Raw genomic sequence first — 57491 nt, forward strand, 5'->3', positions numbered from 1 at the left:
TGGGGTTCACTTTAAAAAAGGCAGTGCTTTTTTAAAAAAAAATTTGTGAAACTTTTCACAAATTAGACACACACAATTAAAAATATTTCGTGTATAGTAAAATCATGAAATGATGCTTCATACATAAACTTGTGAAATATTTCACAAACGATGGAATTCATGTAGGGAAAGTAATTCTATTTTTTTATGCTAAATGGGACTTTTAGAGACCCTGAGGGACGATTAAAGTCCATATAGCGGAATTGGAGGAATTCACATGGTAGTCAAAGAGAAAGTTGTAAATGAAATGCAAGAAGTAACAGAAATGATTGATACGTTGGTAAAGAACGGTCAGGCAGCTTTACAAGCATTAGAGGATTTTACACAAGAGCAAATTGACAACATTGTACATGAAATGGCACTTGCAGGTGTAGATCAACATATGCCACTTGCAAAAATGGCTGTTGAAGAAACCGGGCGTGGTGTATATGAAGACAAATGCATCAAAAATATATTTGCCACTGAATATATTTGGCATAGTATGAAAAAAGACAAAACAGTAGGAATCATTCATGAGGATCCTCATGAAGAAGTGATCGAAATTGCAGAACCAGTCGGTGTAGTTGCTGGGGTAACACCAGTAACGAATCCAACTTCGACAACGATGTTTAAAGCGTTAATCGCAATGAAAACAAGAAATCCAATTATTTTCGCATTTCATCCTTCTGCACAAAATTGTTCAATTGCAGCAGCAAAAACATTACGTGATGCGGCAGTGAAGGCAGGGGCACCAAAGAATTGTATCCAATGGATCAAAAAACCTTCTGTTGAGGCAACAAAGCAATTAATGAATCATGAAGGGGTTGCGCTTGTTTTAGCAACTGGGGGTGCAGGAATGGTGAAATCAGCATATTCTACTGGTAAACCAGCTCTTGGCGTAGGACCAGGAAACGTACCTTGTTATATAGAGAAATCAGCGCATGTAAAACGTGCTGTAAATGATTTGATTTTATCAAAAACTTTTGATAACGGTATGATTTGTGCTTCTGAACAAGCGATCATTGTAGACAAAGAAATTTACAATGATGTGAAAGAAGAAATGATAGCAAATAATTGTTACTTTGTGACAGAAGATGAGCGTAAAAAATTAGAGAAGCTTGTTATTAATGAAAATACATGTGCAGTAAATAGTGATATCGTCGGAAAATCAGCGTATTATATTGCAGCATTAGTCGGAATTACAGTGCCAGAAGATACAAAAATGCTCGTTGCTGAAATTAAAGGTGTAGGTGCTGATTATCCACTATCTCGCGAGAAATTAAGTCCAGTACTTGCTTGTGTAAAAGCAAATTCACTTGAAGAAGGATTCACATATTGCGAAGGAATGTTAGAATTAGGCGGCTTAGGTCATTCAGCGGTTATTCATTCGACAAATAAAGAAGTGCAAAAACAATTTGGTTTACGTATGAAAGCGTGCCGTCTCATTGTAAACGCACCGTCATCACAAGGTGGAATTGGTGATATATATAATGCATTTATTCCATCACTCACACTTGGATGTGGTTCATATGGAAAGAACTCAGTTTCTCAAAACGTAACGGCAACGCATCTATTAAATATAAAAAGACTTGCAAGTAGAAAAAAGAATTTGCAGTGGTTCAAATTACCACCTAAAATTTATTTTGAAAAACATGCTACAGGGTATTTAGCAAATATGCCAAATATTTCACGCGCATTTATTGTAACGGATCCTGGAATGGTTGAGCTTGGTTATGTGGATACAGTAACGCACTATTTACGTAAACATACAAATGATGTGAAGGTGGAGGTATTCTTTGAAGTAGAGCCAGATCCATCAGATGAAACTGTATTTAAAGGTGCTGAAATGATGAGGAGTTTCAAGCCAGATGTGATTATCGCCCTTGGCGGTGGATCGGCAATGGATGCAGCAAAAGGAATGTGGCTCTTCTATGAGCATCCAGAAACAACATTCTTTGGAATAAAGCAAAAGTTTTTAGATATAAGAAAACGTACATGTAAATATCCGAAGCTTGGGAACAAAGCGCAGTTTGTTGCGATTCCAACAACATCAGGAACAGGGTCAGAAGTGACGCCATTTGCGGTTATTACAGATAAGAAGAATAATATAAAATATCCGTTAGCTGATTATGAATTAACGCCAGATGTAGCGATTGTCGATCCGCAATTTGTCATGACAGTGCCACCGCATGTAACTGCAGACACTGGCATGGATGTATTAACGCATGCAATTGAAGCATACGTGTCTATTATGGCAAATGATTATACAGATGGTTTAGCATTAAAAGCGATTGATCTTGTATTCAAATATTTACCGAGAGCATATAAAGATGGCAAAGACGAAGAGGCGCGTGAGAAAATGCATAACGCTTCTGCGATTGCTGGAATGGCGTTTGCCAATGCGTTCCTTGGCATTAATCATAGTTTGGCGCATAAAATTGGTCCGGAATTTCATATTCCGCACGGACGTGCCAACGCAATCTTAATGCCACATGTTATTCGTTATAATGCAATCAAACCAAGAAAACATGCATTATTCCCAAAATATGAGCACTTTGTTGCTGACGAACGTTATGCCCATATCGCAAGAATGCTTGGACTTCCAGCGAGCACAGTAGAAGAAGGCGTAGAATCACTCGTACAAGCGATTATTACTCTTGGAAAAGAATTGAATATTACTATGAGCATTGCTGGACAAGGTGTGGAACAAGAAGCATTTGAAGAAGTTGTTGGCATGTTAGCGGAAAGAGCCTTTGAAGATCAATGTACAACAGCAAACCCAAAATTACCGCTGATTTCAGAGCTGCAAGAAGTATATATGAAAGCATACAAAGGAGTGTAATAAATGGGAAAGAGCCGCATTTTAGCGGCTCTTTTATTTTGGAAAACTTCTCCCTCATTGGCTGTATTTGCTTGTCTCAGAGGCTATTAGAATATGATACAGTGAGAATGAGGAGTGGTAAAGAGATGAAAGAATTACAACAGAAAATAGCAGATTATATTCGCTTCGGTCAAGTTCTTCTTGCACTAGCCACATTTTTAATGATTGGTTTATTGATTCCGAATGGAGGAAGAGAAACTGTACAATCCTTTGCAATGATGGGTGTTATAGTCTTATTTTTAGGAATGTCATTTTTCTTTTTTAAGCGTGTTAAAGCGTTGCGTGATAGGTTAGAGGAGAACGATTATGAATCAAATTGATAGATGAAACGCTATGAAAAGAGTGTATCTTTTTGTAGCGTTTTTTTCGTATAAAACTTTATATACGATTTATATCAACATTGATAATCTTTATCAATTAGAATGGGGTAGAATTAACTTCTAATTTAAGGTCATTTGTGAACGGAAAGTTCTTGTCCATTGTTAGAACAAGATAAATATCTAGTATATACTTGAAAAATCCCCCCCTCAACTGTAGTTTTCTTTATACTAGTTATGATATGGATGCAGTAGACAAGTCTTTGTCTACTGTCTTTTTTTCGTTAAAACTTGTATATCGCTGTAATCAGTGATGATAAAGTCCGCATACGGTGTTAATTCTTCTATTGCATGTTCATGATTGGCAATGCCTACAGCAATACTTCCAGCCTCTTTAGCCATTTTTACATCTACAATAGTATCTCCAACCATTACTAGATCATTTGGTTTAATATTAAGCTGTTCACATGCTTTGGTAATCATTTCTGGATGAGGCTTTCCGTTTTCTACATCTTCTGGCGTAAAGAGAAATTGAAGAGATGGTATGTTAAGTAAATCAATACATTTTTTTGTTCTCACCTTATTATCTGAGGTAAGAATACCTGTGTATATTCCTTCTTTTTGCAAAGAAATAATGCATTCAGTTATACCTGGAATAGGATGAAAAGCTTGTTCAATGGATAATTGCTCATTACTTTCTTCAAATATGGTAGTAGTAAGCTCTTTGCAACGATGCCATGGATATTTTTTGATTTGATATAAAAGGCTAGCAACAACAATAATTTCTTCTTCTTCAGATGCGACTGCTAATAGGCCTTTAAAATCAACTTTGTTTGGAGGTACAAATCCAACTGCTTTTTCCCACAGCGGTTCATACTTTTTACCGACAATTTGTGAAAACTTGTATTTTCGCAGTCTATCAATTTCCTGCCAAAATGGAATCGCGTGAAATAATGTACCATCCTTATCAAAGGCAATTGCTTTCGTTTCAATAACCTCTCCAGAAATTTGAATTTTCCCCATATTTCATGTCACCTCGTTTATAATAGTTACCATATACTGTACATTCTGAAATGCATTACAGGTCAAGGAGGGAGTTAAGATTTCTACAATTGAAGATATCGCTAAATTAGCCGGAGTGTCTAAAGCAACAGTTTCCCGTGTGATCAATCATCATCCGTATGTACGTCCAGAATTAAGGGCGAGAGTGCAGGCGATTATTGATGAAAAAAATTATGTGCCTGTGGCAACGGCGAAAGATCTACGTCGTCTACAAACAAATTTAATCGGTGTAGTCGTACCAAATTTACATCATCCCTTTTTTAGTCAGTTAATTCAAGAGTTAAGTGGTATTTTAAAAATAGATCGTTATGATGTCGTGATATTACAATCGAATTATGAAGTTGAGAGAGAAAGAGAATTTTTACAATATATTAGGACGAAAAAGTTAGATGGGCTTATTTTTACTACACTTTCTTTGCCAATAGAGGAAATAGAGCTTGCGATAACTTCAGGAGCAATTGTTATTTGTAATGAACATGTAGAAACAGAACTCGTATCTACAGTTCAATTTGATGAAGAGTTAGCCGGTTATATTGGAACGAGGCATCTTTTGGAAAATGGATATACACGTATAGGGTTTTGTTACGATACATTAAAAAGTAAAGCGCAGAGACAGAGATACCAAGGCTATAAACGAGCTTTAAAGGGGTACGATATACAGGTGCAACGAGAATGGATATTTTCGAATTGTTGTGGACTGAAGGATGGAAAGAATATTATACATATCATTCAATCTATGCAAAATGCACCTGATGCAATTTTTTCAGGTAGTGATGAGATAGCTGCTGGAATCATTATGGAAGCGCAGCGATTAAGAATTCGTATCCCACAAGATTTTGGTGTTATGGGATTTGATAATCAAGAACTCTCCATGATCATGCACCCTAATATAACAACGATTAATACCTCCATCAAAAGTATGGCAAAGAATTCTATCGTATTATTGCATAAACAATTACGAGGAGAGCATGTACAGCGTATACAATTGCCTATCTCAGTTATAGAAAGAGAATCTACAAGAAAGGAGTAGGAGTATGTTCCATACAGATCGTTTACAATTTCGTAAATATACAATGGCTGACTTAGAGTTTTATGCATCCTTATGGGGAAATGAAAAAGTAATGCGCTACATTGGGAATGGAATGCCGAAAACATACGCACAGTGTAAAAAAAGTCTTGAAAGCTGGGTGCTTGCTAGTTATAAAAACGGTTTAGGATTATTTCTAATGATTGAAAAGGGAACAGATACACCAATTGGTCACGCAGGGCTCGTTAGGCAACAAGTAGATGGCAAAGAAGAAATTGAAATTGGGTACTGGTTACTTCCTGAATATTGGGGGAAAGGGTATGCAAAGGAAGCAGCAACAGCTTTTCGAGATTACGGCTTTCAAGGGTTAAGACTAAATAAACTCATTTCCCTTATTAATCCAGATCATCCTGCATCTATCTTTGTCGCTCGAAAAACAGGAATGAGTTATGAGAAGACAGCATCATTTCATGGAATAGATATTCTTGTATATGCAATTAAAAGAGCTGGATAAACCCTGCTCTTTTAAAGAATGAGGCCACTCAATACCATTAATAGATTTAAAACTATATGCCATATAGTAGCTGGAATGATGCTATTTGACTTCACAACTATTCCTCCATAAAATATACCAGCTAAAATGAAAGCGGTGGAAACACTCCAAGAAAAACCTAAAGAATAATGCTGCAAACCAAAACCAATGCTTGTAAGCAAAATAGCCCATTTTTCACCAAACTGATTTGTAAACTGATGTAATAAGATTCCTCGCCAAATACATTCTTCTAATGCGCCATTGATAACAGAAAACAATATGGAAAATAACATAATATGTTGTATGTAAGACAAATCTTTTTGCAGTAGAAAAGGTATAAAAGTGATGATATTAATAGAGATGGCGATGATGAGAAATAGATAAATTTTTACTTGATGAGGTCCTTTCCAAATAAAAGGCATATGTAAGGTATGGTTCCATTGTGGTTGATTCCAATTTAGAGATATCCGCTGTTGGCGTGCAAGAGCATCTAAGAGAAATGGTAAAAAAACAAGAAGTAGGCAAAGACGTTTTACAATAATTGTTAGTTCTCTTGAAGAAAATGAAATTTGATTCGTAGCAGATAAATAAAAGGAAAATCCCATTCCAAATAAAAGAGAAGTCCATACAAAACGATGATAATGTTGCTTTTTAAGCAAAGGAAGTAATGTAAGAATCCATAGACTAAAAAATACTATATTAGTAGTTTGCACGGTAATTATAAGGAATGTAAAAGAAAGCAGTAAGGAAAATTTCTCCATCTTTTTCTCCTTTTAAAAAGGTAATATTTATCTCTTAAAGAATAGTATATAACAATAAAAGGGGGAATGGGATTGTATATTTATCATAATGGACTCATTATTCGAGAAGGAACGACAGGTGTACCAGCTTATGCAATTAAAAGTTTATTTGAAGATGCGGGCTGGAGCAACAATAGCATTCCATCTTGGCAAATTGAAAAATTTACGATAGCATTTGAAAATTCAACATGGGCTTTTACGATTTGGGATGATGAAGAAATGATTGCGATGGTTCGTGTCATTTCTGATCAGATCATGGCTGCCAATATTATGGATTTAGTTGTGAAGTATGAATATAGAGGAAAGGGATTAGGCAAGAAGCTCGTTTCCCTTTGTATGCAGAAACTACCCCATGGGGATTGGTTTGCACATACATCTGCGAATAATTTTGATTTTTATCGTAGTTGTGGTTTTGAAGTACGTGATTTATCCCAAAATGGGACATGTGCTTATTACGGTTATAATGAAGCAAAAAAAGAGGGGCATCGATAGAATAGCGTTTGAAAACTATAAAATGAACTATCATTCATTTTATAGTTTTTTTATGTTAAAATTATAAAGAAAATTCAGAATCTTGAAAAGGGGGATGGAATTGAATATTAAAGTAGGAGATATGTTTCGTTATGAAAGAACATTTACAGAAGAAGAGGTTTTGGAATTTGCTCATCTTACAGGGGATAAAGGGAGACATCATATGGAACATGATGAGCAGGGACGTTTAATGGTACATGGTTTATTAACTGCAAGCATTGGAACGAAAATTGGTGGAGATGTACATTACATAGCACGGGAATTTGTAAGTGAATTCATCAGGCCCGTTTTTACTGGAGATACAATTACTTGTGATGTAACTCTTACAAGTGTAGAACAAATGGAAGGGTACAAAAAGGTATCTATGGAGTTGATTTATCGTAATCAAAAAGGTAAAGACGTATTAGTAGGAACAAGTTACGGGATCATACGAGAGTAACGTGTATATTGTTCATATAAAAGTTAAAAGGCATTGCAAACATATCGTTTGCAATGCCTTTTAATATACGCGCTTTCGATTTTCAGCATGGCTAGAGATGAGTAATAATGCAGATTCTTCGCCAATATTACGCACAATATGTGGCACGCATGCACTCCAGGAGAAAGAATCTCCTTCTTCCACAATCGCGATATCTTCTCCATGTTGTACTTCTAATTTACCACGTAATACAAGATGACATTCTTCACCTTCATGAGCATTTGGTGTGTTTTCTTTTGGGAATCCAACTGGAATCTCTACTAAAGATAAACGAAGGCCTCCTTGTTCAGCGACATGCTCAATCCTTTGTTCATCTTTTCCATATACACTATATTTTCGTTCCTCTTTTTTTACAATTTTCATGTGATCTTTTTGCTCAAGTAATAAATAAGGAAGAGGAACGTTTAAAAATTTGGAAATTGTTTCTAAAGTTGAGATGGATGGGGACGTTTTATTATTCTCGACTTGACTCATAAAACCTTTAGAAAGTCCCGTCCCTTCACAAATTTGGGCGATAGTAACGCCTCTGCGTTGACGAATTTCACGTATTGCAGAACCGATATTCATAATAATCAAGCTCCTTTTTTGTAGACAACTATTTGTATCATAGCAAAAAAAAACATTTTTTTCTCAAGAAAAATAAATTGACGAATAAAAATTTTTATTGTATGTTTTGTGATGTGAATAAAAGATTTATATTACAAAACAATAGAGGGGAGAACAAAATGAATCAACATATTGGTAATTTAATTATTCGTATCGTATTAGGAGTAACGTTCTTTATGCATGGTTTGACAAAGTTTCAATCAGGGATTGATAATATTGCAGGATGGTTTACAAGCATTGGTTTACCTGGAGCGCTTGCATACGGCGTAGCGACGGTAGAATTAGTTGGTGGTCTATTATTGATTATTGGTTTAGGTGTACGTTATATTGGATTATTATTCGCACTTATTTTAGTTGGGGCAATTGTAAAAGTGAAATGGTCTGCTGGTTTATTAGGCGATGGAAAGAATCCAGGGTATGAACTAGACCTTGCTTTATTAGCAATGGGCCTTTACTTATTCGTTGTTAAAGCTGAAGGTTTTGTAGATAATTTCTTAAAAGCAACTGTATTCAAAAAAGATTAATCGAAATGGGGGCATAACAATATGAGCTTTCAACTTCATCCCAATACAACACTCGGTGTTGTGCATTTATATGTATCGAATGTAAAGACATCACTGACGTTCTACACAGAGGTATTACGTTTGAAAGTGATAAAAGAAGAAGAAATGATCGTTACGCTTGGTAATGAAAATAATGAACCGCTTCTTATAATAGAGGAGAAAGAAAATGCTCTTCCAAAACAAAGAAGTCGAACTGGTTTATATCACTTTGCAATCTTACTACCAAGTAGACAAGATTTAGCAAATATTCTTCGTCACCTTGTGCAGAAAGTATATCCGTTACATGGCGGGGCAGATCATTACTTTAGCGAAGCAATTTATTTAGCTGACCCAGATGGAAATGGAATTGAAATTTATCAAGATCGTCAAAGAGAAGTGTGGCGAGATGAAAAGGGAGAGCTTCCGTTTGTTAGCAACCCATTAGATGGTGAAGGATTATTGCAACAAGGAAATGCGTGGAACGGATTTCCAAGGGGAACGGTAATGGGGCATATCCATTTGCATGTTGCTGATTTAGAAGAAGCAAAACGTTTCTATGTAGATGGACTTGGATTTGAAGTAACGATTCCAGCTCGAAACGGTGCATTATTTGTTTCAGCAGGTGGTTATCATCATCATGTTGGTTTAAACACATGGCAAGGCGAAGGTGTGCCGCCGCAAATGCAAGATTCCGTTGGTTTGAAATATTTCACCATTGTACTAGCAGATGAAAAACAAAAAGAGCAAATGTGTGAAAGCTTAAAATATATTGGCGCGGTTGTTATGTACAAAGAGGGAATATTACAAGTAGAGGATCCATTTGGCCACTGTATTCACTTAATTACAAAAGGAGAAGCCTAAATAAAGGCTTCTCTTTTTTTACTTTCTTATAATTGCTTTTTCATTTTGTAAAAAAAGTTCATTAAACTGTCTTGCGAGTTCGAAATCAAGTTTTGTTAAACCTTTTGCATTCCATGATGACAAAGTAATAATGACTGCTTTATACTGAATAAGGATAAATGGATGGTGATTGTGTTCTTCTGATAGTTTGGCTGCTTCAGAGACAAATTCGACACCTTTTAAGTAGTCGGAAAACATATATTTTCTTTCAATCCATTTTTCATCTTTCACTGTCCATTTATCTAACTTTGTTAATTCCTCTCGTACTTCTTCATCTGTTAGTCGTTGCATTATTTTTCACATCCTTTATTGAGAGTAGAGTAAGACCATTATTAATTAAACGTTGAACAGATTCGTTTTTTGTAAAAGTAGATAGCTGTTGTAACAACTGAGCAGATGTTTCGTGTCCTTTGTTATGTTCTAAAAGCAATTCTAAAATTTCAAGACGAAGTAACCATTCTTTTGTAAAGAACTGATTTAGGACTTCTTGAATTGTTACTAATTGTTCTACATGTGAATTTTGTAACATGCCTTCATTTCGAATATCGCGAACAGTTTGATACATACGATCAAGCTCCGTTAAGGTAAGTGATGTAGGTGTTTCTTCTGCTTCTTCCTCTACTCCGAAGAATGCTGCCACGTCTGCTGCACCTGGGAATACAGAAGTGATTTCTGAACCAACTGCCATGTCAAACGCTCCCCATGAGGCATCAAATAATAGACGATCTTTGTAAATCACTGTGCAATTTGTAAATGAAATAAGAGCGATTTTTTTATCGTTTTTCACAATATCAGTCACTGTTCCTTTTACGTGAACACCGCTTGTGAAGAAGAGTTCCGCTTGATTACCAATGATAACGCCTAATGATTGTAACTCTTCATCTGTACAATCCTCGAGTGAGATATTTCTTTCTAATAAACCAACTGGTGTACCAAAGCCATCTTGATGTACAGCTGTAGAATGATTTGGTAGTTGTTTATTATTTAGTGCTAATGCAGTCGGTGTGTTTGTTTTCATGTAAATCACTCTACCTGCATCATCTTGAATTTTTTCTGCAAATGTACCTGTAATTTGTAAACCACTACTTAATTGAGCGGTTGCATTGTTTTCAGAACGAATTGCTTTTTCTAATCCTTTTGCGCCACCTGTCTTGAAAGCCATTGTTTCAGAGAAGTTCTCAAGTGCCTCTGTTAATTCTTCAAATGACTCGCATACAAATAGCTGTGGCTGCATTTTTGTAACATCATATGTCGTTTGGATACAAGTTTCAATGGAGAATGGAACTTTTTCAACAGCGTCTGTTAAACAATGTTTGCTCTCACCAACAGAGGAAAGAAGACCAGCACCGTAAATTTTTGGATTATTTATATCTCCAATTAAGCCGTACTCGACTGTCCACCAGAAAAGACGAGAAATTTGTTCTGCTTCTGATAAGCCAGAAACAAGCTTTTGCTTTTCTGCAACTTCTTTTTCAGCTGCTACAACTTCTTCTGGTGTAGAAGTTGGACTTTCTTTCACAATTGTTAAAGTACGTACAGCTTCAAAAGCATCGTGCTCTTCTTTCGTTGAAAATGCTTTTGCTCCAATTTGTCCAAATCGTTTTACATATTTTGCATATGTAGGGTCAAGTAAAATCGGTGCATGCCCAGCTGCTTCATGAACGATATCAGGCGCTGGCGTATATTCAATGTTTTCTACTTTACGAATATCTGTTGCGATCGGTAATAAACCATGCCCTTGAAAATCAAAGAACGCTACGCCAGGAATAAGACCGTCAATCGTTACGGCGCCCCAGCCACTTGGTGCTAAACATTCATTCATTTCTTCCACCTTTGGAATCGCATCTATATTAATACCAGATGATTGCAGTCCGTTCACATAGGCTGGATGAGCAACATCTTTTAAAAAGTTATGATTTTGTCTCATAATGTAACGCCATACAGCGTGATTAATTGGTGTATATTGATCGTAATGCTGCGTGGATACAAATGGTTTTAAATGTGATGGAATTTCTGTTTTTGTTGTCATTCATACATCCTCCTTTTTATACGTAAAAACTGCTCTCGTTTCTTTTACGTATATCACCTCCTTTCAAAATTTGTAAGCGCTTATAAAATTTTATCACAAGATTCGGAATTATTTAATATTTGTTTTGTGAGAAACAGAAAAAGACCCTATCGGAAAATCCGATAGGGGCGGAAAAATAGCGGGATCACCTTAGGTACGAGAATGCTTACATCTCAGTTACTGATAACGGAAAAATCCGTCTTTTTCTTCATGTACAAAGCATTATGAAAAATTATAATTTGCACAAACCATCAGTTCACTGAGTCATAGATATAAGCCGCTACTAGGGATGCCTTAAAAGCTATAATTCGTTCAATTAAATTATGTTTTTTATAAAAATATATTTAAAAAGTTGTCAATGTAATAATCTTTTTCAAATAGTAAATAGGCGGGCATGATAAAGGAGATTAATTATGGGAGGATGAAAGAGAAAGATGTGGAAAAAACTGCTTATTTTTATACTTTGTATTTGTTACTTGCAAGAAACTACTCTTGATGTTCAAGCTGAGGAAAAAGATATACGAGTAGCGTTTATTCGTAATCATGATCTCTGGATCAAACTTGATGGAAAAGAAAAACAAATAACAAAAGGAGAATACATAACAAAACCCAAATGGTCACATGATGGAAAGTGGATTGCATATGCAAAAGGTGAAGAGCAAAAAGAGCTCGAATTGTACCACGTTGTGGATGGGGAAAAAGTTGTTCCTTCTCAAACAGAAGCAACGAATTATCAATGGTCGCCGGTAGAAAATATAATTGCATTTGAATTTACAGGTACATTAAATACATTTGATGCAGAGAAGAAGAATGCAACGTTTGAAAATGTATCATCGGGTGTTGGTGATTATGCATGGTATCCAGATGGAAAGAAATTTCTTGTTTCGTCTGAGGCTCAGTTGCTTCCAACGGGTTGGACAGGAGCACAGTTATATGAAGTACAAAAGGATGCTGGAATGAATCCTAATAAAATGAAACACCTGTATACATTACCGAGTATGCAGGAGGATTTTCTCGCTTATGTTGCAAGTAATTTCAAGTGGTCTCCAAATGGAAAGTGGATTGCATTTTTAGCTGTTCCAACCGCTTCGTGGTCAGCGGATAGTAATACACTTTGTCTTTTGAAAGCGGATGGGAGTCATTTTGAAAAAGTAGATCAAATGTTATTAAATAGCCAGTGGATACAATGGGCTCCATCGAAAAATACATTGGCTTATATTGAAGGAAGCGGGAGAATTGCATTAGAAAATAAACATTTAAAAACAAAAGAAGTCCCTGCCCTTCAGCAAGAAAAATTTACGCCTAAAGGGGATGTTGATTGGGATTTCACATGGCATAATGACGAACTTATTACACTTTCAAGAGCTCGAGAAATGGAGTGGAAAAATGAAGAAGAAAAAAGATCATTCCCTTCTTTATACCAAGTAAATATTCAATCAAATCGCCAGCGCCAAATTACAACTCCCCCAAAAAAATATGGGGATTACAATCCAGTTTATATAAAGCGTGAAAATCAACTGACATGGATGCGTTCTGACCGTAAAAAGGCAGATATGTGGTTGGCGAATGGGGATGGAGCAAAAGCGAAGAAATGGATTGAAAATATAGATGTACCCGAGTGGTATTATGAAAAATGGAATTGGGAAAATGTTATTGCTGTAAAAGAAGATTGAAAAAAGCCGCCTAAAAGATACTTTTAGGTGGCTTTTTCACAATTATTTATGTGTTTTGTTTGGTTTCTTTTTTCCAGGATTTCCATTACCTTGACGCTTTCTATTCTGCTCGTCTTTTGCTTGTTTTTCGTGTATTGTATCTAAAAAATCGTTTGAGTTGTTCATTAATGAATCCTCCCGTAGGTTTCGTTTTATCTTTTTTACTATATCCATTTAGGAAGGAATCATAAGTTGAAAATTAAAAGGTTGTATGTTTTTTTCTGTATTTAAAAATAATTGACTCGGTTGAATTAGAGATAAATCGAGTAAGAAAGACTTCGTTTTGTATCACGCTACTTTTCGTATATTCAAGCACTCATTTTTTTTCGATAATATAAATAATACATTCCGTACATTAGGAAAAGGATGAGTAAAACTTGTAATTCTACATTCTCTTTTAAAATTGTTGCTAAAGGATCTGGTAAGTAAGGAGATTTGCCTCCGCCACTTAGGCCTAATAGTTTATTAAAGAGACTAATGATACAAAACATAAAAACGGCGGACCAACTTGCTGAAATAGCTTTCTGTTTAATTTTCGTCTCGCGTTCATCGTCTTTCATCCAAGGTGTAGAAGCTTTATCGCTTGTAAAGAAGCCATTTATGTATCCCCATATTATCATGCCAATAAAATAAATTACCCAATTCATAATTGGTAAGTTCCTCCCTATTAAAAATAAGTGTTGTAAAAGGTTTTTTACATATATTATCATAATAATTTCCAAGTTATATGTCAAAGGTTTTTTACAGGTAAGGGAGAAGGAATTGGGAAAAAGATATGGAAGAGTAGAGAGTGTAGCAAAAAATATACATATTCATTTAGTAGTAGGAGAGATAAAACTATGAAACTTATTTTCATAAGACATGGTGAAGGGAAACATACAAAAGATTTACCTATGAGCTTGCAATTAGAAAATCCACCTTTAACAGAAGAAGGCGAAAAACAAGCATTGTTACTTCAAAGCAGTTTACCACTACAAGAAAATGATGTATTAATCGCAAGCCCTACGCTTCGAACATTACAAACTGCAGCGATATGGAGCTCACAAGTAGTTTGCCGCAAAATAACACATCCGTATATTTCCCCGCATATTTTTCCTTATCGTGAAGGAGCAAGAACATTACCATGTGACAGGTTGTTAAGTACAAAGGTAATCCAAGAGTTATTTCCTAGTTTTTCTTTAAGAGAAAGTACAAACGATATGTTATGGAATCAGGGAATAAATACGATTTCAGAGAAGAAATTTCAGAATAGAGCAGATGAATTTATCAATTGGTGTTATACATTAAAGGTTGCAAGGATCTGCATCGTTTCCCATGATGGAACAATTACAGCATATAGACAATATTTACAAAAGCAGAGATTAACAAGAGAGGATTTTTTAGAAGAAACAGGTGTGTATGAAATAAACGTATGAATGGAGGTTTTTTATTTGAATATTGCATTAGTAGTTGGCGATAATTCAGATTTAGAAGCACAATCGCTTCGAGCGACGCTTGAGTATTTTGGAGCAAGAGTTATTACATATTGGATTGGTCGACCGCAAGATTTGATGGATGTTCTTTCGGGGAAAAGTTTGTATGAAGATATGGATTATATTATTTTTTGCTTTCATGGTGAAGAAGGCGAATTTGTAATGGGGGAATTAGGGGAAGATATATATGAAGAAGATGAACCAAGAGGGAACTTTGGTGTAGCTGAAATTAAACAATATGCAAAATTGCATAACAAGTATATTATCAATAGCGGGTGTACTTTAGGAGATCCAAAACTTGCAACAGCATTTTTAAATAGTGGTGTAAAAGTTTATATAGGCTCAACAGATTATGTGGATGGAAATGCAGCACTTATGTTTACAATACGTTTATTTTACGGGCTTATTAATCATCAAAAAACAATAGATGATGCATTTCAAGATGCGAAATTATTAGATGATGAGACTTTGACATTTGAATTATATAGAGAATGAAACGTACTTATCCGAATATTGGATAAGCACGTTTCACATTTACCGCATAGTTTCTTTGTGAAAAATAATGAAAATCATTATCAATTATGGTATGATATTTTCAAGTTTTTACAGGAGAATAAAAGTAACTATATAAATGTTAGTTTTTAACATTTCGTGTAATCTTCACAAATTATTCATAATTAATATTTAAAAAATAAGTAACTAATGTTATTATATTACCTGTAACTAACTTAATTACATCTTGAGGAGGAGAGTATGGTTATTCAATTTTTAAGAGAAAACAAAGCAGTTTCTTTTGTATTAGCAGTTATCCGTGTTTATTTGGGGTACACATGGTTGATGGCTGGAATCGGAAAGTTACAAGGGAAAGGATTTGATGCGACAGGTTATTTACAGGGGGCTATTGAAAAGTCAAAAGGAGCACAACCAGCCGTACAATCTTGGTGGGCGTCATTCTTGCAAGACTTCGCAATTCCGAATGTTGATATGTTTAACACGCTTGTAATGTGGGGAGAAATTCTAGTTGGAATAGGTTTAATTGTAGGTTGTTTAACGAAAACAGCTGTCTTTTTTGGCCTTGTAATGAACTTTTCCTATATGTTTAGTGGGTCTCTAGGTGTAAATCCACAAATGGTTATTTTATCTATGTTCGTTTTAGTTGCTGGCATGAATGCTGGAAAACTTGGAGTGGATGGTTGGATTGTACCTAAATTACTAGGATCAAAAAGGCAAAAAAGACAGAAGCAAGCTGCTTAACATATGAAACGGGTATCTCAAAGATGAGATACCCATTTTTATTGCTTTGTTGTTTCGATTGGATTCTTTTCAAAGAATTCTTTTACATAGCCTATAAATTCTTTCGGTTCTTGGCGGAATGGGGCATGATAACCCTTTTCAATAATATGGAAGGTGCTGTTTTTTAAAAACTGATGATAAGATTCGCCTTCTTTCCATGATACACTACTATCATTTCTGCCCCAAATAATTAAAGTCGGAAGTTTGATTTCACTAGCATTAATCTTAAGTCGCCTTGGCCACATTTTCATTTGGTTATAATGTTCTGTATCATCGCGTTTAAATTTCACTTTGCTTTCATCATAATCCGTAATAGAAGATACAGTATTCAAATCAGTGGATAACTGTGGTTTAGGTGAAGCATTTCTATTTGTTAATGATATAGCCCCTGTAGCATCCGTTAAAATGAGATGGGTAACTGCACTTGGATATAAATATGTTAAATTAAGGGAAATTTCCCCGCCCATAGAGTGACCTAGTACTGCAAAAGTATCATATCCTAGTTTTTTCATTAACTTATAATAAAGGTTGGCGTGATTAGGAAAAGAGTATGGAAAATCCATTGGTTTAGAAGAATGGCCAAATCCTAAAACATCAACGGAGATAATTGTATGATCTTTTGCTAAGTCTGAATAAATATCGCTAAAGCCATTGGATGAACCGCCAAACCCATGAAGCATAAGTAATGGTGGTTTCTTTTCCCCAATTTGTTTAAAGTAAATAGTTTGCCCGTCTATCTCGACCATTTTTTCATCTGTTGTTAGCTTTGTTTCAATTGTATTTTTAACTTGTTTTACTGCTTCTACTGGCTTGTCTGCTGCATTGCAACCCACTAATAATGTAATAGCAAGGCAACTTACCATATAACACTTCATTCGTTTCAAGCAGGTGTCCCCTTTCTAACATAACGCTGTATCCATCATAGCAAATAAATGGTCGCGATTTCCAGATGGGTGACTTCCATTTTTTATCATAAGCGGCGAAAGAAGTGTTTCTTGAAACTCTTTCGATTCCAAGTGTGCTCGAAATGTGAATTGTGAGTGTGGAACATCTATACGGACTGTTCCATTCCAGCTCATGCAAATGGATTGTAATAATTGGATTGCATCTTCATCACGCTTAGCTATAAGAGGGGTAATGCAGAGTGTATTTCCTTTTTGTATACACAGTGCAAAAGCTTCGATTCTATGTTTTTTTTCAATTTTGAATGCGAGTGTTGCTCTAGATAGTAATATCGAATAGAGCTTTGGACGATGCGCCCCTGTCACGGTTTGATCAAGCTTAATGAGAGAGTTAAGATCATATGGCTCAATCTGCTTTAAATGGGAGTGGTTCGTAGGTGTGTTCGTAACAAATTTTTCAAAGCGATGGATTGTTGTAACGGTCGTAAAGCCGCATGTTTGGTACAAAGGTATACCAGCATCTGTTGCAATGAGCATAACAGGAAGGGAAGCGGATGTTTGCTGCATGCAAATATCGAGTAAAGTACGACCAAGCCCTTGTTTTTGAAAATCGGGATGAACCATTAGCATACCGATAGAAGAAAATCCAGATTCAGAAGGGAATACCCCACAAGTAGCAATTAGTTTTTCATGATGTGTATAGCCAAATAAATTTCCGATAGATAGGTACATTTTAAATTGTTTTTGCATAAATAATCGGGGTTGTAACCATCCAACAGCTTCGCAAAGAGAAATGAGCTGTGGAATACTTGGGTCGTTTAGCTTTTGTATTTGCATATTGAATCACCACATTTCTAATCTAGTAGAAATATTTTATCATGAAAAATAAATATTCAATTATAAATAGAGAGAATGTAAAGTATTGAAAAATACACATGATCACCTTTCTTTTTTGTAAAGGTGACCAAACTAGATAATATAAGACAAAGATATACAAATTATAACGAAAATTTACACAACTTAACAAAATGTTTACATGAAGCTAACTTTTCCTTAATAGTCTTCCTTTAAATTGGGTATTGGGAACTTAATAACTAATAACCTATTAGGGGGACATGAAAAGTGAAAAAGTTTATGAAGAAAGCATGGCCATTTGCGGTTGTGACATCGTTAGCACTTACTTCAGCTGTAACGTGGGGCGTAACACGTTCAGATGTAATTAAAGCGGATGGAAAAGCAGGTGATACAAAAATTAAAAATGTAATTGTTTTAATTGGAGATGGCATGGGACCTTCGTATATGACTGCCCATCGTTATATGAAAGATAATCCAAAAACATTTGAAATGGAGTCAACAGAATTTGATAAACATCTTGTAGGAACACAAAAAACATATCCAGAAGATGAGCATCAAAATATTACAGATTCTGCATCAGCTGCAACAGCAATGTCGGCAGGTGTAAAAACATACAATGCAGCAATTGCGGTGGATAATGATAAGGCAGAAGTAAAAACAGTACTTGAACAAGCAAAGGCGCAAGGGAAATCAACAGGTTTAGTTGCCACTTCTGAAATTACACATGCAACGCCAGCTGCTTTTGGAGCGCATGATATTAGCCGTAAAAATATGGATGCAATTGCAAATGATTACTTCGATGAGAAAATTAACGGGAAACACAAGGTAGATGTTCTTCTTGGTGGTGGTGTAAATAACTTTGTAAGAAAAGATCGTAATCTTACAGAAGAATTTAAGAAGTCAGGTTATAGTTATGTAACAGATCGTGAGCAATTATTGAATGATAAAAGTGATCAAATTCTTGGCTTGTTCGCACCAGGTGGCTTAGATAAAATGATTGATCGTAATGAAAAAGCACCTTCGTTAGAAGAAATGACAAATGCAGCAATCAATCGTTTAAATAAAAACGATAAAGGTTTCTTCTTAATGGTAGAAGGTAGCCAAATTGACTGGGCTGGACATGATAACGACGTTGTTGGTGCGATGAGTGAAATGGAAGACTTTGAGAAAGCATTTAAAGCAGCGATTGAATTTGCGAAGAAAGATAAACATACATTAGTTATTGCAACAGCTGATCATTCTACAGGTGGGTTCTCTCTTGGTGTAAATGGTGAATATAACTTTGATGCAAATGCAATTAAAGCGGCAAAACGTACACCGGACTTTATGGCAAATGAAATTGCAAAAGGTGCAAATGTAGAAGAAACGTTGAAAACATACATTGATTTACAATTAACACCAGAAGAAATTAAAGCTGTGAATGATATTGCGTCATCAAAAGATGTAACAAAAATTGATAATGCGATTGAGGAAATCTTCAATAAACGTTCATTTACAGGCTGGACAACAGGTGGACATACTGGGGAAGACGTGAATGTATATGCATTTGGACCAGGTAAATATCTATTCACAGGCGTTCAAGAAAATACAAACATAGCAAAACGTGTCTTCGATATTGTTGGTGGCGGTGACCCTAATAAAGGCAGACAATAGTTATGGAGTAAAGCGAGGCGTTTTGCCTTGCTTTTTCTTTTTGGGAGGAATATTGAATGCGAAATTTCACTAAGAAAATAGGATTTGTTAGTATAGTGGGACTATTGTTAATGGGATGTCAATCAGAGCAGGAAATGAAGAAAATAGATGGAGAGAAGAAAGGAGTAATGGTACAAAAAGAAACGAAGATACATGTAACACCAGAAGAAGAAAAAGAAATTCATAATGTAATAGAGGCGTTTGTACAGACGACAAACGAAAAAAAATTCGATCAACATATGGCTCTGTTTTCGGACAAAATAGTTGGTGCTGAAGACTTACGAACACAAAAGGCAGCTGCATTTCAAAGAGAAAATAAGAAAATTGAGTTGAATGATGTGCAGGTGAAAAACTTCAAGAGGGATTATGTTGTTGTTGAAACAGCGGAGAAAGAAATAGATGGTGGAAGATCTTTTCAGAAAAAGGTACAGTATGCACTTGGGAAAGAAGAAGAACATTGGAGAATTGAAGAAGTTCGGACGATAGAAAAGACATAAAGAAAGAAAGGTTCTCATATGAGGAGAACCTTTCTTTATAATGGGAGTAAAATTTGACTTGAACATGCTTCAATCTCATCGATATCTTGGCGAATGGTCGCCATTTTATTATCTAGTTCTTCTGCTTTCATGGCAGCATCGTGAAGTTCATCTTTTAAATAATCGGGAATATTCCCTTCATATTTATAGTAGAGTTTATGCTCTAAACTTGCCCAAAAGTCCATTGCGAGTGTACGCAATTGAATTTCTGCAAATACCTCTTTTGTACCAGAATTTAACGCTAATGGATATTTAATAATCATATGCAAACTTTTATAGCCATTGGATTTTGGATTATCGATGTAGTCCTTTACTTCTACAATTTCCATATCTTCACGATTTTCAATGACTTGCTTTAAGTGATAAATATCTTCCACAAAGCAACATGTAATCCGGATGCCGATAATGTCTTGCAAATGCGTTTGCGCGTTTTCGATAGTTGGTGCTAAATTTTTGCGCTCGAGTTTTTTAACGATGCTGTCAGGTTGTTTTAATCTTGTTTTTATATGTTCAAACGGGTTATAGTCCTCTAGAAATTGAGCTTCCCGGTTCATAATTTCGAATTTTGTTTTCAACTCTTCTAAAGCGAATGTATAAGGTAATACAAATGCCTTCCAATAGTTAACGGTTGATTGATTATATTTCATTTATATACACACCTTTTCATATTTGCAAATAAGGTTGCTTATTTATACTAAATACCAGATCATATAAGCACATGCAGCAAATGATGAGATCATAAAACGGTATTTGGCTTTCATTTCTGTATCTCCTTTCTAATTAAATTTCATATATCAATAAAATGGATTGTTAGTAAATTGATTATGTACAGCTCTAATAATAATAGATTGATGTGAATTTCGTATGAACTAATTGTTTCAGTTTTTTGTCTTTTTAGAATGATTTCAACAAATCATTTGGATAGAGTTTATAATAGGGAAATTGACAAAAAGAATAATAGCATTTATTATATAAATCGTAATGATTACGTTTTAGTTGTGATTTTTTAAGAAAAGGAGGCCTACATATGCGCGTGAATATTACATTAGCTTGTACAGAATGCGGTGATCGTAATTATATTACGAAGAAAAATAAGCGAAATAATCCGGAACGTATTGAACTAAAAAAATACTGTCCACGTTTAAAGCGAGTGACGTTGCATCGTGAAACGAAGTAAAGCGGCTAGAGAAATCTAGCTGTTTTTTTATTTCTTCCATGGGACGAGGAATTCGCTATACTGATGCACATACTGGAGAGGTGATTTGGAGTACATAGGATAAGTTTTTAAAAGTTCTTGTGGCTATGTCACAAGAATTTTTTTATGCATCGCTATTCTTAAGTAGGTACAGACACAAACAACCACCCGCCCACATACATATAGTAAAGACCATTATTTTTGCGGAGGTGAAGAGTTTGAGTCTGTTCGCCGCAATTGGATACATGATTCGCGAAGTGTTTATATTTGTTTCTTATGTTAAAAACAATGCATTTCCACAACCACTGTCATCAGATGATGAAAAAAAGTACTTAGAGCTGATGGAACAAGGTGATGCTCATGCGAGAAATTTGTTAATTGAACATAATTTACGGCTTGTGGCTCATATTGTTAAGAAATTTGAAAACACAGGTGAAGATGCGGAAGATTTAATTTCTATCGGAACGATTGGGCTTATTAAAGCAATTGAAAGTTATTCAGCAGGGAAAGGGACGAAGTTGGCGACATATGCGGCTCGTTGCATTGAAAACGAAATTTTAATGCATTTGCGTGTACTAAAGAAAACCAAAAAAGACGTTTCACTTCATGACCCGATTGGACAGGACAAGGAAGGAAATGAAATATCACTTATCGATATTTTGAAATCTGAGTCTGAAGATGTCATTGATATGATTCAGCTTAGTATGGAATTAGAAAAAATTAAAGAGTATATCGATATTTTAGATGAGCGCGAAAAAGAAGTCATTGTGAAGCGCTTTGGGCTTGGATTGGATAAAGAAAAAACACAGCGAGAAATTGCGAAAGCACTAGGGATTTCAAGAAGTTACGTGTCACGGATTGAGAAGCGGGCACTGATGAAAATGTTTCATGAATTTGTGCGGGCAGAAAAGGAGAAAAAAGGAAAAGCATAAAGATGCATGAAACGGCTGCGGTTGAAACGCAGCCGTTTTTCTTTTAATGAAAAGGGAATAAAACAAGAAACTCTAAGAAGAAATATACGTTCACTGTTGAAAATGATGGGTTCTATCTGTAATATTAAAAGGTGCTAACGAATTTAAGAATGAAATAGTACATACCTTTTCTTTTTTATCATCAGCTTTGTTTACGATAATTGAATATAAAAACTATTTTCAGGAGTTCTACTGTATGATATAGAAAGAAAAGAAGGGAAAGCTAAACTTAATTGTTACATGAAGAATTATTAGGAGGTTTCGCGGTTTGCGACGTAAATTATATCGACTTATGATCGAACTTACAAATGGACGTTTTACTTCTTATATACTACGTAAATTTGCACAGTCTCGTTTAAGTTCCATTATTATTTCCTCTTATGCGAAAGTGTTTCAATTGAATCAAGATGAGATGGAAAAAGATTTAAAGGAATATAAGACGCTGCATGAATTATTTACACGTAAGTTACAAGAAGGAAAGCGAGAAATTGATGCGGCACCATCAAGTATTGTTAGTCCTGTTGATGGAGTATTTGCTGATTATGGACCTATCGAAGAAACGAAAACATTTGATATTAAAGGCAAGCGTTATTCAATTGTGGACATGCTAGGTAATGAAGAGAGAGCAAGCCGCTATGCTGGCGGTACATATATGGTTATTTATTTAAGTCCAAGTCATTATCATCGTATTCATAGTCCTCTCACAGGTACTGTGACAGAGCGATTTGTACTTGGAAGAAAATCATATCCAGTCAACGCAGCAGGGATGAAGTATGGAAAAGAGCCATTGTCAAAGAATTATCGTTCTGTTACAGAGGTTGATAGTGCAGGTCAGCATATGTCACTTGTAAAAGTAGGAGCGATGTTTGTAAATAGTATTGAGCTTCTTCATGAAAGAAACACTGTTCAAAAAGGTGAAGAGATGGCATACTTTACATTTGGTTCTACAGTCGTGTTACTGTTTGAAAAAGGAATGGTTGAAGTTGTTTCAACGTTAACGAGTGGCCAAGAACTTCTCCTTGGTGAAAAAATTGCAACTCGCTTATCTAATGGTAACGTACAGTAAAAGTTTTATCACGAACTTATAAGGGCACGAAGAAGTTAGATGAGCTTATGTGCAGGGTGAAAAGTTCCTCTGGATGGAAGTTTCATTTTATAAAGGAGCCATCTTCAAGATGGCTCTTTTTACAGGTGAAGTAGTCATCTATATGTACTCAAGACGATTTGGCAAGCTTGTCCTCTAATGATCGCCGAATGATTTCTTGTTTTATAAGTAAAATGAAGTCAGGATTTAATTTTAGTTCTTTTGCTTTATAATAAGACTCAGTGAGTAACTCAGTAGATAACTGTTCCATATGTTTCATTTTCAAGGTGAGCCACCTCCGATAATTAAGGATAGGTTCTTTGTTGCATCTAATGTACCAAAAAAATATGACAGTCACAAACGGCTGTTTATCCACATAACACCGTGGATAAGGTGTGTATGAAATGTTAATAATTTCTTAATTGACTGAAAAAATAATGTGGAAAATGTGTACAATGTTATCCACAAGCTCGATATCGAAAAATGTTGTCGAAAAATTTTATGAAAACTCCTCAAAGAGGTGAAAGAAATTGAAATTGTTTTTACCAAATGAATACGTAAAAAACGTATACCATATTCAACCAGAAGATTTAAAGAAACGCGGAATTAAAGGTATTATTACTGACTTAGATAATACTTTAATTGAATGGGATCGTCCGAATGCAACGCCTAAGCTTGAACAGTGGTTTTTAAAAATGAAAGAACAGGGCATTCAAGTAACGGTTGTTTCGAATAACAATGAGCAACGTGTAAAGGATTTCGCTGATCCACTTGGTATTCCTTTTATCCATAGTGCACGTAAACCGCTTGTTCGTGCTTTTAAACGTGCAATACGAGAAATGAATTTAACTGCTGATGAGGTAGTAGTAATTGGAGATCAATTGCTAACAGATGTACTGGGTGGAAATCGTGTTGGTCTTCATACGATTTTAGTTGTACCAGTAGCGCAAACAGATGGATTAGTAACGCGCTTTAATCGAAAGATTGAACGAAGAATTATGAGAAATATGAAGAAAAAAGGCTTGATTAACTGGGAGGAATAAAGTTTGACTGAAAGAATTAAATGTATTGGTTGCGGTGTAGAAATTCAAACAGAAAATAAAAATGAAGTAGGATATGCACCAGCTTCATCTTTAGAAAAAGAACAAGTGATTTGTCAGCGTTGTTTTCGTTTAAAGAATTATAATGAAATTCAAGATGTGTCGTTAACAGACGATGACTTTTTGCGTATTTTAAATGGAATTGGTCAGTCAGATGCGCTTGTTGTTAAAATTGTAGATATTTTTGACTTCAATGGTAGCTGGTTACCAGGTTTACATCGTTTTGTAGGGAACAACAAAGTATTGCTTGTTGGAAATAAAGCGGATTTAATTCCAAAATCAGTGAAACACGATAAACTGAGACATTGGATGCGCTATAGTGCAAAACAACTTGGCTTAAAACCAGAAGATGTCTTTTTAATTAGTGCAGCAAAGGGACAAGGTATTCGTGAACTAGCTGAGGCAATTGAAGAGTACCGTGATGGTAAAGATGTATATGTTGTTGGATGTACGAACGTTGGTAAATCTACATTTATTAATCGTATGATTAAGGAATTCAGTGAAGAAACTGAGAATGTGATTACAACGTCTCATTTCCCAGGAACAACGCTTGATTTGATTGATATTCCGCTAGATGAAACATCGTCTTTATATGATACACCAGGTATTATTAATCATCATCAAATGGCACATTATGTTGGAAAACAAAGCTTAAAGCTGATTACACCGACAAAAGAAATTAAGCCGATGGTATTCCAATTAAACGAAGAACAAACGTTATTCTTTGGTGGATTAGCACGCTTTGATTACGTGAGTGGCGGTCGTCGTGCATTCACTTGCCATTTCTCAAATCGCTTAACGATTCATCGTACAAAGCTTGAAAAAGCAGATGAATTGTATGAAAAACATGCAGGGGAATTATTAAATCCACCAACCCCAGAGGAACTAGAAAATATGCCTGAGTTTGTGAAATACGAATTTAATATTCGTGAGCCAAAAACAGATGTTGTATTCTCTGGCTTAGGATGGGTTACTGTAAATGAGCCTGGGGCAAAGATTGTTGCTCATGTACCAAAAGGAGTTAGTGTTTCATTACGTAAATCTTTAATTTAATATGGAGAGGAATTTATGAAACAATTATATGGTGTGATCGGAAATCCAATTGGACATTCATTATCACCGCTGATGCATAACGATGCATTTGAACATTTAAGTATAGATGCCCATTACCATGCTTTTCTTGTTGAAGAAGAGACGCTAGGGGAAGCAGTGAAAGGATTAAAGGCATTAGGAGTTTCGGGATTTAATGTAACGACTCCACACAAAGTCTCGATTATGAAATACTTAGATGAAATTGATCCGTTAGCAATGCAAATTGGTGCTGTGAATACGGTAGTTCATAGAGATGGAAAATTAATTGGTTATAATACAGACGGAATTGGTTATGTTCGTTCTTTACAATCAATTAGTAAAGAGCCACTTTATCAAAAGCGTATTTTATTACTTGGTGCTGGTGGGGCATGTCGTGGTATTTATTTTTCACTTGTAGATGCAGGTGTAAAAGAAATCGATATTGCTAATCGAACAATAGAGAAAGCAGAGCAGTTAATTGCTGGATGTAAAGAGGGAATTCTGTCGTATGCACTATCGTTGGAGCAAGCAACAGAAAAACAAAACAATTATGATATTATCATTCATACGACAACAATAGGTATGCATCCACATGTCCAAAATACACCACTGCAAATTCAATCCTTGAAACCAGGAACGATTGTTTCGGATATTATTTATAATCCATTTGAGACAAAGCTTCTGCAAGAGGCGAAGGCAAAAGGAGCAATCGTACAAAATGGAATTGATATGTTTGTTTATCAAGGGGCACTTGCATTTGAAATGTGGACAGGACGTATGCCAAATATCGAAAGAATGAAACAATTAGTAATGAGAAAGCTTGGAGGCTAACTATATGTTAACAGGAAAACAAAAAAGATTTTTACGTGCAAAAGCACATCATTTAACACCGATTTTTCAAGTGGGAAAAGGCGGCGTAAATGAAAATATGGTAAAACAAATTGCAGATGCATTAGAAGCTCGTGAGTTATTTAAAGTGAGCGTACTACAAAACTGTGAATTTGATCGTCGTGAAGTTGCAGAAGAACTATCTAAAGGTGCGAGAGCAGAAATCGTCCAAGTAATTGGAAGCACAATTGTTTTATATAAAGAATCAAGAGAAAATAAACAAATCAAACTTCCACAATAGTAATTAGAATGGTGTAGGTCGTTTCCATAGTTTATGCCCGCTATGTTCGGGATTTGTTCTTGTTAATAGGGTTTAGACCAATTGAACTTTTACGGGCAGTAATCTTTCCTCATGTTGTTTCGGAAAGATTACTGCTTGTGAACTAAAGGAGGCGTTTCCTTTGAAAAAGATCGGAATCATTGGCGGTACGTTTGATCCGCCTCATTATGGACATTTGTTAATTGCAAATGAGGTGTATGATACACTCGCTCTTGATGAAGTATGGTTTTTGCCGAATCAAATTCCACCTCATAAACAGGGTCGCAATATTACAAGTGTGGAAAATCGATTAAACATGCTAGAGTTAGCAATTGGGAAAGAGGAGTATTTCTCGGTTTGTTTAGAAGAGCTAAAAAGAGAGGGCCCATCCTATACATATGACACTATGTTACAATTAACAAAGAAGTATCCGGATGTAGAGTTTTATTTTATTATTGGCGGAGATATGGTTGAGTATTTGCCCAAATGGTATAACATTGAGAAATTACTGCAGCTTGTAACCTTTGTTGGAGTTGCAAGACCGGGATATACATTACATACACCTTATGAAATCGTTACAGTAGAGATTCCGGAATTTGCGGTTTCTTCCTCCTTATTACGAAAGAGGTATAAGGAGAAGAAAACGTGTAAATATTTGCTTCCAGAACAAGTACACGTATATATCGAGAGGAATGGGTTGTATGAATCGTGAGAAAGCACTTAAGATTGTAAAACAACAAATGCATGAAAAGCGCTATATACATACAATTGGTGTGATGGAAACGGCAATTAAACTTGCTAAGTTATATGGTGTGGATGAGAAAAAAGCGGAAATGGCTGCTATATTTCATGATTATGCAAAATGTAGACCGATTCAAGAAATGGAAGATATTATTAAGCAGGAAGAGTTGCCAAAAGATTTACTTCACTACAACAAAGAGTTATGGCATGCGCCAGTTGGGGCATACTTAGTAGAAAAAGAAGTCGGCATTACGGATCCAGAAATCCTGCAAGCTATTACATATCATACAAGTGGTCATGAAAAGATGACAATGCTTGATAAAGTTATTTATGTGGCGGATTATATTGAACCAGGCCGCAAATTTCCAGGTGTGGAAGAAGCGCGGAAGTTAGCAGGAGAAGATATAAATAAAGCCTTATTATTTGCATTAAAGCGCACAATTCAATTTTTAATGGAAAAAGATCAAACGATCTATCCGTTAACATTTCAAACATACAACGCAGTTATCAAGGAGGAAATTACGGAATGAAAGATAAAGAGTTATTAGTGTTAGCAGCAAAAGCAGCTGATGATAAAAGAGCAGAAGATATGGTTGTACTAAACATGCAAGGTATTTCACCAATTGCAGATTATTTTATTATTTGTCACGGGAATTCAGATAAGCAGGTACAAGCAATTGCACGTGAAATTAAAGCGAAGGCACATGAGTTTCAAATCGACGTACAACGCATGGAAGGTTTTGATGAAGCACGTTGGGTTTTAGTGGACCTTGGCGATGTAGTTGCACATGTATTCCATAAAGATGAGCGTGATCATTATAATTTAGAGCGCCTATGGGGCGATGTACCACGTGAAGATATTACAGAAGAGTTAGGTCAATGAGGTACGAGCAATTTGCTTTGTTGTATGATGAACTTATGAATGATGTTCCATATGATAAATGGGTAGAATTCACAGAAGAAAGCTTACAGCAGGCAGGTATGAAAGAGGCGAAGATTCTCGATGTAGCATGCGGGACTGGGAATGTAACACTTCCGCTTGTGCGAAAAGGTTATGACGTGATTGGTGTCGATCTTTCAGAAGAAATGTTAACAGTTGCACAACAAAAACTTGGAGGAGAAGGATTTTTTATTCCTTTTTATCAACAAGATATGAGAGAGCTGGATGTTCCAGGTGAATTTGATTGTATTACAATCTTTTGTGATTCATTGAATTATGTATTGGAAGAAGAAGGGATACAAGAGACTTTCAGACGCGTATATCATCACTTGCGCCAAGATGGTTTGTTCTTATTTGATATACACTCTTTATATAAAATTCATCATGTATTTCAAAATGAAACGTACACAGTTAATGGGGAAGAGATAGCTCTTATTTGGAACTGCTTCCTTGATGAAGAATCAAATAGTGTAGAACATGACTTGTCATTTTTTGTACAGGATCCAGAGGAAGGTGTATATCATCGCTTTGATGAATGCCATATGCAACGTGCTTATTCAGTTGAATTAGTAACAAAATGGCTTGAAGAAGCTGGATTTACAATCCTTCGTGTAACAGGTGATTTTGAACGAATAGAAGTAACTGAACAAACGGAACGTATCTTTTTTATGGTGAAAAAGAATAGATAAAACAAAAGCAACCGATTAGGTTGCTTTTGTCTTGTTTAGAATATGATATTTTATTTATAGAAAAGTAGAAAAGTAATACCTAGAAAATATAAAAATAAAAGTTTGATAAAAAATAGGATGAGAAAAGATCATCGTTTTTTAGAGGGTTTTGTATCATTGCGGCGTATTATTTACGTGTGCTTCTTAAATTGTTGTTCAACGCCTTCTAAATCTTCATCATATTTTTCGTGTGTTCGCTCGAATAATTTATGGAACATATTTCCGACATGAGCCTCTAAAACCCGAATACCCTCTCCTGTAACGCCGCCTTTTACACATACCTTTTCTTGCAGAGTTGGTAATGTGAAAACTTTTTTCTCTAGTAGTTTCCCCATCCCGATAATCATTTCACTTGCTAAAATAGTTGCTTCTTCATTGGTAATATTTGTTTTATCTACAGCAGCATCAATGAAACATTGTAGTAAGTAGCTGAAAAATGCAGGCCCGCAGCTTGCGATATCAGATGAAACCCGTGTAATACCTTCTTCAATTACAATAGGTGTGGAAATATTTTCAAATAGACGAAGTAACTTTTGTTTCCATTCCTTCGAACAGTTTTTGCCGAATGTAAATAGTGAGGCGCCAGAGAACGCTCGGTTTGTGATGCTCGGAATAATACGTGCGACGTTACAAGATACAACCTTTTCTACTTGATCTGCTGATATGGGGCTTGTAATAGAAATTAAACATTTTTCATCAGTAAAGTGGTCAGCATGTTTTTTTAAAATTGGATAAATGTCTAAAGGTTTAACACAAATAAAAATAAGTTGAGAGCGTTCAATTACCTCTTCCACAGTCTTTGCTATATGAACAGAAGGATACTTCTCTTTTGTATGATATGCTTTGGCAGGCGTACGATTAATAATAGTAAGGCACGAAGGTTTGACAGCATGGGTTTCTAAAAATGCATCGATCAGTATATTCCCCATGTTTCCTGTCCCTATAATTCCTATGTTCAATGTTTCATCCCTCCTTCGTAACATCTTTCTCCTAAACAATATGAACCATGTTGTGAATTTATGAATTGGAGGTATTAAAATCATGCGGAATTTTCAAAAGAAGTGGCTCGCTTTATTAGGAGTTGTTGGTGTTGTAGGTATCCTTTTTATGTGGCAGACGAAGCAGCAAGCTATGCAATCGGCTGTGAAAATTGACACAAATATAAAGAGTGAAGAGAAAAAAGGAAAATTGAAATTAGCAGATTCAAAAGAAAAGAAAAAAACAATGATGATTGATATAAAAGGAGCAGTGCACCGTGAAGGGGTATATGAGGTAGAGATGGATGCACGTGTAAAAGATGGGATTGAAAAAGCAGGTGGTTTTTTACCTGAAGCGGATCGTGCAAAAGTAAATTTAGCACAGCGTATGCAAGATCAAATGCTACTTTATGTCCCAAAAAAAGGAGAGCAGGTTCAGGGAGCCAATCTACCTTCAGGGCAGGAGGAGAAAGTTCAAATTAATGTTGCATCAAAAGAGCAACTCGAAAAAATAACGGGAATTGGACCTCGAAAAGCAGAAAATATTATGAAATATCGAGAAGAACATGGTCCGTTTCAAAAAATAGAAGATTTACTGGAGGTAGATGGTATCGGAGAGAAGTCTCTTGAAAAAATAAAAAATAAAATAATTATTCCGTAAGGATTGACGAACTTTTTCTTCTTTCGCTACACTACAAGTAGATGAAAAAGTAGGTGAACATATGGAACGAATTTCTTGGGATCAATATTTTATGACGCAAAGTCACTTGTTATCACTGCGTAGCACATGTACAAGGCTTGCGGTAGGAGCGACAATTGTCCGTGATAAGAGAATTATCGCGGGCGGATATAACGGTTCAATCAAGGGTGGTGTGCATTGTATAGATGATGGATGTTACGTCATTGATAATCACTGTGTTCGTACAATTCATGCTGAAATGAATGCACTGTTGCAATGTGCGAAATTTGGTGCGAAAACAGAAGATGCGGAGATGTATGTCACGCACTTTCCTTGTTTACAATGTTGTAAAGCCATTATTCAAAGTGGTATTACAGCTGTTTATTATGCACAAGATTATAAAAATCACCCTTACGCTATAGAATTGTTTGAGCAAGCAAATGTGAAAGTGAAACATGTTCCACTAGAATATGATATTACATCAATAGAGCAACAAAAGCGTAATGTACAATTAAAAGAACTGTTTTCATCTTTAGAAAAAGATGATTTAACAATGAATGAATTACAACAAGTATTCGCTAAAGCAAAAGAGATCATATAGATGTGTGTTCAAAAAGGAGGATAAAGAGAGGCTGGTGGTTCGAGGCACGGAAGCTAGGAGAGTGCGGAGTGTAGGTGGGACTACATGAGTACCGGACTGGCGGTGCAGGTGAAGAAATGTAATAGTCATCTTTACCGGCCTTTTCGAACACCCACTATAAGGGGTGAGTATAAGTTGCGTGGACAATGGAGCTATGTTGCAATCTCGTTTGCTATGGGGATTGCAATTTCCTGTTCCTCGTTTCAGTTGTTGTCTGTTAGTGTGTTTGGTTGTTATATTTTATTCTGTATATATCGTACTTCGCACCAAGTCCTCATTTTTTGTATACTGGCAGGTTTATGTGGTTTCCTCTATACCTCATATATGGAACTGGAAAATCAGCCTTCAAAAGGGTTAGAATTTGAAATGACAGATGGTGTAATTCAAACGACACCTCTTATAAATGGTGATCGGCTTTCTTTTCAAATAGAGGTCAATGAGAGGGATACGTTGCAATTATTTTACAAAATTCAGTCAGCTAAACAAAAAGAACAGTTGGAGCAATTACATGCGGGTATGAGTTGTACATTTAAAGGAGAAATGAAAGTACCATCAGAAGCAAGGAATTTTCATGGATTTGACTATCGTGACTATTTGTATAAGCAAAAGATTCATTTTTTATTTGAAGCAAAAGAGATTTCGAATTGTACCCAAAAATCTTTGACGTTCACACAGTGGTTTTTTTTATTACGCCAAAACGCAGTGTCGATAGTGACAGAAATGTTTCCTGGGCAACCTGGAGCATTTATGAATGCGTTGTTGTTTGGTGATCGGCAACAGATGACATTTGAAGTAGAAGAACAATACCAACAGTTTGGCCTTATTCACTTATTGGCGATTTCGGGGTCGCATATTGTGCTGTTAACGGCAATTGGCTACTTTGTTTTGCTTAGGATTGGAATAACTAGGGAAATGACAACAATATGTCTCATTGTTTGTATTCCCCTTTATATGTTTTTAGCTGGGGCATCTCCATCTGTCGTGAGAGCTTCTGTAACGGGTGTTATGTTGTTGCTAGCACTCATGCATTCTATCCGTGTTACGAGTTTAGATGCACTTAGTATGACGGCTATATTGATGTTTTTATATGATCCTTATATGGCTTTTGATATTGGATTTCAATTTTCGTTTGTTGGTAGTTTTGCGCTATTGCTTTCAACGAATCGTTTATTAAAACAGGATAACGGTCTAATTCAAAATACAATCTATCTTTCATTGATTTCACAACTTGCTAGTATTCCTATTTTGTTATATCATTTTGGTTATTTTTCCCCATACAGTATTTTCCTCAATCTTATATATGTCCCGTTTTTATCTTGTATTGTGTTACCATGTAGCATCGTTATGTTTCTTTGTATGTTATTTGTTCCTTTTATATCGACATGGATGGCACACGGATTATCAGTCTGTTTAACGCTTTCGAATGAGATTCTTCAATATTGTGAAACCCTCCCGCTTCTTCGTCTTACTTTTGGACAAACACCTCTATTTCTTATGGTTTTATATTGTTTTAGTATTATTGGTATATTTGTTGTCTGGGAAAAAGCGGCCAAAAAACGTTATTTGTTCCTAGTCGCCGGAATTTTCCTCTCTATGTGTATTTTTCATTATGTTTCGCCTTATTTCCGTGCTAGCGGAAGTGTGACTTTTATTGATGTTGGACAAGGGGATGCAATTTTGATTCGTCTTCCATATGACAAGGGAATTTATCTCGTTGATACAGGAGGGACGATTCCTGTAAAAAAAGAAGTGTGGCAGAAGAAAAAACATGAGTTTTCTGTTGGACATGATATTCTTCTCCCATTTTTACAAAAAGAAGGTATTCGAAAAATTGATAAGTTGATTGTGACGCATGGTGATACAGATCATATGGGAGCTGCAAAAGAAGTAGTATCATCTATTACTGTAGAAGAAATTGTGTTTGGAAGGAAGCTAGAGGATACGGTGTTAGAAAAAGAATTGAAGCATATGGCAAAACAAAAGAATATACGAACGAACATCGTGGGAGAAGGGGATAGGTGGCAAATAGATGAAGCGGAATTTGTTGTGTTATCTCCAGAGGGCAGAGAAAATGGGGATAACGATTCTTCAATTGTGTTATGGGCAAAGATAGGTGAACTTGCATGGCTGTTTACTGGAGATCTAGAAGAGAAGGGCGAGCGTCGAATTGTAGAACAGTACCCAGAATTGCGAGCTGATATTTTAAAGGTTGGGCATCACGGTAGTAAGACATCAACCTCATCATCTTTTTTGCAACTCATCCAGCCCCGTAAAGCAATTGTTTCCGCTGGAGAACATAATCGATATGGTCATCCGCATCAGCAAGTGTTAGAACGTTTGTTAGAAATGGATATTGAAATATGGCGAACGGACAAGCAAGGAGCTATTTCCTATGTTTTTGAAGGTGAAAAGGGAACGTTTCAAAGTAAAATGACATATGATGAATGATAGAAAAGATGAAGTGAAAAAAGAAGGCTGCAAGTAGCAGCCTTTAAGAACCAATAAATTTAATAATTGTTGCGATAATGAAAAGTGTTGCGAAAAAACCAAATGAGACGATAAAACCTACCCCTGAATCAATAGCGTCATTGCGTTTACTTTGAACGTTTTGCTCAAATTCATTCATTTAGAATCCCTCCCCAACATTCCATTTTAGTATAAAATATTGTCAGAAAAAAATCTACAATTTCCATATGAAGATAAAGGGAGGTTTTAATCAGTGATACTTTCGCCCTTACTCATTATCTCTCTTAACTAATTGAGCGTTTGATCCTGTATCTAACTTCTTTTCTTTCGTTAAATTTTGAGTGAGGGTTTTACTCGTAAATAGCGAAAGAAATGAGAAGATATGAGTAGAGGTAAGTGTTGAATCTTATGTGAGTAAAAGGCGGGAATTTGATTTCCATGCATGTTAACAGTTAACAATTATACTTATCAGGCAGTTGCGAATAATAATAGTAAAGCGGTTACCGCACACCAATAAGAATCCCGGGACTTATTGCGTGGCGTTTTATATAGATAAAGGGACGGGCCTTAAGCCTGTTCCTTTGTACTTGTAAAACAAAAGATACCGCATTAGTATATAGATATATTGCCAAGTTAGGGAGTAGGAAAAAATATGAGTGATATACATAAGAAGATTAAAAAGAAACAGTTTGCGCCGCTGTATTTAATATATGGAACGGAAGCTTATTTTATAAATGAAACAATAAAGCTTATAACGAATGAATCGCTAGCTGAAGAAGATCGTGAATTTAATGTTGTAACGTATGACTTAGAAGAAGCGTATTTAGAAGATGTAGTAGAAGATGCACGGACGCTTCCTTTTTTTGGAGAACGTAAAATATTACTAATTAAATCCCCGTTGTTTTTAACTTCACAAAAAGAGAAATTAGAACAAAATATAAAGATTTTAGAGGAGTATATTGCAGAACCATCTCCATTTTCGCTTGTTGTATTTGTGGCCCCCTATGAAAAATTAGATGAGCGGAAAAAAATCACAAAATTATTAAAGAAAACTGCAGATGTGGTAGAAGCCAATGCGATGCAAGTGCAGGACGTTCGTAAATGGATTGTGGCTCGTGCGGATGAAGTGCATGTACATATTGAGGAAACAGCTGTTGGTTTGCTGTTAGAGCTTGTAGGAAGCAATGTAACGATGTTAGCAAAGGAAATGGACAAGTTGACCCTTTATGTTGGTATGGGAGGAGAAATTACAACAGGACTTGTGGCAGAACTTGTACCAAAATCGGTTGAACAAAATGTGTTTGCGTTAACAGAAAAGGTAGTGAAAAAAGATATTGCTGGGGCTATGCAAATTTTAGATGGATTATTTACGCAGCAAGAGGAACCGATTAAATTATTGGCATTATTAGTAAGTCAATTTCGTTTGCTATACCAAGTAAAAGAATTGCAGCAACGCGGATACGGACAAAATCAAATTGCTTCGCATATTGGTGTTCATCCATACCGAGTAAAGTTGGCGATGAATCAAACGAAACTTTTCTCGTTTGAAGAATTAAAAAAGGTTATTTTAGAATTAGCTGAAGCTGATTATAGTATGAAAACGGGGAAAATGGATAAGAAACTTGTCTTAGAGTTTTTCTTAATGCGTTTAAATCATATTGGATAAAAAATAAAAGCGGAGGCAGCTTGCCAAGAAGCGTAAGGCATTGGAGCACTCGACTGAGAAGCGCTTTTGGCTTCGACCGAGAGTGTGAAATGGCTGGCGTTTCTAGTTGCCGTAGCTGGATAAAATAAAAGCGAAGGCAGCTTGCTAAGAAGCGTAAGGCATTGGAGCGCTCGACTGAGAAGCGCTTTTGGCTTCGACCGAGAGTGTGAAATGGCTGGAGTTTCTAGTTGCCGTAGCTGGATAAAATAAAAAGTTCATGCCGTTTGCTGCGTGAACTTTTTTGTATATAAAAAAACGACCCGAATGGATCGTTTTTAAACGCCTTACGCGTTTACTTGTTTCGCTAAGCGAGACTTTTGACGAGCTGCAGCGTTTTGGTGGATAAGACCTTTACGAGCTGCTTTGTCAAGTTTTTTAGAAGCAGTTTTGAAAGCTTCTTTAGCATTTTCAAGATCGTTATTAGTAACTAAAGCTTCTACAGTTTTAACAGCTGTACGCATGTCAGATTTGATAGAAGCGTTATGTGCACGACGCTCTTCGCTAAGTTTAGCGCGTTTGATAGCAGATTTAATGTTTGCCATACTTTTCACCTCCCTGGTGCGATCGAGTGACTCGATACTTACATAGAACAAGTGATATTCTATCAAACGAAGAAGAGAATTGCAATAGCGAGATCAATGAAATTTCATGTAAAGGAAAGAATGACCTTATATAATTTTGGGGAATCTAACTATATTTACTATGAATTGCGGAGGAGATACGATGAAAGAACCATTAGATTTAAGTAAATACAGTGTTAGAACAGACCTTGCGGTAGAAGCTCATCAAATGTTGCAAGAACGTCAGCAAGAACAAACGGGAATTAAAGGTGTTGTTGTAAAAGAGCGTGAAGAAGAAGGGGTTACGATTACGAAAGTGATCATCGATGAGAGTGCTTCGGAAGCGATGGGTAAAAAGCCTGGAAATTATTTAACGCTTGAAGTGCAGGGGATTCGTCAACAAGATACAGAATTACAACAAAAAGTGGAACGTATTTTTGCAAAAGAATTCTCTCATTTTTTGGAAGAAATTGGAGTCTCTAAAGAGGCAAGCTGTTTAATCGTCGGATTAGGGAATTGGAATGTAACACCAGATGCGCTCGGTCCAATCGTTGTAGAAAATGTGCTTGTGACACGTCACCTTTTCAAATTACAGCCTGAAAGCGTGGAAGAAGGGTATCGTCCCGTTAGTGCAATTCGCCCAGGTGTAATGGGGATTACAGGGATTGAAACGAGTGATGTCATTTACGGCATCATTGAAAAAACAAAACCAGATTTTGTTATTGCGATTGATGCACTTGCTGCTAGGTCTATTGAACGAGTAAATAGTACGGTACAGATTTCAGATACGGGAATTCATCCTGGGTCTGGTGTAGGAAATAAACGAAAAGAACTGAGTAAAGAGACGCTCGGAATCCCGGTAATTGCCATTGGTGTTCCGACGGTTGTAGATGCTGTTTCCATTACGAGCGATACAATTGATTTTATTTTAAAACATTTTGGTCGTGAAATGAGAGAAGGCGATAAACCGTCTCGTTCTTTATTACCAGCCGGCTTTACATTTGGAGAAAAGAAAAAATTAACAGAGGAAGATATGCCGGATGAAAAAAGCCGTAATATGTTTTTAGGAGCAGTCGGTACATTGGAAGAAGAAGAAAAGCGAAAGTTAATTTATGAGGTATTATCACCTCTTGGACATAATTTAATGGTGACCCCAAAAGAAGTAGATGCGTTTATTGAAGATATGGCAAATGTAATCGCGAGTGGTTTAAATGCCGCACTTCATCATCAAATTGATCAAGATAACACAGGTGCATATACGCATTGATGAAAAGGGGCGGCCGAAATTGAGTCGATTTACGCTTCAGTGTATGAGCTGTGTGATTCTGTTTCTTTTTTTTATGATAATGGGAATTGGGATGGCTAATCATGGCTTAAAAAGCATGAAAGGTTATCGGCAACCAACGTATGAACAAGTTGCCCAAATGACGGGAACTGGGAGTGGGGATGTTAATCCCGAAATTTTAGGAGGCATATTTTCGGCACGTGAAAAACAAAAGCAGTTAGAAAATCTCAGAAGCTTTAATGTTGTAGAAGGGTTGGGAATGGGAATTGCGGAATGTATGCGAAGTATCACTAAGTTTAGTACAGATGTAGTAGTTGGAAAAATAAAAGATATTTTTAATTAATTGGGAGAATAAAAAATGGTTGTCTTATAATTTTGTAAGACAACCATTTTTTGTTACAAAAAGGTTTGTCTCTTATGTTTTGCTCGCATAAGATAAAGAGAGAAAGATTTGTCTGATAAGCAGCACTAGTTTTCATTGAATCTTTGCTGCTCTATTGATATAATCAGTGCTAGTGTATATTGGCGAGACTATTAGGAGTTGAGAACATAGATGAATAAAGAAGAAAGAGCAAAAAGGCAGTCTAACATTCGTAACTTCTCCATCATTGCTCATATTGACCACGGAAAGTCAACGTTAGCAGACCGTATTTTGGAGAAAACAAACGCTTTAACACAACGTGAAATGAAAGCTCAGTTACTTGACTCTATGGATTTAGAGCGTGAGCGTGGTATTACAATTAAATTAAATGCAGTTCAATTAACGTATAAAGCAAAAGATGGTGAAGAATATATTCTTCACTTAATCGATACACCAGGACACGTCGACTTTACGTATGAAGTATCTCGTAGTTTAGCGGCTTGTGAAGGTGCAATCCTTGTTGTTGATGCAGCGCAAGGTATTGAAGCACAAACATTAGCAAACGTATATTTAGCGCTTGATAATAATTTGGAAATTTTACCAGTTATTAATAAAATCGATTTGCCGAGCGCTGATCCAGAACGTGTTCGTCAAGAAGTAGAAGATGTAATCGGTTTAGATGCATCGGAAGCTGTACTTGCTTCGGCGAAAGCTGGTATTGGTATTGAAGACATTTTAGAACAAATTGTTGAAAAAGTACCAGCTCCAGACGGCGACCCAGAAGAGCCGCTTCAATGTATGATTTTTGACTCTTTATATGATCCGTACCGCGGTGTAATTGCGTATATCCGTGTTGTAAATGGGACAGTAAAAGTTGGCGATAAAGTACGTATGATGGCAACTGGTAAAGAGTTCGAAGTAACAGAAGTAGGTGTATTCACACCGAAAACAACGCAGCGTGAAGAATTAACAGTAGGTGATGTAGGATTCTTAGCAGCATCTATTAAAAATGTGGGAGACACACGCGTTGGTGATACAATCACACATGCAAAACGCCCAGCAGCAGAGCCATTACCAGGTTACCGTAAATTAAACCCAATGGTATTCTGTGGTTTATACCCAATTGATTCTGCGCGTTATAATGATTTACGTGATGCATTAGAAAAATTGGAATTAAATGATTCTGCACTTGAGTTTGAACCTGAAACATCTCAAGCATTAGGTTTCGGTTTCCGCTGTGGATTCTTAGGTTTACTTCATATGGAAATTATTCAAGAACGTATTGAACGTGAATTCAAGATTGATTTAATTACAACAGCACCAAGTGTTATTTATAAAGTATATTTAACAAGCGGTGAAGATTTGATTGTCGATAACCCATCTAACATGCCAGATCCGCAGTCCATTGACCGTGTAGAAGAACCATTTGTAAAAGCTGCAATCATGGTTCCGAATGACTATGTTGGAGCTGTAATGGAAATTTGCCAAGGTAAACGTGGTACGTTTATTGATATGCAATATTTAGATGAAACACGTGTTACATTGACATATGAAATCCCACTTTCTGAAATCGTATATGATTTCTTCGATCAACTAAAATCAAATACGAAGGGATATGCGTCATTTGACTACGAGTTAATCGGCTATAAACCATCTAAACTTGTGAAGATGGATATTCTTTTAAATTCTGAACAAGTTGATGCATTATCATTTATCGTACATCGTGATTCAGCGTATGACCGTGGTAAAGTAATTGTAGAAAAATTAAAAGAATTAATTCCAAGACAACAGTTTGAAGTGCCAATTCAAGCGACAATTGGGAACAAAGTTGTAGCGCGTTCTACAATTAAAGCGATGCGTAAAAACGTACTTGCAAAATGTTACGGTGGTGACATTTCTCGTAAGCGTAAACTTCTTGATAAACAAAAAGAAGGTAAAAAACGTATGAAGTCTGTTGGTTCTGTAGAAGTACCACAAGAAGCATTCATGGCTGTGTTGAAAATGGATGATAACTAATAAGAAAGGAAGCCGTTTGTGCGGCTTCTTTTTCTGTATCTTTCGTACAAGGAAGAAAGTAAGGATTGCTATAGAGTTAGGAGACGAATGATGTCTGAAAATATTCGAAAAGATATTCAAGAAAAAATGCAAAATGGTGATTTTAATTGTGAAAAAGAATTAACCCTCTCTATTATTAGTGGGAAGTGGAAGGTTGTAATCTTGTGGCATTTAGGTGTAGAAGGACCACATCGCTTTAGTGAGTTGCAACGCTTATTCCCGAACATTTCTCATAAGGTATTGTCTAATCAACTAAAAGAATTAATGGAAGATGGGATTATTGATCGGACGGTATATCCAGAAGTGCCTCCGCGCGTAGAATATTTTATGACGGATTTAGGCATGTCGCTTTTACCAATCGTCGAAATGATGTATGATTGGGGGAAAATGCGGATGAAGCAAATTCGTAATGGGTTAGAGAAGTAAAGGGGCCTCCGAAATGCGGAGGTTTTCTTTTTAGAAAGGTAGGAGTAAAATTTGATGCAAACTGCATATATTCATATTCCGTTTTGTCAGCATATTTGTCACTATTGTGATTTTAATAAAGTTTTTATTGAACGTCAGCCAGTTGATCAATATTTGGAGTATTTAGAGAAAGAGATAATAAATACGGTTCAAAAGGTACCGTTTGAAAATATGAAAACGATTTTTGTTGGGGGCGGGACACCAACAGCATTAAATATGGAGCAGACTAAAAAGTTGCTTGCTATTATTAATCGTCGTTTACGTCCGTTCGCTCCAGAGTGTGAATTAACGTTTGAAGCGAATCCTGGAGATTTACCGAAAGAAAAATTAAACCTATTATTAGAAGGTGGCGTGAACCGAATCAGTTTTGGTGTGCAAACGTTTCGAGATGAATTGCTAGAGAAGATTGGACGTAAGCATACGAGGGAAGATGCATTTGTAGCGATTCGTGAGGCGCAGGAAGTTGGCTTTACGAATATTAATGTTGATTTAATTTACGCGCTGCCAGGACAAACGATAGAAGACGTGAAAGACACACTGGACATTGCTTTTACGCTTGGAGTTCAACATTTTTCTGCATATTCATTAATTGTCGAACCCAAAACAGTTTTTTATAATTTAATGAATAAGGGGAAATTAAGGCTTCCAGGGGAAGATCATGAGGCACGAATGTATGAAATAGTAATGGATGAGATGGAGAAGTACGGTTACCATCAGTATGAAATTAGTAATTTTTCAAAAGAAGGCTATGAAAGTAGGCATAATCTCACATACTGGAATAATGAAACGTATTATGGTTTTGGAGCTGGTGCTCATAGTTATGTAAATGGTGAGCGTATTCAAAATGTCGGGCCCCTTAAACAGTATTTTTCAAAAATCGATGAGACAGGATTTCCTTATTTAGATGTCCATGAGGTAACAAAAATAGAAAAAATGGAAGAGGAATTATTCTTAGGACTTCGAAAAACAAAAGGTGTTTCTAGAATAGGATTTCAACAGAAATTTGGAGTGGAGATGGATGAAATCTTTGCGAGACAGTTACTATATAACAAAGAGCATGGATTGCTAGAGGAAAAAGATGGTCATGTTTGTTTAACGAGACAAGGGAAGTTATTAGGTAATGAAGTGTTTCAATCGTTTTTAGTTGATTAACTTAGATGTTTCATGTATATGAAAAAGTTTTAATATTTCGTGACGTTTCCGTTGACAATTGAATGTCAATTTTGGTAAGTTATTAATAGATTTAGCACTCGAAGACAAAGAGTGCTAACAGAGGTGATGATGAGATGCTTACGGAACGTCAGCTCTTAATTTTACAAACAATTATTGATGACTTTATTGGATCAGCGCAGCCTGTTGGGTCAAGGACGTTGGCTAAAAAAGATGAAATTACATTTAGCTCCGCTACTATTCGAAATGAAATGGCTGATTTAGAGGAACTAGGTTTTATTGAAAAAACACACAGTTCTTCAGGAAGGGTTCCTTCAGAAAAGGGATACCGATTTTATGTAGATCATCTTTTAGCGCCACAGAATTTACCAAACGAGGAGATTGTACAGATTAAAGATTTATTTGCTGAAAGAATTTTTGAAGCAGAGAAGGTTGCACAGCAATCAGCTCAAATTTTATCAGAACTCACAAATTATACGGCGATAGTTCTTGGGCCGAAAGTGAGTACAAATAAGTTGAGAAATGTACAAATCGTTCCGCTTGATCATCAAACAGCAGTCGCAATTATTGTAACAGATACAGGGCATGTGCAAAGCAAAACGATTACCGTTCCGAAATCTGTTGATTTATCAGATTTAGAAAAAATGGTTAATATTTTAAATGAAAAACTATCGGGTGTACCGATGGCGGAATTGCATAATAAAATTTTCAAAGAGATTGTGACGGTTCTGCGTGGCTACGTCCATAATTATGATAGTGCAATAAAAATGTTGGATGGTACATTTCAAGTGCCTTTATCGGAAAAAATATACTTTGGCGGGAAAGCCAATATGCTTTCGCAACCGGAGTTTCATGACATCCAAAAGGTACGTTCCTTGCTAACTATGATTGATAATGAAGCCGCATTTTACGATATTTTGCGTAATAAACAAGTCGGTATTCAAGTGAAAATTGGTCGAGAAAATTCTTCGATTGCTATGGAGGATTGTAGTTTAATCTCTGCAACTTATTCCATTGGTGAAGAACAGATTGGGACCATTGCAATTTTAGGACCAACGAGAATGCAATACTCTCGCGTGATTAGTCTGTTACAATTGTTTACAAGACAATTTACAGACGGCTTAAACGGATTGTATAAATCAAAATAATAAATTCGCTCAAGCGGTGAACATAATCATTGCTGGTGTGTAACATAAAATATGCTTGGGTGCTCATGCTTAGCATGAGCCCAGGTGCCTTTTAAGGAGGTGAAAGTTGTGGAAGAGCGTAACGAACAAGTAGTTGAAGAAGCGCAAAATGAAGAAACTATTACAGCAAAGAGCAGTGAAGAAACTGTGGTAGAAGAAAAAAGTGAAGCGGCTCTTTTACAAGAAAAGGTAGATGAATTGCAAGTGAAACTGACGGAAACGGAAGGGCGCATGCTACGTCTACAAGCTGATTTTGAAAATTATAAGCGCCGTGTTCAAATGGATAAACAGGCTGCTGAAAAATATAGAGCACAAAGTCTTGTTTCAGATATCTTGCCAGCTCTTGATAACTTTGAAAGAGCAATGCAAGTGGAAGCAAATGACGAGCAAATGAAGTCCTTATTACAAGGTATGGAAATGGTGTATCGTCAATTGGTAGAAGCGATGACAAAAGAAGGTGTGGAAGCGATTGAAGCTGTTGGTAAACAGTTTGATCCTCATGAACACCAAGCTGTTATGCAAGTAGAAGACAGTGAATTTGAATCAAACGCGGTTGTGGAAGAATTCCAAAAAGGTTATAGACTAAAAGACCGTGTGATTCGCCCATCAATGGTAAAAGTAAATCAATAATTTACATAAAAGTAGGAGGATTCGCCATGAGTAAAATTATCGGTATTGACTTAGGTACAACAAACTCTTGTGTAGCTGTTATGGAAGGTGGAGAACCAAAGGTTATCCCAAATCCAGAAGGAAACCGTACAACGCCTTCTGTTGTAGCTTTCAAAAATGAAGAGCGTCAAGTTGGGGAAGTTGCGAAACGTCAAGCAATTACAAACCCAAACACAATCATGTCTGTTAAACGTCATATGGGTACAGACTACAAAGTAGAAGTTGAGGGTAAAGAATATACGCCTCAAGAAATTTCTGCGATCATTTTACAAAACTTAAAAGCTTCTGCTGAAGCATACTTAGGTGAAACAGTAACGAAAGCTGTTATTACAGTACCTGCATACTTCAACGATGCAGAGCGCCAAGCAACAAAAGATGCTGGTCGTATTGCTGGTTTAGAAGTTGAGCGTATTATTAACGAACCAACAGCAGCAGCGCTTGCTTACGGTTTGGAAAAACAAGATGAAGAACAAAAAATCTTAGTATATGACTTAGGTGGCGGTACATTTGACGTATCTATCCTTGAGTTAGCTGATGGAACATTTGAGGTTATTTCAACTGCTGGTGACAACCGTCTTGGTGGAGATGACTTTGACCAAGTTATCATCGATCACTTAGTAGCTGAATTCAAAAAAGAAAACAACATTGATTTAAGCCAAGATAAAATGGCGCTTCAACGTCTGAAAGATGCAGCTGAAAAAGCGAAAAAAGATCTTTCTGGTGTAACACAAACACAAATTTCATTACCATTCATTAGTGCTGGGGCTGCTGGTCCATTACACTTAGAATTAACATTAACAAGAGCGAAATTCGAAGAGCTTTCAGCAAGCCTTGTTGAAAGAACGTTAGAACCGACTCGTCGTGCATTAAAAGACGCTGGTCTATCTGCAAGCGAATTAGATCGTGTTATCCTTGTTGGTGGTTCTACTCGTATCCCAGCTGTACAAGAAGCTATTAAACGTGAAACTGGTAAAGAACCATACAAAGGTGTTAACCCTGATGAAGTTGTAGCATTAGGTGCTGCAGTTCAAGGTGGCGTGCTTACTGGTGATGTAGAAGGCGTTCTACTATTAGATGTAACTCCACTTTCTTTAGGTATCGAAACGATGGGTGGCGTATTTACAAAATTAATCGAACGTAATACAACAATTCCAACGAGTAAGTCACAAGTATTCTCAACTGCTGCTGATAACCAACCTGCAGTAGACATTCACGTACTACAAGGTGAGCGCCCGATGTCAGCTGACAACAAAACATTAGGTCGCTTCCAATTAACTGATATCCCACCAGCACCACGTGGTATTCCACAAATTGAAGTAACATTCGATATTGATGCGAACGGTATCGTTAATGTACGTGCAAAAGACTTAGGAACAAGCAAAGAACAAACAATTACAATTCAATCTTCTTCAGGTCTTTCTGATGAAGAAGTAGAGCGTATGGTAAAAGAAGCAGAATCAAATGCTGATGCGGACCAAAAACGTAAGGAAGAAGTTGAACTTCGTAATGAAGCTGACCAACTTGTATTCCAAACAGATAAAGTTGTAAAAGATTTAGAAGGTAAAGTAGATGCAGCTGAAGTGGCGAAAGCAACAGAAGCGAAAGATGCATTAAAAGCGGCAATCGAGAAAAATGATCTTGATGAAATCCGTACGAAAAAAGATGCTCTTCAAGAAATCGTACAACAACTAACTGTAAAATTGTATGAGCAAGCTCAAGCGGCTGCTGGTGCTCAGCAAGCAGAAGGTGCACAAGGTAACGCTGGTGCAAAAAATGACAATGTAGTTGATGCTGAGTTTGAAGAAGTAAAAGAAGACAAGTAATAAAACAAAATAAGTAAGATGACAAAAAGTCAAAGTCAAGCGTGCCTTGACTTTGGCTTTTTTCACGAATAAGAAAAGGGCTTAGTATGAACTAAGTATTTTAGTTAAGGGTCTTACGTTTTTGTTTTTGCATACTGTAAGTAAGGAAACTTTGTTGCAAAGCACTTTCTTTCGGTGTTAAAATTACGTTTATGTGAAAGATTCGGGGGTTACAAATTTATGAATAAAAGAGATTATTATGAGGTGCTTGGCCTTAGCAAGGGCGCATCAAAAGATGAAATCAAAAAAGCATACCGTCGTTTGGCGAAAAAATATCATCCAGACGTAAGTAAAGAAGAAAATGCAATTGAAAAATTTAAAGAAGTACAAGAAGCGTATGAAGTGTTAAGTGATGATCAAAAACGTGCGCAATACGATCAGTTTGGTCATGCGGATCCAAATCAAGGCTTTGGTGGCTTTGGCGGTGGAGATTTTGGTGGTGGATTCGGATTTGAAGACATCTTTAGCTCATTCTTTGGCGGAGGTGGCGGCAGACGTCGTGATCCAAATGCACCACGCCAAGGCGCTGATTTGCAATATCAAGTTACTTTAAATTTTGAAGAAGCTATTTTTGGTAAAGAATTAAATATCGAAATTCCAGTGGAAGATCCTTGTGATACATGTCATGGTAGCGGTGCAAAACCAGGAACTTCAAAAGAGACATGTAAACACTGTTCAGGAACAGGGCAAGTGAGTGTAGAACAAAATACGCCGTTTGGTCGCATTGTAAATCGTCAAGCGTGTAAACATTGTTCAGGAACAGGACAAATGATTAAAGAGAAATGTACAACATGTCATGGATCTGGAAAAGTACGTAAACGTAAAAAAATTAACGTTAAAATTCCAGCAGGTATTGATAATGGCCAACAAATCCGTGTGTCTGGTAAAGGTGAAGCGGGTGTGAACGGAGGCCCAGCTGGGGACTTATATGTTGTTGTTCAGGTAAGAGATCACGAATTCTTCGAGCGTGATGGGGATCATATTATTTGTGAAATGCCATTAACATTCGCACAAGTAGCACTTGGTGCTGAAGTGGAAGTCCCAACGGTTCATGGGAAAATAAAACTAAAAATTCCAGCGGGTACACAAACTGGAACGGAATTCCGTCTAAAAGGAAAAGGGGCTCCAAATGTACGTGGGTATGGACAAGGAGATCAATACGTAGTAGTTCGTGTTGTTGTACCAACGAAATTAACAGCACATCAAAAAGAATTATTGCGTGAATTTGCAGGACAGGAAGATCAAGATGATAGCTTATTTGGAAAGCTTAAACGGGCTTTCAAAGGGGAATAATGGAAATAAAAAATGGAGTTGGTAAATTGTGAAATGGTCAGAAATTAGTATTCATACAACAGAGGAAGCAGTAGAAGCTGTCTCTCATATTTTACATGAAGCAGGTGCTAGTGGCGTAGCGATTGAAGATCCGGCAGAATTAACAAAAGAGCGTGAGCAACAGTATGGAGAAATTTATGCGTTGAATCCAGCTGAATATCCAGAGGATGGCGTGATAATAAAAGCATACTTCCCACAAACGGATTCTTTACATGAAACAGTTGCAAGTGTAAAATCATCTATTGATGTACTTCCATCTTACGACATCGAAATTGGTACAGGAAATATCACGATTAATGAAGTCGATGAGGAAGACTGGGCGACTGCTTGGAAAAAATATTATCATCCAGTTCAAATTTCTGATACATTCACAATTGTGCCGACATGGGAAGAATATACACCGTCTTCTCCAAATGAAAAAATTATTGAGTTAGATCCAGGTATGGCGTTTGGTACAGGGACGCATCCAACAACAACGATGTGTATTCGTGCGTTAGAAAAAACAGTTCAGCCAGGTAATACAGTAATTGATGTTGGAACAGGTTCAGGTGTATTAAGTATTGCAGCAGCAAAATTAGGTGCAGCGTCTGTTCAAGCATATGACTTAGATCCAGTTGCAGTTGAAAGTGCAGAGATGAATGTTCGTTTAAATAAAACGGACGATGTCGTATCTGTAGGACAAAATAGTTTATTAGAAGGTATTGAAGGCCCAGTAGATTTAATTGTAGCGAATTTACTTGCGGAAATTATTCTTTTATTCCCTGAAGATGCAGCGAGAGTTGTAAAGCAGGGCGGACTATTTATTACATCTGGTATTATTGCAGCAAAAGAAAAAATAATTTCTGAAGCTCTAGAAAAAGCTGGATTTACAATTGAAGAAGTTTTAAGAATGGAAGATTGGGTAGCAATCATTGCACGAAATGCGTAATATATAATTTATATTTATAATAAACGTAGAAGTCTCTCGCTGTATAAAGCGAGGGACTTGCCGTTTGTTATATGAAAATGATAACGTTTCGTTCTTTTCGTAAGTATGGACTTACGAAAGGAACGAAACTTTGCTAAGGTGATGAGATGCAACGTTATTTTGTAGAAGAAAAATATGTAAATAATGCAAGTATTCGCATTGTAGGCGATGATGTACATCATATCGCAAGAGTGATGCGCATGTCAGCAGGTGATCACATTTATTGCTGTGTAAACGGTAAAACGGCAATGTGTACAATTGCTGAAATTACCAGTGAATTTGTGGATAGTGCTATTGTAGAATGGGTAGAGGCGTCAAGCGAACTGCCAGTGTTCGTAACGATTGCAAGTGGACTGCCTAAAGGAGACAAGTTAGAGCTTATTTTCCAAAAAGGAACTGAGCTTGGAGCAGCTGCATTTTTACCATTTCAAGCATCTCGTTCTATCGTAAAATGGGATGCGAAAAAAGCAGATAAAAAAGTTGAGCGTTTGAAAAAAATTGTGAAAGAAGCGGCAGAACAATCGCATAGAAGTGAAATTCCAGATGTACAGGCCCCGGCATCATTTAAACAATTGCTTGCGATGAGTAGTGATTATGATGCTTGTCTTGTTGCGTATGAAGAGGAAGCAAAGCAAGGCGAAAAAGCTAATTTTGCGAAGGCTTTAGCAGCACTTGAACGCGGTCAAAGGCTGTTGATTGTATTTGGCCCAGAAGGTGGTCTATCTGAGGAAGAAATTTCTGCGCTTCGTGAACATAAATTTGTACCATGTAGTTTAGGACCGAGGATTTTACGAACGGAAACGGCGCCGCTTTACGCGTTAAGTGCTGCTTCTTATCATTTTGAATTGATGGAGTGATGATTAATGGCAACTGTTGCGTTTCACACGTTAGGTTGTAAAGTAAACCACTATGAAACAGAAGCAATTTGGCAATTATTTAAACAGGGTGGTTATGAAAGAACTGAGTATGAAAAGAAAGCTGATGTATATGTAATCAATACATGTACAGTAACAAATACTGGAGACAAAAAAAGCCGTCAAGTTATTCGACGTGCGGTACGTCAAAATCCGGACGCTGTTATTTGTGTAACAGGATGTTACGCACAAACATCTCCAGCGGAAATCATGGCGATTCCAGGTGTAGATATCGTAGTTGGTACACAAGATCGTGAAAAAATGCTAGGGTATATTGAAGAGTTCCGTAAAGAACGTCAGCCAATCAATGCCGTCCGCAACATTATGAAAACACGTGTATATGAAGAGCTTGATGTACCGTATTTCACTGATCGTACACGTGCATCTTTAAAAATACAAGAAGGTTGTAATAACTTTTGTACGTTCTGTATCATTCCTTGGGCACGTGGTTTAATGCGTTCTCGTGATGGAAAAGAAGTTATTCATCAGGCGCAGCAATTAGTTGATGCAGGGTATAAAGAAATCGTATTAACTGGTATTCATACAGGTGGATACGGTGAAGACATGAAGGATTATAACTTAGCTGGATTACTTCGCGATATGGAAGCAGAGGTAACTGGTTTAAAACGCCTTCGTATCTCTTCAATCGAAGCGAGTCAAATTTCAGATGAAGTAATTGAAGTGCTAGATAAATCTGAAGTAGTTGTGCGTCACTTGCACATTCCGCTGCAATCAGGTTCTAACACTGTACTAAAACGTATGCGCCGTAAGTATACAATGGAGTTTTTCCAAGAGCGTTTAGATCGTTTAAAAGAAGCGTTACCAGGCCTTGCGATTACATCTGATGTAATTGTTGGTTTCCCTGGTGAAACGGAAGAGGAGTTTATGGAAACATATAATTTCATTAAAGAAAACCGTTTCTCTGAATTACACGTGTTCCCTTATTCGAAACGTACAGGAACACCTGCGGCTCGTATGGATGACCAAATTCCCGAGGAAGTCAAAAATGATCGTGTGCACCGCCTAATTGAATTATCAAATCAATTGGCGAAAGAGTATGCTTCTCAATTTGAAGGGGAAGTTCTTGAAATTATTCCAGAAGAGCCTTTCAAAGATGGCGATCGAGAAGGATTATATGTAGGTTATACAGATAATTACTTAAAAGTTGTGTTTGAAGGATCTGAAGAATTAATCGGTAAACTAGTAAAAGTGAAGATTACAAAAGCTGGTTATCCATATAACGAAGCGCAATTTGTTCGTGTTCTTGAAGATGATGTGAAAAAAGAATCAGCAAGCGCGTAATAGGAAAGCATGCAAACGAAAAAGGGTTTGCATGCTTTTTTCTTTGCTGGAGAAGTTAAGATATGAAGATGTAATATTTCATGCTATAATGCTAACCGTTATGGTTGTCAGACGACCGTGTAGTGAAGAAAGGGGCATATGAAAAATGAACTATGCAAAATTAATTGACCACACATTATTAAAACCGGATACAAAAAAAGAAGCGATTGTTACGTTATGTGAAGAAGCAAAAAAGCATGACTTTGCGTCTGTATGTGTAAACCCTACTTGGGTTGAGACTGCAGCTGAATTATTAAAAGGTACAGATGTAAAAGTTTGTACAGTAATCGGCTTCCCGCTTGGGGCGAATACACCAGAAACAAAAGCGTTTGAAACAAAAGATGCAATTGCAAAAGGTGCAACGGAAGTTGATATGGTAATTAACATTGGTGCATTAAAAGATAAAAATGATGAATTAGTAGAGCGTGATGTTCGTGCGGTTGTAGAGGCTGCAAAAGGAAAAGCGCTTGTGAAAATTATTATTGAAACGTGCCTATTAACAGAAGAAGAAAAAGTTCGTGCTTGTAAATTATCTGTAAAATCAGGTGTGGATTTTGTAAAAACATCAACAGGCTTCTCAACAGGTGGAGCAACAGTGGGAGACGTAGCACTAATGAGAAAAACAGTTGGACCAGAAATTGGTGTGAAAGCTTCTGGTGGTGTTCGTAACGGAGAAGATATGGATAGAATGGTAGAAGCAGGAGCGACGCGTATCGGTACAAGTGCAGGCGTAGCTTTAGTGAGTGGAAAAACAGCAACAACGGATTATTAATTTAAAAGTGGAAGTTGTTCGTTCAGAATTGGAGGGTATTGAAGCTGATACTCTTCTTTTATTCTGTCAAATAGTTGACCTGAAGTGACAAAATGTATTATAATCGTAAAAGACATGCTGAAGAAGTGTTTCTTTTTGCATGCTGAAGTTAGTATGTAAGTGTGATGTTTCGGAGGGAGGGAAAGAGAATGTCAAAAACAGTCGTTCGTAAAAACGAGTCTTTGGAGGATGCACTTCGCCGTTTTAAAAGATCGGTTTCTAAAACTGGTACACTTGCTGAAGCAAGAAAGCGCGAGTTTTATGAAAAACCAAGTGTAAAACGTAAGAAGAAATCTGAAGCGGCAAGAAAGCGTAAATTCTAAGAGAGGGTGTAAGTTATGAGTCTTCTCGGTCGTTTAAACGATGATATGAAACAAGCGATGAAGAATAAACAAAAAGAAAAATTAACCGTTATTCGTATGGTTAAGGCTGCTTTGCAAAATGAAGGAATTAAACTGCAACAAACTCTTACTGAAGAAGAGGAATTAACAGTTTTAACTCGTGAAGTAAAACAGCGTAAGGACTCCCTCCTTGAATTTAAAAAAGCGGGTCGTGATGACCTTGTTGATAAACTGCAAAGTGAAATTCAGATTTTAAATACGTATTTACCTGAACAACTAACAGAAGAAGAGCTAGCGAATGTAATTAAGCAAGTAATTTCTGAGGTTGGTGCTGCTTCTAAAGCAGATATGGGTAAAGTGATGAGTGCTGTTATGCCGAAAGTAAAAGGTAAAGCAGACGGATCACAAGTGAATAAGCTGGTTGCACAGCTATTAGCATAAAAAAGCGTCTCATGAGAAATGAGACGTTTTTTTATGCTTTTTTTCTATTTGGACGTGATATTACAAGCCCTTTTTTCATACATATGGGATGAGAGGGGGGTCTTGGAGATGAAGAAATTAGTGCAAATGAAAAATTGGCTAACGAAGCAAATAGACCTACCAGTGGATGTGTTAATGGATCTACCTCGTATTACTCTTGTCGGGCAAGTGCATATTTATATAGAAAATCATCGAGGATTATTAGTATTTACAGATAAAGAAGTACGGTTGTTATTAAAACATGGTCAATTATTAATAAAAGGGCAATCATTTGTGATTAAAACGATTCTTCCAGAAGAACTTTTGTTGGAGGGGAATATTGAACAAGTAATGTTTTTAGAAAGTGAGAAGAAAGATACACCATAATAAAACTTCCATTAGTGAAGTTTTTCTTCTTATCTCGCTTCGTACGAGCTATTTGAATGTTAAAAGTTGAAAAAAGCACTATGAAAATAGTCGCATAACACCTGTGCTTTTGAGAAAGGTAGTGGGGGCTGACGATGAAAAATCAATGGTTTACACGATGGGTTGGATATGTGAAGGTTCGAATTGAAGGTAGAGGAGCGGAGCGTTTTATTAATGAATGTGTGCGTAGAAATTTAGTTGTATGGGATGTAAAAAAGATTGCAGAAGATACATTAGTATTTTTTATGTTACTTCGTGATGTGAAACGGCTGAGACCGATTTATCGAAAAAATGAATGCGAGCTATACTTTATTGGACGTTTCGGTTTTCCGTTTTGGAATAAGCGATTGCTTAAGAATAGTGGTTTTCTAATTGGGTTTCTTATCTTTTTTTTCGGTATGATTGCTTTATCAAACATGGTCTGGAAAATTGAGATTACAGGGGCGAAACCGGAAACAGAATATATTCTTATGAAAGAATTGGACAAAATGGGCATTAAAAAAGGAAGATTGCAATTTCAAATGCCGAGTGTAGAGGATGTTCAACGTCATTTAACAGATAATATTAATGCAATTACGTGGGCTGGTTTAGAGATAAAGGGAACAACATATCATTTTAAAATCGTTGAAAAAAATGAGCCGGAGAAGGAGAAAGAGCAAAAGCCACAACATTTAGTTGCAAAAAAAGAGGCGATAGTTACAAAAACATTTGTGGAAACTGGAAAACCAGTTGTAATGAAAAATGATTATGTGCAAAAGGGACAACTTCTTGTGTCAGGAATGTTTGGAAAAGAGGATAATCCAACGATTGTTTCTGCTAAAGGAATTGTATATGGCGAAACATGGTATGAATCTGAAGTGACAGTTCCTTTAAAAACAACGTTTCAAGTGTATACAGGAAATTCATATAATGAGCATTATCTTCGTTTTGGAAGTGTTAAAATAAAAATATGGGGATTTCAGCATGATAAGTATAAGCGGCCTCGTACTGAGAATATCAAACATGATGTGAAACTATTCGGTTTTTCATTGCCTATTTCTTATGAGAAGGAAATTGTGCGTGAAGAGGAAGAAGCGAACCGTGAATATACAGAAAAACAAGCGATGCAAGTAGCAAAGGAAATGGCTGCAAAAGAACTAAAGAAAAAATTGGATGAACATGCTATGATTGTAAGTGATAAGATTTTGCGTAAAGAGGTTGAGGTAGATCATCTAAGAGTGACATTACATTATACAGTGATTGAAAATATTGCAGAGCCACAACCGATATCTGAATCCGACATTCAAGGAGACTGAGTAATGGCAGAACAATTAGTAGAAATGAATCAACAAGTGGAAAATCATAATGAAGCAATTGCTCTATTTGGAGTGAATGATGCACATTTGAAAGTAATTGAGCGAGAACTTGCTGTATCTATCGTAACGCGAGGTGAATCTGTCCGTGTATCTGGAACAGATGAAGCGGTGGTGCTTGTTGAAAAAATCTTACAGCAATTACTTGCTGTTATTCGTAAAGGTGTATCAATCTCTGAACGAGATGTTGCATATGCAATTCAGCTTGGTCGGCAAGGAAAAATAACTCATTTTGAAGAGCTATATGAAGAGGAAATTTTTAAAACAGCAAAAGGTAAATCCATCCGTATGAAAACAATGGGGCAAAGACAGTACATTCATGCGATGAAGAAGAATGATATTGTATTTGGAATAGGGCCTGCTGGTACAGGGAAGACGTATTTAGCTGTGGTAATGGCTGTACGAGCATTAAAGCAAGGGTATGTAAAAAAGATTATTTTAACGAGACCAGCTGTAGAAGCAGGGGAAAGCTTAGGTTTTTTACCAGGTGATTTAAAAGAAAAGGTAGACCCTTATTTACGTCCTTTATACGATGCACTTCATGATATTCTTGGGCAAGAATATACGCAGCGTATGCTAGAGAGAGGAACGATTGAAATTGCACCTCTTGCGTATATGAGGGGGCGTACGTTGGATGATTCATTCGTTATTTTGGATGAAGCTCAAAATACAACTGGTGCTCAAATTAAAATGTTTTTAACTCGCCTAGGCTTTAGCTCAAAAATGGTTGTTACTGGCGATCCATCACAGGTTGACTTACCAAAGGGAGTAAAGTCAGGTCTTTCAATTGCTGCAAACGTTTTATCAGGAGTATCAGGTCTTTCATTTGTTATATTAGAACAATCAGATGTTGTAAGACATCCCCTTGTGCAGCGGATTATCGAGGCATATGATAAAATGGAATGATCCTATTTGTAAGGATCATTTCTTTTTGTATGATAGAGATAGAGGAAAGGGTTGGCGAATAGCTTATTTTTTACTATCATTAAAGGATGGACAAGTAGATTTATGTATTTGTGAGTGTACAATACAATTTAAAAGCCTGCTTGTAAAAAGCTTGATTGGTGAGGATTAATCATTAGTGGAGATGAAGAAAGTTCTCGATTAATTAAAGTTTCACTTTATGTCTGGAGAGGAGAAGGTATTGAAATCATGTCAAGATCTCAAGAAATTTCTAGGTGGTTTCGTAACATACAACATTCGAAAAAATTAAGCTGGATTTCTTATATTTTATTAGGAGCGGTACTGTTTTTTGCACTTATGAACAATGTGAAACCAGAACAACTAGATGTTAAAATGCTATCTATTTCTAAACAAACAATCCACTCTCCTATTAAAATTGAAGATAAAGTAACGACAGATAGAAAAAAGAGGGAAGCCGCTCAAAAGATTGAAGATCAATATACATATCGAAGCGAATATAAGCAAAATAAAGTGGATATTGTAAATTCTGTCTTTGATGCGATAAAAGAAGTGGAAGCTGAAACGAAGCCTGCCGGTCCTGATGAACAGAAAAAGATTTCTGCTGCGGAACGATTAGAAAAGCTTAAAAAGAAATTGCCGGCTGATTTGACAAAAAGTTTATCTGATTCTGTACTGTTGCAGTTTGTAAATGCTGAGCCAGATCAATTGTCATTGGCGAGGGATGCTGTGGTAACAGCAATTAATAATATTATGAGTACGCACATTAAAATGAATGAAGAAAATGATGCGAGAGAACGATTTGTTAATGAAATACGCAATGTTAATGTAAATAGTGATTTGAAAGAAGCACTTAATGTACTTGGAAAATATGCAATTGAAGCGAATTATTTCTATGATTCAGTTGCTACAAAAGAACGAAAGCAAATGGCGATGGATGCGGTAGCACCAGTGTATATTTTACAAGGACAAATTCTGGTTAAGGAAGGCGACACAATTACAAGAGAAGTATACGATCAGTTAAAATTGGTTGGACTTCTCGAACAAGGGAATACATTCCAACCATTTGTAGGATTAGCAATCATTATTGGTGTACTCGTATTCTTTATGCATAAACAATTTGAATCGTTTTTAAAATTGAAAAGAGAAGAAAAACCGTATATTTTAGCGTATACAACAATTGTAGCAATTACAGTTGTTTTGATGAAAATTATTAGTTTGTTTCAAAAGTTGGAATATGCAGGAATCGCGTATGTTGTTCCGGTCGCGATGGGAACAATATTGGTAAAATTAATGATTGGTGATCGTTTTGTTTTTATAACAAGTATGATCTTCTCTGTATGTGGGAGTATCCTGTTTAATGAAGGTGTAACGAGTACACTGAATTATAGTGTAGGTATTTACGTTTTACTGAGTTCTTTATCTGTTAGCATCTTTTTGAGAGAGAAAAACAGACGTACAATGATCTTGCAAGCTGGTATCCTTGTTTCCGTTTTGAATGTAGTTGTATTAGCTGCCCTATTACTTTTACGAAATGGAAATTTCTCACCGCTTGAAATTAGTTCGCAATTATTAATGGCTGCAGCTTCTGGTATCATTTCATCTATTTTAGCTATGGGTATTTTACCGTATTTAGAGAGTGGTCTTGGTATTGTATCAAGTATGAAGCTTATGGAGCTTTCAAGCCCGAATCATCCACTCCTTCGTAAGATTTTATTAGAAGCACCGGGAACGTATCATCATAGCGTTATGGTTGCTAATCTTTCTGAGGCAGCTTGTGAGGCGGTTGGAGCAAATGGAGTTTTAGCACGTGTTGGTGCGTATTATCACGATATCGGAAAAACGCTGCAACCTCATTTCTTTATAGAAAACCAAATGGGGATTGAAAACCCGCATGATAAATTAGATCCTGAAACGAGCAGAGATATTATCATTGCTCATGTGACAAATGGAGTAAAAATGTTAGAAGAACATCATATTCCACAAGAAATTATTGATATTGCAGGACAGCATCATGGAACAACATTACTTAAATATTTTTACTATAAAGCAATTAAAGAAGATAAAGAGAAATATACAGAAGAAATGTTCCGTTATCCAGGATCAAAAGCGACGTCAAAAGAATCTGCGATTGTTGGGATTGCTGACAGCGTTGAAGCGGCAGTGCGTTCCATGAACCATCCAACACCAGAACAAATTAATAATTTAGTACAAAGTATTATAAAAGATCGCTTGCAGGATGGCCAATTTAGTGAATGTAATTTGACATTTAAAGAATTACAAATTGTTGGAAAAACTTTGTGTGAAACGTTAAACGGTATTTTCCATTCTCGTATTAAATATCCGGAGCCGCCGGAAGAAAAGGTGAAAGAATGAGTTTGTTAATAGATTTTTTTGATGAAACAGAAGAAGTGAAAGAAGAATATGTGAATATGATTCGCGATTTGTTAGAGCAAGCCGCACGAATGGAGAACGTAGAAGATGGAACAGAGCTTTCTGTTACATTTGTTGATAATAAACGTATTCAAGAAATTAATCGTGATTATCGTGATAAAGATCAACCGACAGACGTTATTTCTTTTGCGATGGAGGATATGGGAGAGGGAGAGATGGAGATCGTTGGCGCGGAAATGCCACGTATGTTAGGGGATCTTATTATTTCTATCCCAAGAACGAAAGAACAGGCTGAAGAATATGGACATTCCTTTGATCGTGAGCTAGGTTTTTTAGCGTTACATGGATTCCTACATTTACTTGGTTATGATCATATGACAGATGAAGACGAAAAAGAAATGTTTGGAAAGCAAAAGGAAATTTTAGAGGTATTTGGATTAGGGCGATGAAAAAAGGAAAGCTTATAAATAGTTTCGGATATGCTATAGCTGGCATATACTTTTGTCTTCGTCACGAAAGAAATATGAAAATTCATTTTGGGGCCGCAGTTATTGTTATATGCTGCGGCTTTTATTTCCATGTAACGATAACGGAATGGCTCATATTACTCATTACAATTGGAATTGTAATGAGTTTGGAAATGGTTAATACGGCAATTGAAAAAACGGTTGATTTAGCTACTGAAGATTTTAAACCACTTGCTAAAATTGCAAAAGATGTTGCTGCTGGATCAGTACTGTTATTTACTGTTATCGCTGTTATAATTGGTGCTATTATCTTTTTACCTTATATGGTATAGTTGCATTCCAAAGTTTTTGTTATGCTTTGGTAGCGTTCAAAACACCATTAATAAAAGTTTCATTTTATCTTTTCACAATTGAAAGCGGAAAGGATGCGAGAGCATGAACAGCAAAGAATTAATTCAAGAAGCAATCGAAGCGCGTAAACAGG

Annotated in this window: 65 protein-coding genes (1 of these 65 running past the window's edge); 51 read left to right on the forward strand and 14 right to left on the reverse strand. The window is 36.4% G+C overall.

The features are described 5' to 3' along the window. Window positions 1-256 precede the first annotated feature (256 nt). Both adhE and CN288_RS01625 read left to right on the forward strand, forming a co-directional pair. Window positions 257-2860: a bifunctional acetaldehyde-CoA/alcohol dehydrogenase gene (gene adhE, locus CN288_RS01620; protein WP_098301757.1), complete on the forward strand. Its 2604-nt coding sequence runs from the start codon at window positions 257-259 to the stop codon at window positions 2858-2860. A 125-nt stretch (window positions 2861-2985) separates the two neighbouring features. Continuing rightward, entirely contained in the window at window positions 2986-3219 is a 234-nt protein-coding gene (locus CN288_RS01625) for a YrhC family protein (protein WP_026593450.1), read from the forward strand. Window positions 3220-3483: 264 nt separating this feature from the next. On the opposite strand, the gene CN288_RS01630 is transcribed toward CN288_RS01625, so the two are convergent. Beyond that, complete coding sequence (locus tag CN288_RS01630; protein WP_026593449.1) at window positions 3484-4239, reverse strand: HAD family hydrolase; 756 nt, start codon at window positions 4237-4239, stop codon at window positions 3484-3486. 115 nt (window positions 4240-4354) lie between these two features. Between CN288_RS01630 and CN288_RS01635 the strand changes: the two genes are divergently transcribed. After that, window positions 4355-5308, forward strand: a complete 954-nt coding sequence (locus tag CN288_RS01635; protein ID WP_026593448.1) for a LacI family DNA-binding transcriptional regulator — start codon at window positions 4355-4357, stop codon at window positions 5306-5308. Window positions 5309-5312: 4 nt separating this feature from the next. After that, on the forward strand, window positions 5313-5819 hold the full coding sequence (locus CN288_RS01640; RefSeq protein ID WP_026593447.1) for a GNAT family N-acetyltransferase: 507 nt from the start codon (window positions 5313-5315) through the stop codon (window positions 5817-5819). A gap of 11 nt (window positions 5820-5830) precedes the next feature. On the opposite strand, the gene CN288_RS01645 is transcribed toward CN288_RS01640, so the two are convergent. Beyond that, window positions 5831-6598: a CPBP family intramembrane glutamic endopeptidase gene (locus tag CN288_RS01645; protein ID WP_098301758.1), complete on the reverse strand. Its 768-nt coding sequence runs from the start codon at window positions 6596-6598 to the stop codon at window positions 5831-5833. A 72-nt stretch (window positions 6599-6670) separates the two neighbouring features. Here CN288_RS01645 and CN288_RS01650 point away from each other — a divergent pair, with 72 nt between their 5' ends. Further along, window positions 6671-7129, forward strand: a complete 459-nt coding sequence (locus CN288_RS01650) for a GNAT family N-acetyltransferase (RefSeq protein WP_090687568.1) — start codon at window positions 6671-6673, stop codon at window positions 7127-7129. 100 nt (window positions 7130-7229) lie between these two features. Then, complete coding sequence (locus tag CN288_RS01655; protein ID WP_026593445.1) at window positions 7230-7607, forward strand: MaoC/PaaZ C-terminal domain-containing protein; 378 nt, start codon at window positions 7230-7232, stop codon at window positions 7605-7607. Window positions 7608-7667: 60 nt separating this feature from the next. Here the strand turns inward: CN288_RS01655 and CN288_RS01660 are convergent, their stop codons facing one another. Next, the gene (locus CN288_RS01660) at window positions 7668-8213 is read right to left on the reverse strand and encodes a helix-turn-helix domain-containing protein (RefSeq protein WP_026593444.1); all 546 of its coding nucleotides are present in this window, start codon (window positions 8211-8213) and stop codon (window positions 7668-7670) included. A 158-nt stretch (window positions 8214-8371) separates the two neighbouring features. On the opposite strand from CN288_RS01660, the gene CN288_RS01665 reads away from it, so the two are divergent. Then, window positions 8372-8776 carry a DoxX family protein gene (locus CN288_RS01665; RefSeq protein ID WP_026593443.1) on the forward strand — a complete coding sequence of 135 codons (405 nt, stop codon included), beginning with the start codon at window positions 8372-8374 and terminating at the stop codon, window positions 8774-8776. 21 nt (window positions 8777-8797) lie between these two features. Next, a complete protein-coding gene (locus tag CN288_RS01670; protein ID WP_026593442.1) occupies window positions 8798-9655 on the forward strand; it encodes a VOC family protein in 858 nt (285 codons plus the stop codon). 18 nt (window positions 9656-9673) lie between these two features. On the opposite strand, the gene CN288_RS01675 is transcribed toward CN288_RS01670, so the two are convergent. Together CN288_RS01675 and CN288_RS01680 are read right to left on the reverse strand one after the other, a co-directional pair. After that, a complete protein-coding gene (locus CN288_RS01675) occupies window positions 9674-9988 on the reverse strand; it encodes a 4a-hydroxytetrahydrobiopterin dehydratase (protein WP_026593441.1) in 315 nt (104 codons plus the stop codon). Beyond that, a complete protein-coding gene (locus tag CN288_RS01680; RefSeq protein ID WP_026593440.1) occupies window positions 9966-11723 on the reverse strand; it encodes an aromatic amino acid hydroxylase in 1758 nt (585 codons plus the stop codon). Before CN288_RS01680 ends, CN288_RS01675 begins: the two co-directional genes overlap by 23 nt. Window positions 11724-12196: 473 nt before the next feature. Here CN288_RS01680 and CN288_RS01685 point away from each other — a divergent pair, with 473 nt between their 5' ends. Continuing rightward, complete coding sequence (locus tag CN288_RS01685) at window positions 12197-13435, forward strand: TolB family protein (protein WP_090687563.1); 1239 nt, start codon at window positions 12197-12199, stop codon at window positions 13433-13435. 42 nt (window positions 13436-13477) lie between these two features. On the opposite strand, the gene CN288_RS01690 is transcribed toward CN288_RS01685, so the two are convergent. Both CN288_RS01690 and CN288_RS01695 read right to left on the reverse strand, forming a co-directional pair. Beyond that, the gene (locus CN288_RS01690; RefSeq protein ID WP_090687561.1) at window positions 13478-13600 is read right to left on the reverse strand and encodes a DUF4023 domain-containing protein; all 123 of its coding nucleotides are present in this window, start codon (window positions 13598-13600) and stop codon (window positions 13478-13480) included. Between the two features lie 182 nt (window positions 13601-13782). Next, on the reverse strand, window positions 13783-14121 hold the full coding sequence (locus CN288_RS01695) for a hypothetical protein (RefSeq protein ID WP_026589848.1): 339 nt from the start codon (window positions 14119-14121) through the stop codon (window positions 13783-13785). Window positions 14122-14313: 192 nt separating this feature from the next. On the opposite strand from CN288_RS01695, the gene CN288_RS01700 reads away from it, so the two are divergent. From CN288_RS01700 to CN288_RS01710, 3 genes are all read left to right on the forward strand, one after another. After that, complete coding sequence (locus tag CN288_RS01700; protein WP_098301759.1) at window positions 14314-14889, forward strand: histidine phosphatase family protein; 576 nt, start codon at window positions 14314-14316, stop codon at window positions 14887-14889. Further along, complete coding sequence (locus CN288_RS01705; RefSeq protein ID WP_035414319.1) at window positions 14890-15441, forward strand: delta-aminolevulinic acid dehydratase; 552 nt, start codon at window positions 14890-14892, stop codon at window positions 15439-15441. It begins immediately after the preceding gene. 258 nt (window positions 15442-15699) lie between these two features. Continuing rightward, a complete protein-coding gene (locus tag CN288_RS01710; protein WP_026589851.1) occupies window positions 15700-16200 on the forward strand; it encodes a DoxX family protein in 501 nt (166 codons plus the stop codon). Window positions 16201-16238: 38 nt separating this feature from the next. On the opposite strand, the gene CN288_RS01715 is transcribed toward CN288_RS01710, so the two are convergent. Both CN288_RS01715 and CN288_RS01720 read right to left on the reverse strand, forming a co-directional pair. Continuing rightward, on the reverse strand, window positions 16239-17114 hold the full coding sequence (locus CN288_RS01715; RefSeq protein WP_372440519.1) for an alpha/beta fold hydrolase: 876 nt from the start codon (window positions 17112-17114) through the stop codon (window positions 16239-16241). A gap of 24 nt (window positions 17115-17138) precedes the next feature. After that, window positions 17139-17978: a GNAT family N-acetyltransferase gene (locus tag CN288_RS01720; RefSeq protein ID WP_098301760.1), complete on the reverse strand. Its 840-nt coding sequence runs from the start codon at window positions 17976-17978 to the stop codon at window positions 17139-17141. 285 nt (window positions 17979-18263) lie between these two features. Here CN288_RS01720 and CN288_RS01725 point away from each other — a divergent pair, with 285 nt between their 5' ends. Together CN288_RS01725 and CN288_RS01730 are read left to right on the forward strand one after the other, a co-directional pair. Further along, window positions 18264-19649, forward strand: coding sequence for an alkaline phosphatase (locus tag CN288_RS01725; RefSeq protein WP_026589854.1), 1386 nt, complete (start codon window positions 18264-18266; stop codon window positions 19647-19649). Between the two features lie 56 nt (window positions 19650-19705). Continuing rightward, the gene (locus CN288_RS01730) at window positions 19706-20185 is read left to right on the forward strand and encodes a hypothetical protein (protein WP_026589855.1); all 480 of its coding nucleotides are present in this window, start codon (window positions 19706-19708) and stop codon (window positions 20183-20185) included. Window positions 20186-20220: 35 nt separating this feature from the next. Here the strand turns inward: CN288_RS01730 and CN288_RS01735 are convergent, their stop codons facing one another. Then, window positions 20221-20871 carry a GTP pyrophosphokinase gene (locus CN288_RS01735; RefSeq protein ID WP_026589856.1) on the reverse strand — a complete coding sequence of 217 codons (651 nt, stop codon included), beginning with the start codon at window positions 20869-20871 and terminating at the stop codon, window positions 20221-20223. A 380-nt stretch (window positions 20872-21251) separates the two neighbouring features. Here CN288_RS01735 and rpmG point away from each other — a divergent pair, with 380 nt between their 5' ends. The 3 genes from rpmG to CN288_RS01750 all read left to right on the forward strand — a co-directional run bounded on the left by rpmG (window position 21252) and on the right by CN288_RS01750 (window position 23456). Continuing rightward, on the forward strand, window positions 21252-21401 hold the full coding sequence (gene rpmG, locus CN288_RS01740) for a 50S ribosomal protein L33 (RefSeq protein WP_001265619.1): 150 nt from the start codon (window positions 21252-21254) through the stop codon (window positions 21399-21401). A 236-nt stretch (window positions 21402-21637) separates the two neighbouring features. Then, window positions 21638-22351 (forward strand): RNA polymerase sporulation sigma factor SigK, encoded by a 714-nt coding sequence (sigK, locus tag CN288_RS01745; RefSeq protein ID WP_026589857.1) that lies wholly within the window; start codon window positions 21638-21640, stop codon window positions 22349-22351. Window positions 22352-22658: 307 nt separating this feature from the next. Continuing rightward, a complete protein-coding gene (locus CN288_RS01750; protein WP_026589858.1) occupies window positions 22659-23456 on the forward strand; it encodes a phosphatidylserine decarboxylase in 798 nt (265 codons plus the stop codon). A 148-nt stretch (window positions 23457-23604) separates the two neighbouring features. Here CN288_RS01750 and CN288_RS01755 read toward each other — a convergent pair whose 3' ends face one another. Further along, entirely contained in the window at window positions 23605-23760 is a 156-nt protein-coding gene (locus CN288_RS01755; RefSeq protein ID WP_026589859.1) for a sporulation histidine kinase inhibitor Sda, read from the reverse strand. 244 nt (window positions 23761-24004) lie between these two features. Here CN288_RS01755 and CN288_RS01760 point away from each other — a divergent pair, with 244 nt between their 5' ends. The 8 genes from CN288_RS01760 to CN288_RS01795 all read left to right on the forward strand — a co-directional run bounded on the left by CN288_RS01760 (window position 24005) and on the right by CN288_RS01795 (window position 29162). After that, the gene (locus CN288_RS01760; protein WP_026589860.1) at window positions 24005-24517 is read left to right on the forward strand and encodes a YqeG family HAD IIIA-type phosphatase; all 513 of its coding nucleotides are present in this window, start codon (window positions 24005-24007) and stop codon (window positions 24515-24517) included. 3 nt (window positions 24518-24520) lie between these two features. Next, window positions 24521-25627: a ribosome biogenesis GTPase YqeH gene (gene yqeH / locus CN288_RS01765; RefSeq protein WP_026589861.1), complete on the forward strand. Its 1107-nt coding sequence runs from the start codon at window positions 24521-24523 to the stop codon at window positions 25625-25627. Window positions 25628-25642: 15 nt separating this feature from the next. Next, on the forward strand, window positions 25643-26476 hold the full coding sequence (gene aroE / locus CN288_RS01770; RefSeq protein WP_026589862.1) for a shikimate dehydrogenase: 834 nt from the start codon (window positions 25643-25645) through the stop codon (window positions 26474-26476). A 4-nt stretch (window positions 26477-26480) separates the two neighbouring features. After that, window positions 26481-26774 (forward strand): ribosome assembly RNA-binding protein YhbY, encoded by a 294-nt coding sequence (gene yhbY, locus CN288_RS01775; protein ID WP_026589863.1) that lies wholly within the window; start codon window positions 26481-26483, stop codon window positions 26772-26774. 160 nt (window positions 26775-26934) lie between these two features. Further along, window positions 26935-27504: a nicotinate-nucleotide adenylyltransferase gene (locus CN288_RS01780; protein ID WP_090687549.1), complete on the forward strand. Its 570-nt coding sequence runs from the start codon at window positions 26935-26937 to the stop codon at window positions 27502-27504. Then, complete coding sequence (yqeK, locus tag CN288_RS01785) at window positions 27494-28063, forward strand: bis(5'-nucleosyl)-tetraphosphatase (symmetrical) YqeK (RefSeq protein ID WP_026589865.1); 570 nt, start codon at window positions 27494-27496, stop codon at window positions 28061-28063. The genes CN288_RS01780 and yqeK overlap by 11 nt, the downstream gene beginning before the upstream one ends. After that, entirely contained in the window at window positions 28060-28416 is a 357-nt protein-coding gene (gene rsfS, locus CN288_RS01790) for a ribosome silencing factor (RefSeq protein ID WP_026589866.1), read from the forward strand. The genes yqeK and rsfS overlap by 4 nt, the downstream gene beginning before the upstream one ends. Continuing rightward, a complete protein-coding gene (locus tag CN288_RS01795; RefSeq protein ID WP_098301761.1) occupies window positions 28413-29162 on the forward strand; it encodes a class I SAM-dependent methyltransferase in 750 nt (249 codons plus the stop codon). Before rsfS ends, CN288_RS01795 begins: the two co-directional genes overlap by 4 nt. Window positions 29163-29332: 170 nt before the next feature. Here CN288_RS01795 and comER read toward each other — a convergent pair whose 3' ends face one another. After that, window positions 29333-30160, reverse strand: coding sequence for a late competence protein ComER (comER, locus tag CN288_RS01800; RefSeq protein WP_098301762.1), 828 nt, complete (start codon window positions 30158-30160; stop codon window positions 29333-29335). A gap of 82 nt (window positions 30161-30242) precedes the next feature. Between comER and CN288_RS01805 the strand changes: the two genes are divergently transcribed. The 3 genes from CN288_RS01805 (at window position 30243) to CN288_RS01815 (ending at window position 33945) form a co-directional block, all read left to right on the forward strand. Beyond that, window positions 30243-30839 (forward strand): helix-hairpin-helix domain-containing protein, encoded by a 597-nt coding sequence (locus tag CN288_RS01805; protein ID WP_026589869.1) that lies wholly within the window; start codon window positions 30243-30245, stop codon window positions 30837-30839. A gap of 61 nt (window positions 30840-30900) precedes the next feature. Beyond that, window positions 30901-31458, forward strand: coding sequence for a ComE operon protein 2 (locus CN288_RS01810; RefSeq protein ID WP_026589870.1), 558 nt, complete (start codon window positions 30901-30903; stop codon window positions 31456-31458). 174 nt (window positions 31459-31632) lie between these two features. Next, a complete protein-coding gene (locus tag CN288_RS01815; protein ID WP_098301763.1) occupies window positions 31633-33945 on the forward strand; it encodes a DNA internalization-related competence protein ComEC/Rec2 in 2313 nt (770 codons plus the stop codon). Window positions 33946-33988: 43 nt separating this feature from the next. Here the strand turns inward: CN288_RS01815 and CN288_RS01820 are convergent, their stop codons facing one another. Then, window positions 33989-34123 carry a YqzM family protein gene (locus CN288_RS01820; RefSeq protein ID WP_001001652.1) on the reverse strand — a complete coding sequence of 45 codons (135 nt, stop codon included), beginning with the start codon at window positions 34121-34123 and terminating at the stop codon, window positions 33989-33991. Window positions 34124-34615: 492 nt separating this feature from the next. Here CN288_RS01820 and holA point away from each other — a divergent pair, with 492 nt between their 5' ends. Next, entirely contained in the window at window positions 34616-35629 is a 1014-nt protein-coding gene (holA, locus tag CN288_RS01825) for a DNA polymerase III subunit delta (RefSeq protein ID WP_026589872.1), read from the forward strand. A 323-nt stretch (window positions 35630-35952) separates the two neighbouring features. Here holA and rpsT read toward each other — a convergent pair whose 3' ends face one another. Then, window positions 35953-36210, reverse strand: a complete 258-nt coding sequence (gene rpsT / locus CN288_RS01830) for a 30S ribosomal protein S20 (RefSeq protein WP_001274013.1) — start codon at window positions 36208-36210, stop codon at window positions 35953-35955. Between the two features lie 181 nt (window positions 36211-36391). Here rpsT and gpr point away from each other — a divergent pair, with 181 nt between their 5' ends. From gpr to CN288_RS01945, 22 genes are all read left to right on the forward strand, one after another. Continuing rightward, a complete protein-coding gene (gene gpr, locus CN288_RS01835; RefSeq protein ID WP_026589873.1) occupies window positions 36392-37495 on the forward strand; it encodes a GPR endopeptidase in 1104 nt (367 codons plus the stop codon). Window positions 37496-37538: 43 nt separating this feature from the next. Beyond that, on the forward strand, window positions 37539-37856 hold the full coding sequence (locus CN288_RS01840; RefSeq protein WP_081810949.1) for a DUF3679 domain-containing protein: 318 nt from the start codon (window positions 37539-37541) through the stop codon (window positions 37854-37856). A 210-nt stretch (window positions 37857-38066) separates the two neighbouring features. After that, on the forward strand, window positions 38067-39890 hold the full coding sequence (gene lepA, locus CN288_RS01845) for an elongation factor 4 (RefSeq protein ID WP_026589875.1): 1824 nt from the start codon (window positions 38067-38069) through the stop codon (window positions 39888-39890). A gap of 90 nt (window positions 39891-39980) precedes the next feature. Beyond that, on the forward strand, window positions 39981-40355 hold the full coding sequence (locus tag CN288_RS01850) for a winged helix-turn-helix transcriptional regulator (protein ID WP_098301764.1): 375 nt from the start codon (window positions 39981-39983) through the stop codon (window positions 40353-40355). Window positions 40356-40406: 51 nt separating this feature from the next. Then, on the forward strand, window positions 40407-41546 hold the full coding sequence (hemW, locus tag CN288_RS01855; RefSeq protein WP_098301765.1) for a radical SAM family heme chaperone HemW: 1140 nt from the start codon (window positions 40407-40409) through the stop codon (window positions 41544-41546). 134 nt (window positions 41547-41680) lie between these two features. Further along, complete coding sequence (gene hrcA, locus CN288_RS01860) at window positions 41681-42712, forward strand: heat-inducible transcriptional repressor HrcA (RefSeq protein ID WP_026589878.1); 1032 nt, start codon at window positions 41681-41683, stop codon at window positions 42710-42712. A gap of 108 nt (window positions 42713-42820) precedes the next feature. Next, entirely contained in the window at window positions 42821-43381 is a 561-nt protein-coding gene (grpE, locus tag CN288_RS01865) for a nucleotide exchange factor GrpE (protein WP_026589879.1), read from the forward strand. A gap of 26 nt (window positions 43382-43407) precedes the next feature. Next, window positions 43408-45243 carry a chaperone protein DnaK gene (gene dnaK / locus CN288_RS01870; protein ID WP_090687534.1) on the forward strand — a complete coding sequence of 612 codons (1836 nt, stop codon included), beginning with the start codon at window positions 43408-43410 and terminating at the stop codon, window positions 45241-45243. A gap of 219 nt (window positions 45244-45462) precedes the next feature. After that, window positions 45463-46575 (forward strand): chaperone protein DnaJ, encoded by a 1113-nt coding sequence (gene dnaJ, locus CN288_RS01875; protein WP_026589881.1) that lies wholly within the window; start codon window positions 45463-45465, stop codon window positions 46573-46575. 28 nt (window positions 46576-46603) lie between these two features. Further along, on the forward strand, window positions 46604-47542 hold the full coding sequence (prmA, locus tag CN288_RS01880) for a 50S ribosomal protein L11 methyltransferase (RefSeq protein WP_026589882.1): 939 nt from the start codon (window positions 46604-46606) through the stop codon (window positions 47540-47542). A gap of 146 nt (window positions 47543-47688) precedes the next feature. Beyond that, window positions 47689-48438, forward strand: coding sequence for a 16S rRNA (uracil(1498)-N(3))-methyltransferase (locus CN288_RS01885; protein WP_026589883.1), 750 nt, complete (start codon window positions 47689-47691; stop codon window positions 48436-48438). Between the two features lie 6 nt (window positions 48439-48444). After that, window positions 48445-49797, forward strand: a complete 1353-nt coding sequence (mtaB, locus tag CN288_RS01890; RefSeq protein ID WP_026589884.1) for a tRNA (N(6)-L-threonylcarbamoyladenosine(37)-C(2))-methylthiotransferase MtaB — start codon at window positions 48445-48447, stop codon at window positions 49795-49797. Between the two features lie 145 nt (window positions 49798-49942). Next, window positions 49943-50608, forward strand: a complete 666-nt coding sequence (gene deoC, locus CN288_RS01895) for a deoxyribose-phosphate aldolase (RefSeq protein WP_026589885.1) — start codon at window positions 49943-49945, stop codon at window positions 50606-50608. Window positions 50609-50796: 188 nt separating this feature from the next. Beyond that, the gene (rpsU, locus tag CN288_RS01900; RefSeq protein WP_000048061.1) at window positions 50797-50970 is read left to right on the forward strand and encodes a 30S ribosomal protein S21; all 174 of its coding nucleotides are present in this window, start codon (window positions 50797-50799) and stop codon (window positions 50968-50970) included. A gap of 15 nt (window positions 50971-50985) precedes the next feature. Continuing rightward, window positions 50986-51429, forward strand: coding sequence for a GatB/YqeY domain-containing protein (locus tag CN288_RS01905; protein WP_026589886.1), 444 nt, complete (start codon window positions 50986-50988; stop codon window positions 51427-51429). Between the two features lie 108 nt (window positions 51430-51537). Beyond that, window positions 51538-51834 (forward strand): sporulation protein YqfC, encoded by a 297-nt coding sequence (yqfC, locus tag CN288_RS01910; RefSeq protein WP_026589887.1) that lies wholly within the window; start codon window positions 51538-51540, stop codon window positions 51832-51834. Between the two features lie 134 nt (window positions 51835-51968). After that, window positions 51969-53168 carry a sporulation protein YqfD gene (yqfD, locus tag CN288_RS01915; RefSeq protein ID WP_026589888.1) on the forward strand — a complete coding sequence of 400 codons (1200 nt, stop codon included), beginning with the start codon at window positions 51969-51971 and terminating at the stop codon, window positions 53166-53168. A gap of 3 nt (window positions 53169-53171) precedes the next feature. Then, window positions 53172-54131 carry a PhoH family protein gene (locus tag CN288_RS01920; RefSeq protein ID WP_098301766.1) on the forward strand — a complete coding sequence of 320 codons (960 nt, stop codon included), beginning with the start codon at window positions 53172-53174 and terminating at the stop codon, window positions 54129-54131. 246 nt (window positions 54132-54377) lie between these two features. Continuing rightward, window positions 54378-56522, forward strand: a complete 2145-nt coding sequence (locus tag CN288_RS01930; protein WP_026589890.1) for an HD family phosphohydrolase — start codon at window positions 54378-54380, stop codon at window positions 56520-56522. Next, window positions 56519-56989: an rRNA maturation RNase YbeY gene (gene ybeY, locus CN288_RS01935; RefSeq protein ID WP_026589891.1), complete on the forward strand. Its 471-nt coding sequence runs from the start codon at window positions 56519-56521 to the stop codon at window positions 56987-56989. Before CN288_RS01930 ends, ybeY begins: the two co-directional genes overlap by 4 nt. Then, window positions 56986-57339: a diacylglycerol kinase family protein gene (locus tag CN288_RS01940; protein ID WP_026589892.1), complete on the forward strand. Its 354-nt coding sequence runs from the start codon at window positions 56986-56988 to the stop codon at window positions 57337-57339. The genes ybeY and CN288_RS01940 overlap by 4 nt, the downstream gene beginning before the upstream one ends. Window positions 57340-57442: 103 nt before the next feature. After that, window positions 57443-57491, forward strand: partial view of a cytidine deaminase gene (locus CN288_RS01945; RefSeq protein WP_001085019.1) — the start only. 350 nt of this gene lie beyond the right edge of the window; only the first 49 of its 399 coding nucleotides appear in the window; the start codon lies at window positions 57443-57445; its stop codon lies off the right edge, out of view.

The organism is Bacillus sp. AFS023182, assembly GCF_002560575.1.
Taxonomy (GTDB): domain Bacteria; phylum Bacillota; class Bacilli; order Bacillales; family Bacillaceae_G; genus Bacillus_A; species Bacillus_A arachidis.

Excerpts from the sequence above, each read along its gene's own strand:
- adhE (WP_098301757.1), top strand. The coding sequence starts at position 257 with ATGGTAGTCAAAGAGAAAGTTGTAAATGAAATGCAAGAAGTAACAGAA.
- CN288_RS01625 (WP_026593450.1), top strand. The coding sequence starts at position 2,986 with ATGAAAGAATTACAACAGAAAATAGCAGATTATATTCGCTTCGGTCAA.
- CN288_RS01630 (WP_026593449.1), bottom strand. The coding sequence starts at position 4,239 with ATGGGGAAAATTCAAATTTCTGGAGAGGTTATTGAAACGAAAGCAATT.
- CN288_RS01640 (WP_026593447.1), top strand. The coding sequence starts at position 5,313 with ATGTTCCATACAGATCGTTTACAATTTCGTAAATATACAATGGCTGAC.
- CN288_RS01645 (WP_098301758.1), bottom strand. The coding sequence starts at position 6,598 with ATGGAGAAATTTTCCTTACTGCTTTCTTTTACATTCCTTATAATTACC.
- CN288_RS01660 (WP_026593444.1), bottom strand. The coding sequence starts at position 8,213 with ATGAATATCGGTTCTGCAATACGTGAAATTCGTCAACGCAGAGGCGTT.
- CN288_RS01665 (WP_026593443.1), top strand. The coding sequence starts at position 8,372 with ATGAATCAACATATTGGTAATTTAATTATTCGTATCGTATTAGGAGTA.
- CN288_RS01670 (WP_026593442.1), top strand. The coding sequence starts at position 8,798 with ATGAGCTTTCAACTTCATCCCAATACAACACTCGGTGTTGTGCATTTA.
- CN288_RS01680 (WP_026593440.1), bottom strand. The coding sequence starts at position 11,723 with ATGACAACAAAAACAGAAATTCCATCACATTTAAAACCATTTGTATCC.
- CN288_RS01685 (WP_090687563.1), top strand. The coding sequence starts at position 12,197 with ATGTGGAAAAAACTGCTTATTTTTATACTTTGTATTTGTTACTTGCAA.
- CN288_RS01690 (WP_090687561.1), bottom strand. The coding sequence starts at position 13,600 with ATGAACAACTCAAACGATTTTTTAGATACAATACACGAAAAACAAGCA.
- CN288_RS01695 (WP_026589848.1), bottom strand. The coding sequence starts at position 14,121 with ATGAATTGGGTAATTTATTTTATTGGCATGATAATATGGGGATACATA.
- CN288_RS01700 (WP_098301759.1), top strand. The coding sequence starts at position 14,314 with ATGAAACTTATTTTCATAAGACATGGTGAAGGGAAACATACAAAAGAT.
- CN288_RS01705 (WP_035414319.1), top strand. The coding sequence starts at position 14,890 with ATGGAGGTTTTTTATTTGAATATTGCATTAGTAGTTGGCGATAATTCA.
- CN288_RS01710 (WP_026589851.1), top strand. The coding sequence starts at position 15,700 with ATGGTTATTCAATTTTTAAGAGAAAACAAAGCAGTTTCTTTTGTATTA.
- CN288_RS01715 (WP_372440519.1), bottom strand. The coding sequence starts at position 17,114 with ATGAAGTGTTATATGGTAAGTTGCCTTGCTATTACATTATTAGTGGGT.
- CN288_RS01720 (WP_098301760.1), bottom strand. The coding sequence starts at position 17,978 with ATGCAAATACAAAAGCTAAACGACCCAAGTATTCCACAGCTCATTTCT.
- CN288_RS01730 (WP_026589855.1), top strand. The coding sequence starts at position 19,706 with ATGCGAAATTTCACTAAGAAAATAGGATTTGTTAGTATAGTGGGACTA.
- CN288_RS01735 (WP_026589856.1), bottom strand. The coding sequence starts at position 20,871 with ATGAAATATAATCAATCAACCGTTAACTATTGGAAGGCATTTGTATTA.
- rpmG (WP_001265619.1), top strand. The coding sequence starts at position 21,252 with ATGCGCGTGAATATTACATTAGCTTGTACAGAATGCGGTGATCGTAAT.
- aroE (WP_026589862.1), top strand. The coding sequence starts at position 25,643 with ATGAAACAATTATATGGTGTGATCGGAAATCCAATTGGACATTCATTA.
- yhbY (WP_026589863.1), top strand. The coding sequence starts at position 26,481 with ATGTTAACAGGAAAACAAAAAAGATTTTTACGTGCAAAAGCACATCAT.
- yqeK (WP_026589865.1), top strand. The coding sequence starts at position 27,494 with ATGAATCGTGAGAAAGCACTTAAGATTGTAAAACAACAAATGCATGAA.
- rsfS (WP_026589866.1), top strand. The coding sequence starts at position 28,060 with ATGAAAGATAAAGAGTTATTAGTGTTAGCAGCAAAAGCAGCTGATGAT.
- CN288_RS01795 (WP_098301761.1), top strand. The coding sequence starts at position 28,413 with ATGAGGTACGAGCAATTTGCTTTGTTGTATGATGAACTTATGAATGAT.
- CN288_RS01805 (WP_026589869.1), top strand. The coding sequence starts at position 30,243 with ATGCGGAATTTTCAAAAGAAGTGGCTCGCTTTATTAGGAGTTGTTGGT.
- CN288_RS01810 (WP_026589870.1), top strand. The coding sequence starts at position 30,901 with ATGGAACGAATTTCTTGGGATCAATATTTTATGACGCAAAGTCACTTG.
- CN288_RS01820 (WP_001001652.1), bottom strand. The coding sequence starts at position 34,123 with ATGAATGAATTTGAGCAAAACGTTCAAAGTAAACGCAATGACGCTATT.
- holA (WP_026589872.1), top strand. The coding sequence starts at position 34,616 with ATGAGTGATATACATAAGAAGATTAAAAAGAAACAGTTTGCGCCGCTG.
- rpsT (WP_001274013.1), bottom strand. The coding sequence starts at position 36,210 with ATGGCAAACATTAAATCTGCTATCAAACGCGCTAAACTTAGCGAAGAG.
- gpr (WP_026589873.1), top strand. The coding sequence starts at position 36,392 with ATGAAAGAACCATTAGATTTAAGTAAATACAGTGTTAGAACAGACCTT.
- CN288_RS01840 (WP_081810949.1), top strand. The coding sequence starts at position 37,539 with ATGAGCTGTGTGATTCTGTTTCTTTTTTTTATGATAATGGGAATTGGG.
- lepA (WP_026589875.1), top strand. The coding sequence starts at position 38,067 with ATGAATAAAGAAGAAAGAGCAAAAAGGCAGTCTAACATTCGTAACTTC.
- CN288_RS01850 (WP_098301764.1), top strand. The coding sequence starts at position 39,981 with ATGTCTGAAAATATTCGAAAAGATATTCAAGAAAAAATGCAAAATGGT.
- hrcA (WP_026589878.1), top strand. The coding sequence starts at position 41,681 with ATGCTTACGGAACGTCAGCTCTTAATTTTACAAACAATTATTGATGAC.
- dnaK (WP_090687534.1), top strand. The coding sequence starts at position 43,408 with ATGAGTAAAATTATCGGTATTGACTTAGGTACAACAAACTCTTGTGTA.
- dnaJ (WP_026589881.1), top strand. The coding sequence starts at position 45,463 with ATGAATAAAAGAGATTATTATGAGGTGCTTGGCCTTAGCAAGGGCGCA.
- CN288_RS01885 (WP_026589883.1), top strand. The coding sequence starts at position 47,689 with ATGCAACGTTATTTTGTAGAAGAAAAATATGTAAATAATGCAAGTATT.
- mtaB (WP_026589884.1), top strand. The coding sequence starts at position 48,445 with ATGGCAACTGTTGCGTTTCACACGTTAGGTTGTAAAGTAAACCACTAT.
- deoC (WP_026589885.1), top strand. The coding sequence starts at position 49,943 with ATGAACTATGCAAAATTAATTGACCACACATTATTAAAACCGGATACA.
- rpsU (WP_000048061.1), top strand. The coding sequence starts at position 50,797 with ATGTCAAAAACAGTCGTTCGTAAAAACGAGTCTTTGGAGGATGCACTT.
- CN288_RS01905 (WP_026589886.1), top strand. The coding sequence starts at position 50,986 with ATGAGTCTTCTCGGTCGTTTAAACGATGATATGAAACAAGCGATGAAG.
- yqfC (WP_026589887.1), top strand. The coding sequence starts at position 51,538 with ATGAAGAAATTAGTGCAAATGAAAAATTGGCTAACGAAGCAAATAGAC.
- yqfD (WP_026589888.1), top strand. The coding sequence starts at position 51,969 with ATGAAAAATCAATGGTTTACACGATGGGTTGGATATGTGAAGGTTCGA.
- CN288_RS01920 (WP_098301766.1), top strand. The coding sequence starts at position 53,172 with ATGGCAGAACAATTAGTAGAAATGAATCAACAAGTGGAAAATCATAAT.
- CN288_RS01930 (WP_026589890.1), top strand. The coding sequence starts at position 54,378 with ATGTCAAGATCTCAAGAAATTTCTAGGTGGTTTCGTAACATACAACAT.
- ybeY (WP_026589891.1), top strand. The coding sequence starts at position 56,519 with ATGAGTTTGTTAATAGATTTTTTTGATGAAACAGAAGAAGTGAAAGAA.
- CN288_RS01940 (WP_026589892.1), top strand. The coding sequence starts at position 56,986 with ATGAAAAAAGGAAAGCTTATAAATAGTTTCGGATATGCTATAGCTGGC.